Annotated in this window: 57 protein-coding genes and 1 tRNA gene (2 of these 58 running past the window's edge); 20 read left to right on the top strand and 38 right to left on the bottom strand. The window is 55.3% G+C overall.

From position 1 onward, the window contains the following. The 3 genes in view from AKU79_RS15560 to AKU79_RS15550 are tightly spaced (at most 36 nt apart) and all read right to left on the bottom strand, a layout consistent with a single transcriptional unit that may run on beyond the window. Nucleotides 1–528 carry the 5' portion of a carbon-nitrogen hydrolase family protein gene (locus tag AKU79_RS15560; RefSeq protein ID WP_050524492.1) on the bottom strand. The gene continues 306 nt to the left of window position 1, outside the view, so only the first 528 of its 834 coding nucleotides appear in the window; it begins with the start codon at nucleotides 526–528; its stop codon lies beyond the left edge, outside the window. A gap of 3 nt (nucleotides 529–531) precedes the next feature. Next, on the bottom strand, nucleotides 532–789 hold the full coding sequence (grxC, locus tag AKU79_RS15555; RefSeq protein ID WP_050524844.1) for a glutaredoxin 3: 258 nt from the start codon (nucleotides 787–789) through the stop codon (nucleotides 532–534). A 36-nt stretch (nucleotides 790–825) separates the two neighbouring features. After that, nucleotides 826–1,548, bottom strand: a complete 723-nt coding sequence (locus tag AKU79_RS15550) for a ComF family protein (RefSeq protein ID WP_082224074.1) — start codon at nucleotides 1,546–1,548, stop codon at nucleotides 826–828. Between the two features lie 23 nt (nucleotides 1,549–1,571). On the opposite strand from AKU79_RS15550, the gene AKU79_RS15545 reads away from it, so the two are divergent. Together AKU79_RS15545 and hemH are read left to right on the top strand one after the other, a co-directional pair. Beyond that, on the top strand, nucleotides 1,572–2,405 hold the full coding sequence (locus tag AKU79_RS15545) for a methyltransferase domain-containing protein (RefSeq protein ID WP_050524490.1): 834 nt from the start codon (nucleotides 1,572–1,574) through the stop codon (nucleotides 2,403–2,405). Between the two features lie 51 nt (nucleotides 2,406–2,456). Then, entirely contained in the window at nucleotides 2,457–3,536 is a 1,080-nt protein-coding gene (gene hemH / locus AKU79_RS15540; RefSeq protein WP_050524489.1) for a ferrochelatase, read from the top strand. Nucleotides 3,537–3,609: 73 nt separating this feature from the next. Here hemH and AKU79_RS15535 read toward each other — a convergent pair whose 3' ends face one another. Together AKU79_RS15535 and AKU79_RS15530 are read right to left on the bottom strand one after the other, a co-directional pair. Beyond that, the gene (locus AKU79_RS15535) at nucleotides 3,610–3,789 is read right to left on the bottom strand and encodes a hypothetical protein (protein WP_050524488.1); all 180 of its coding nucleotides are present in this window, start codon (nucleotides 3,787–3,789) and stop codon (nucleotides 3,610–3,612) included. A 270-nt stretch (nucleotides 3,790–4,059) separates the two neighbouring features. Then, nucleotides 4,060–4,656 carry a L,D-transpeptidase gene (locus tag AKU79_RS15530; RefSeq protein WP_050524487.1) on the bottom strand — a complete coding sequence of 199 codons (597 nt, stop codon included), beginning with the start codon at nucleotides 4,654–4,656 and terminating at the stop codon, nucleotides 4,060–4,062. Nucleotides 4,657–4,816: 160 nt separating this feature from the next. Here AKU79_RS15530 and dalA point away from each other — a divergent pair, with 160 nt between their 5' ends. Continuing rightward, the gene (gene dalA / locus AKU79_RS15525; protein WP_050524486.1) at nucleotides 4,817–5,347 is read left to right on the top strand and encodes a divisome-associated lipoprotein DalA; all 531 of its coding nucleotides are present in this window, start codon (nucleotides 4,817–4,819) and stop codon (nucleotides 5,345–5,347) included. Between the two features lie 89 nt (nucleotides 5,348–5,436). Here the strand turns inward: dalA and AKU79_RS15520 are convergent, their stop codons facing one another. The 7 genes from AKU79_RS15520 to hslO form a co-directional block, all read right to left on the bottom strand. Further along, nucleotides 5,437–5,940 (bottom strand): L,D-transpeptidase family protein, encoded by a 504-nt coding sequence (locus tag AKU79_RS15520; protein ID WP_050524485.1) that lies wholly within the window; start codon nucleotides 5,938–5,940, stop codon nucleotides 5,437–5,439. 90 nt (nucleotides 5,941–6,030) lie between these two features. Further along, the gene (locus AKU79_RS15515; RefSeq protein WP_050524484.1) at nucleotides 6,031–6,831 is read right to left on the bottom strand and encodes an ion transporter; all 801 of its coding nucleotides are present in this window, start codon (nucleotides 6,829–6,831) and stop codon (nucleotides 6,031–6,033) included. 22 nt (nucleotides 6,832–6,853) lie between these two features. Then, nucleotides 6,854–8,074, bottom strand: coding sequence for a class I SAM-dependent RNA methyltransferase (locus tag AKU79_RS15510; RefSeq protein ID WP_050524483.1), 1,221 nt, complete (start codon nucleotides 8,072–8,074; stop codon nucleotides 6,854–6,856). After that, the gene (locus tag AKU79_RS15505) at nucleotides 8,071–9,915 is read right to left on the bottom strand and encodes an ABC transporter ATP-binding protein (protein WP_050524482.1); all 1,845 of its coding nucleotides are present in this window, start codon (nucleotides 9,913–9,915) and stop codon (nucleotides 8,071–8,073) included. The genes AKU79_RS15510 and AKU79_RS15505 overlap by 4 nt, the downstream gene beginning before the upstream one ends. A gap of 249 nt (nucleotides 9,916–10,164) precedes the next feature. Next, complete coding sequence (locus AKU79_RS15500; protein WP_050524481.1) at nucleotides 10,165–11,292, bottom strand: CCA tRNA nucleotidyltransferase; 1,128 nt, start codon at nucleotides 11,290–11,292, stop codon at nucleotides 10,165–10,167. Then, a complete protein-coding gene (locus AKU79_RS15495) occupies nucleotides 11,292–11,876 on the bottom strand; it encodes a CoA pyrophosphatase (protein WP_408002850.1) in 585 nt (194 codons plus the stop codon). The genes AKU79_RS15500 and AKU79_RS15495 overlap by 1 nt, the downstream gene beginning before the upstream one ends. Then, nucleotides 11,869–12,855, bottom strand: coding sequence for an Hsp33 family molecular chaperone HslO (hslO, locus tag AKU79_RS15490; protein ID WP_050524479.1), 987 nt, complete (start codon nucleotides 12,853–12,855; stop codon nucleotides 11,869–11,871). Before hslO ends, AKU79_RS15495 begins: the two co-directional genes overlap by 8 nt. Nucleotides 12,856–12,931: 76 nt before the next feature. On the opposite strand from hslO, the gene AKU79_RS15485 reads away from it, so the two are divergent. Beyond that, nucleotides 12,932–13,378 carry an NUDIX domain-containing protein gene (locus AKU79_RS15485; protein ID WP_050524843.1) on the top strand — a complete coding sequence of 149 codons (447 nt, stop codon included), beginning with the start codon at nucleotides 12,932–12,934 and terminating at the stop codon, nucleotides 13,376–13,378. Here the strand turns inward: AKU79_RS15485 and AKU79_RS15480 are convergent. Beyond that, the gene (locus AKU79_RS15480; protein WP_408002848.1) at nucleotides 13,367–14,629 is read right to left on the bottom strand and encodes a SpoIIE family protein phosphatase; all 1,263 of its coding nucleotides are present in this window, start codon (nucleotides 14,627–14,629) and stop codon (nucleotides 13,367–13,369) included. The two genes, AKU79_RS15485 and AKU79_RS15480, sit on opposite strands and share 12 nt — an antisense overlap. 164 nt (nucleotides 14,630–14,793) lie before the next feature. On the opposite strand from AKU79_RS15480, the gene AKU79_RS15475 reads away from it, so the two are divergent. Continuing rightward, a complete protein-coding gene (locus AKU79_RS15475) occupies nucleotides 14,794–15,129 on the top strand; it encodes an Hpt domain-containing protein (RefSeq protein ID WP_082224093.1) in 336 nt (111 codons plus the stop codon). A 3-nt stretch (nucleotides 15,130–15,132) separates the two neighbouring features. Here AKU79_RS15475 and ilvA read toward each other — a convergent pair whose 3' ends face one another. After that, a complete protein-coding gene (ilvA, locus tag AKU79_RS15470) occupies nucleotides 15,133–16,380 on the bottom strand; it encodes a threonine ammonia-lyase IlvA (RefSeq protein ID WP_050524840.1) in 1,248 nt (415 codons plus the stop codon). Between the two features lie 205 nt (nucleotides 16,381–16,585). Between ilvA and AKU79_RS15465 the strand changes: the two genes are divergently transcribed. Further along, nucleotides 16,586–17,824 (top strand): argininosuccinate synthase, encoded by a 1,239-nt coding sequence (locus AKU79_RS15465; RefSeq protein ID WP_050524478.1) that lies wholly within the window; start codon nucleotides 16,586–16,588, stop codon nucleotides 17,822–17,824. An 88-nt stretch (nucleotides 17,825–17,912) separates the two neighbouring features. Here AKU79_RS15465 and AKU79_RS15460 read toward each other — a convergent pair whose 3' ends face one another. Then, complete coding sequence (locus AKU79_RS15460; protein WP_050524477.1) at nucleotides 17,913–18,323, bottom strand: DUF7282 domain-containing protein; 411 nt, start codon at nucleotides 18,321–18,323, stop codon at nucleotides 17,913–17,915. 117 nt (nucleotides 18,324–18,440) lie between these two features. After that, a complete protein-coding gene (locus AKU79_RS15455) occupies nucleotides 18,441–19,160 on the bottom strand; it encodes a sulfotransferase-like domain-containing protein (protein ID WP_456238887.1) in 720 nt (239 codons plus the stop codon). Nucleotides 19,161–19,445: 285 nt separating this feature from the next. On the opposite strand from AKU79_RS15455, the gene msrA reads away from it, so the two are divergent. Further along, complete coding sequence (gene msrA, locus AKU79_RS15450; protein WP_408002847.1) at nucleotides 19,446–20,069, top strand: peptide-methionine (S)-S-oxide reductase MsrA; 624 nt, start codon at nucleotides 19,446–19,448, stop codon at nucleotides 20,067–20,069. Here msrA and AKU79_RS15445 read toward each other — a convergent pair. Further along, nucleotides 20,066–20,932: a ribokinase gene (locus AKU79_RS15445; RefSeq protein WP_050524474.1), complete on the bottom strand. Its 867-nt coding sequence runs from the start codon at nucleotides 20,930–20,932 to the stop codon at nucleotides 20,066–20,068. The genes msrA and AKU79_RS15445 overlap by 4 nt on opposite strands. Before the next feature lie 117 nt (nucleotides 20,933–21,049). Further along, the gene (locus AKU79_RS15440; RefSeq protein WP_050524473.1) at nucleotides 21,050–23,308 is read right to left on the bottom strand and encodes an NADP-dependent malic enzyme; all 2,259 of its coding nucleotides are present in this window, start codon (nucleotides 23,306–23,308) and stop codon (nucleotides 21,050–21,052) included. Nucleotides 23,309–23,479: 171 nt separating this feature from the next. Between AKU79_RS15440 and mutS the strand changes: the two genes are divergently transcribed. Next, nucleotides 23,480–26,080, top strand: a complete 2,601-nt coding sequence (gene mutS / locus AKU79_RS15435) for a DNA mismatch repair protein MutS (protein ID WP_050524839.1) — start codon at nucleotides 23,480–23,482, stop codon at nucleotides 26,078–26,080. A gap of 74 nt (nucleotides 26,081–26,154) precedes the next feature. On the opposite strand, the gene AKU79_RS15430 is transcribed toward mutS, so the two are convergent. Continuing rightward, nucleotides 26,155–26,733, bottom strand: coding sequence for a nucleotide exchange factor GrpE (locus tag AKU79_RS15430; RefSeq protein ID WP_050524472.1), 579 nt, complete (start codon nucleotides 26,731–26,733; stop codon nucleotides 26,155–26,157). Nucleotides 26,734–26,739: 6 nt separating this feature from the next. Continuing rightward, entirely contained in the window at nucleotides 26,740–27,819 is a 1,080-nt protein-coding gene (gene hrcA / locus AKU79_RS15425) for a heat-inducible transcriptional repressor HrcA (protein ID WP_050524471.1), read from the bottom strand. Between the two features lie 116 nt (nucleotides 27,820–27,935). Between hrcA and rph the strand changes: the two genes are divergently transcribed. The 3 genes from rph to hemW are packed head-to-tail and all read left to right on the top strand — an operon-like array spanning nucleotide 27,936 to nucleotide 30,427. Beyond that, nucleotides 27,936–28,649, top strand: a complete 714-nt coding sequence (gene rph / locus AKU79_RS15420; RefSeq protein ID WP_050524470.1) for a ribonuclease PH — start codon at nucleotides 27,936–27,938, stop codon at nucleotides 28,647–28,649. 3 nt (nucleotides 28,650–28,652) lie between these two features. Continuing rightward, the gene (rdgB, locus tag AKU79_RS15415; protein WP_050524469.1) at nucleotides 28,653–29,261 is read left to right on the top strand and encodes an RdgB/HAM1 family non-canonical purine NTP pyrophosphatase; all 609 of its coding nucleotides are present in this window, start codon (nucleotides 28,653–28,655) and stop codon (nucleotides 29,259–29,261) included. Next, complete coding sequence (gene hemW, locus AKU79_RS15410) at nucleotides 29,258–30,427, top strand: radical SAM family heme chaperone HemW (protein WP_050524468.1); 1,170 nt, start codon at nucleotides 29,258–29,260, stop codon at nucleotides 30,425–30,427. Before rdgB ends, hemW begins: the two co-directional genes overlap by 4 nt. Before the next feature lie 9 nt (nucleotides 30,428–30,436). Here hemW and AKU79_RS15405 read toward each other — a convergent pair whose 3' ends face one another. From AKU79_RS15405 to hemJ, 7 genes are all read right to left on the bottom strand, one after another. Beyond that, complete coding sequence (locus AKU79_RS15405; protein WP_050524467.1) at nucleotides 30,437–31,345, bottom strand: ParB/RepB/Spo0J family partition protein; 909 nt, start codon at nucleotides 31,343–31,345, stop codon at nucleotides 30,437–30,439. Between the two features lie 4 nt (nucleotides 31,346–31,349). After that, entirely contained in the window at nucleotides 31,350–32,171 is an 822-nt protein-coding gene (locus tag AKU79_RS15400; RefSeq protein WP_050524466.1) for a ParA family protein, read from the bottom strand. Beyond that, nucleotides 32,164–32,790 (bottom strand): 16S rRNA (guanine(527)-N(7))-methyltransferase RsmG, encoded by a 627-nt coding sequence (gene rsmG / locus AKU79_RS19050; protein ID WP_082224073.1) that lies wholly within the window; start codon nucleotides 32,788–32,790, stop codon nucleotides 32,164–32,166. The genes AKU79_RS15400 and rsmG overlap by 8 nt, the downstream gene beginning before the upstream one ends. Beyond that, the gene (gene mnmG / locus AKU79_RS15395) at nucleotides 32,787–34,652 is read right to left on the bottom strand and encodes a tRNA uridine-5-carboxymethylaminomethyl(34) synthesis enzyme MnmG (RefSeq protein WP_050524838.1); all 1,866 of its coding nucleotides are present in this window, start codon (nucleotides 34,650–34,652) and stop codon (nucleotides 32,787–32,789) included. The genes rsmG and mnmG overlap by 4 nt, the downstream gene beginning before the upstream one ends. 11 nt (nucleotides 34,653–34,663) lie before the next feature. Beyond that, nucleotides 34,664–35,956 (bottom strand): tRNA uridine-5-carboxymethylaminomethyl(34) synthesis GTPase MnmE, encoded by a 1,293-nt coding sequence (gene mnmE, locus AKU79_RS15390; RefSeq protein ID WP_050524837.1) that lies wholly within the window; start codon nucleotides 35,954–35,956, stop codon nucleotides 34,664–34,666. Nucleotides 35,957–36,061: 105 nt separating this feature from the next. After that, on the bottom strand, nucleotides 36,062–37,360 hold the full coding sequence (gene rho, locus AKU79_RS15385; protein WP_050524836.1) for a transcription termination factor Rho: 1,299 nt from the start codon (nucleotides 37,358–37,360) through the stop codon (nucleotides 36,062–36,064). 132 nt (nucleotides 37,361–37,492) lie between these two features. Then, nucleotides 37,493–37,942, bottom strand: a complete 450-nt coding sequence (gene hemJ / locus AKU79_RS15380) for a protoporphyrinogen oxidase HemJ (protein WP_050524465.1) — start codon at nucleotides 37,940–37,942, stop codon at nucleotides 37,493–37,495. Nucleotides 37,943–38,335: 393 nt separating this feature from the next. Here hemJ and AKU79_RS15375 point away from each other — a divergent pair, with 393 nt between their 5' ends. From AKU79_RS15375 to dnaQ, 4 genes are read left to right on the top strand one after another with little or no spacing between them, the layout of a single operon-like run. Next, complete coding sequence (locus tag AKU79_RS15375) at nucleotides 38,336–38,938, top strand: Maf family protein (protein ID WP_050524464.1); 603 nt, start codon at nucleotides 38,336–38,338, stop codon at nucleotides 38,936–38,938. Further along, nucleotides 38,935–39,774: a shikimate dehydrogenase gene (locus AKU79_RS15370; RefSeq protein WP_050524463.1), complete on the top strand. Its 840-nt coding sequence runs from the start codon at nucleotides 38,935–38,937 to the stop codon at nucleotides 39,772–39,774. Before AKU79_RS15375 ends, AKU79_RS15370 begins: the two co-directional genes overlap by 4 nt. After that, on the top strand, nucleotides 39,771–40,364 hold the full coding sequence (gene coaE / locus AKU79_RS15365) for a dephospho-CoA kinase (RefSeq protein ID WP_050524462.1): 594 nt from the start codon (nucleotides 39,771–39,773) through the stop codon (nucleotides 40,362–40,364). The genes AKU79_RS15370 and coaE overlap by 4 nt, the downstream gene beginning before the upstream one ends. Next, complete coding sequence (gene dnaQ, locus AKU79_RS15360) at nucleotides 40,357–41,049, top strand: DNA polymerase III subunit epsilon (RefSeq protein WP_050524461.1); 693 nt, start codon at nucleotides 40,357–40,359, stop codon at nucleotides 41,047–41,049. Before coaE ends, dnaQ begins: the two co-directional genes overlap by 8 nt. A 46-nt stretch (nucleotides 41,050–41,095) precedes the next feature. Here dnaQ and secB read toward each other — a convergent pair whose 3' ends face one another. Together secB and AKU79_RS15350 are read right to left on the bottom strand one after the other, a co-directional pair. Further along, complete coding sequence (gene secB, locus AKU79_RS15355) at nucleotides 41,096–41,593, bottom strand: protein-export chaperone SecB (protein ID WP_050524460.1); 498 nt, start codon at nucleotides 41,591–41,593, stop codon at nucleotides 41,096–41,098. A gap of 54 nt (nucleotides 41,594–41,647) precedes the next feature. Next, on the bottom strand, nucleotides 41,648–42,166 hold the full coding sequence (locus AKU79_RS15350; protein ID WP_050524459.1) for an FxsA family protein: 519 nt from the start codon (nucleotides 42,164–42,166) through the stop codon (nucleotides 41,648–41,650). A 150-nt stretch (nucleotides 42,167–42,316) separates the two neighbouring features. On the opposite strand from AKU79_RS15350, the gene AKU79_RS15345 reads away from it, so the two are divergent. From AKU79_RS15345 to AKU79_RS15335, 3 genes are read left to right on the top strand one after another with little or no spacing between them, the layout of a single operon-like run. After that, nucleotides 42,317–42,976: a Tim44/TimA family putative adaptor protein gene (locus AKU79_RS15345; protein ID WP_050524458.1), complete on the top strand. Its 660-nt coding sequence runs from the start codon at nucleotides 42,317–42,319 to the stop codon at nucleotides 42,974–42,976. Next, nucleotides 42,976–44,019 (top strand): murein transglycosylase A, encoded by a 1,044-nt coding sequence (gene mltA / locus AKU79_RS15340; protein ID WP_050524457.1) that lies wholly within the window; start codon nucleotides 42,976–42,978, stop codon nucleotides 44,017–44,019. The genes AKU79_RS15345 and mltA overlap by 1 nt, the downstream gene beginning before the upstream one ends. Then, nucleotides 44,019–44,591, top strand: a complete 573-nt coding sequence (locus AKU79_RS15335; protein ID WP_050524456.1) for a Smr/MutS family protein — start codon at nucleotides 44,019–44,021, stop codon at nucleotides 44,589–44,591. The genes mltA and AKU79_RS15335 overlap by 1 nt, the downstream gene beginning before the upstream one ends. Before the next feature lie 181 nt (nucleotides 44,592–44,772). Here AKU79_RS15335 and hslU read toward each other — a convergent pair whose 3' ends face one another. The 6 genes from hslU to glmM all read right to left on the bottom strand — a co-directional run bounded on the left by hslU (nucleotide 44,773) and on the right by glmM (nucleotide 52,089). Beyond that, nucleotides 44,773–46,077: an ATP-dependent protease ATPase subunit HslU gene (gene hslU, locus AKU79_RS15330; RefSeq protein ID WP_050524455.1), complete on the bottom strand. Its 1,305-nt coding sequence runs from the start codon at nucleotides 46,075–46,077 to the stop codon at nucleotides 44,773–44,775. Next, nucleotides 46,070–47,140 (bottom strand): hypothetical protein, encoded by a 1,071-nt coding sequence (locus AKU79_RS15325; RefSeq protein WP_050524454.1) that lies wholly within the window; start codon nucleotides 47,138–47,140, stop codon nucleotides 46,070–46,072. The genes hslU and AKU79_RS15325 overlap by 8 nt, the downstream gene beginning before the upstream one ends. Next, entirely contained in the window at nucleotides 47,133–47,690 is a 558-nt protein-coding gene (hslV, locus tag AKU79_RS15320) for an ATP-dependent protease subunit HslV (RefSeq protein WP_050524453.1), read from the bottom strand. The genes AKU79_RS15325 and hslV overlap by 8 nt, the downstream gene beginning before the upstream one ends. Before the next feature lie 98 nt (nucleotides 47,691–47,788). Next, nucleotides 47,789–49,708 carry a sulfate adenylyltransferase subunit CysN gene (cysN, locus tag AKU79_RS15315; protein WP_050524452.1) on the bottom strand — a complete coding sequence of 640 codons (1,920 nt, stop codon included), beginning with the start codon at nucleotides 49,706–49,708 and terminating at the stop codon, nucleotides 47,789–47,791. Then, complete coding sequence (gene cysD / locus AKU79_RS15310; protein WP_050524835.1) at nucleotides 49,708–50,631, bottom strand: sulfate adenylyltransferase subunit CysD; 924 nt, start codon at nucleotides 50,629–50,631, stop codon at nucleotides 49,708–49,710. The genes cysN and cysD overlap by 1 nt, the downstream gene beginning before the upstream one ends. Nucleotides 50,632–50,748: 117 nt before the next feature. After that, a complete protein-coding gene (glmM, locus tag AKU79_RS15305; RefSeq protein WP_050524451.1) occupies nucleotides 50,749–52,089 on the bottom strand; it encodes a phosphoglucosamine mutase in 1,341 nt (446 codons plus the stop codon). A gap of 232 nt (nucleotides 52,090–52,321) precedes the next feature. On the opposite strand from glmM, the gene AKU79_RS15300 reads away from it, so the two are divergent. Next, a tRNA-Thr gene (locus AKU79_RS15300) sits at nucleotides 52,322–52,397 on the top strand. A 129-nt stretch (nucleotides 52,398–52,526) separates the two neighbouring features. On the opposite strand, the gene AKU79_RS15295 is transcribed toward AKU79_RS15300, so the two are convergent. Together AKU79_RS15295 and AKU79_RS15290 are read right to left on the bottom strand one after the other, a co-directional pair. Beyond that, the gene (locus tag AKU79_RS15295; RefSeq protein ID WP_050524450.1) at nucleotides 52,527–53,195 is read right to left on the bottom strand and encodes a hypothetical protein; all 669 of its coding nucleotides are present in this window, start codon (nucleotides 53,193–53,195) and stop codon (nucleotides 52,527–52,529) included. Next, on the bottom strand, nucleotides 53,192–53,371 hold the full coding sequence (locus AKU79_RS15290; protein WP_050524449.1) for a hypothetical protein: 180 nt from the start codon (nucleotides 53,369–53,371) through the stop codon (nucleotides 53,192–53,194). The genes AKU79_RS15295 and AKU79_RS15290 overlap by 4 nt, the downstream gene beginning before the upstream one ends. 220 nt (nucleotides 53,372–53,591) lie before the next feature. On the opposite strand from AKU79_RS15290, the gene AKU79_RS15285 reads away from it, so the two are divergent. Then, entirely contained in the window at nucleotides 53,592–54,452 is an 861-nt protein-coding gene (locus tag AKU79_RS15285) for an NAD-dependent epimerase/dehydratase family protein (protein ID WP_050524448.1), read from the top strand. A 50-nt stretch (nucleotides 54,453–54,502) separates the two neighbouring features. Here the strand turns inward: AKU79_RS15285 and AKU79_RS15280 are convergent, their stop codons facing one another. Beyond that, nucleotides 54,503–56,058, bottom strand: partial view of a calcium-binding protein gene (locus AKU79_RS15280; RefSeq protein ID WP_050524447.1) — the 3' portion only. Its footprint extends 985 nt past the window's final position; the window shows 1,556 of its 2,541 coding nt (coding positions 986–2,541); its start codon lies beyond the right edge, outside the window — the gene reads right to left on this strand; it ends in the stop codon at nucleotides 54,503–54,505.

Genomic DNA, 56,058 nt, shown 5'->3' with positions numbered 1-56,058 from the left:
TGTCAGGATTTGCGCGCCCGCCTGTGCCAACTGGCGATAAAGATAGGCAAAACGCACGTCATAGCACACCGTCATGCCCACCGCGCCAAACGGTGTTTGCGCCAAAACAGCCCGATCACCGGGGCGATACCCCTCTGATTCGCGGTAGCGTTCGGTTTCCGACACTGTGACATCAAACATGTGAATTTTATCATACCATGCGGCGATCTCACCCTGTGGATCAATCAGAAATGACCTGTTCGCAAAGCGGCCATCGGCATCACCCGTCAGCAAAGCCAGTGATCCGATCAACAGCCAAACGCCCAGCCGCGACGCATCATCGCGCAATGCCTGCAAACTGGGGTCATCGGCCTGATGATGGAACACGGCGGCCTGATGTTTGCGACTGGACGACAGGCCATTCGTGCACTCTGGCGTCAGGATAAACGTGGCACCCCCGTCAACCGCCTGCTGCACCAGCCTACGGGTTTCCGGCAGGTTGGTCGCCGGATCATCCGTCACACAAAGCTGCACAAGGCCGATGCGCATGCGTCAGCCCGCCAAAAGCGCGTCAAGCTTGCCCGCATGGTCAAGCGCGTGCAGGTCATCCGACCCGCCAACATGTTGATCGCCAATAAAAATTTGCGGGACTGTGCGGCCCCCTTTGGCACGTTGCATCATCTGGGCGCGCATTTCCGGGTCGCGCGACACATCATATTCCGTAAAGGCAGCGCCCTTTTTGGCAAGAAGGCGTTTGGCCGCATGGCAATAGCCACAGAGCGGGGATGTATAAATCTCGACAGTTTTCATAAAAGTCATCCTATTGGTCACAGTGACTATAGGGATTTAGGCATCCTTAGCAACGCGTGCCAGTACCAAAACCCTAACCTCGGTCGCGCCAGCTGCCAAACAGGCATCAGTTGCGGCAGCAAGGGTCGCGCCCGAGGTCATAACATCATCAACCAACAGGATTTGCCGCCCTTTTACCTTTGCGCCACGACGGGGATGGATGCGAATCGCATCCTGCAGGTTCTCGAATCGCGCGTGTCTGTCGCGCCCCTCTTGGCTGGGGGTGCGTTTGTGACGGATGAGCAGGTCGGGGCAATGCTCAACCCCCGCCAAACGGCCCAGCGATGCCGCCAAAAGCGCCGATTGGTTATAGCGCCGCCGCAACATCCGAAACCAATGCAAAGGCACGGGGGCAAGCAATGTATCTGGCCGCAACATAGGCATGGCCGCCCGCATCAGCCATTTTCCGGCAGGTTTGGCAAGGTCTAGCCGGTCTCCGTGTTTCAACTGCAACACCATTTTGCGGCCATTGTCTTTGTATAGCAGAGCCGCGCGCCCCTGTACCCAAGGCCGTGTCAGGGTTAGGCAATCATCGCAATGCGCCACCTCATCCGCATTGTCGCCGGGCAGCGGAATGCCACAGGTATCGCAGACCAAACCCGCGATAAACGGCGTTTCGCGCCAACATCGGCCGCACAACCCGAAATCCGAGGTCACAAGCTCGTCACAGCCAAGGCATTGCGGGGGGTAGACCAATCGCAGCATGGCTTGCAATCCCAACTTTCCCTCCTATTGTTCGGCGCATGAAAATGCCCGATTTGACCGATACCCAAGCCCTGACCCGCAACCGCGCCCGCGCGATGCGCGCACCTGCCCTGTTCCTGCACGAAGACCTGCGTGACGAGATTAAGGAAAGACTTGCCGAGGTTAATAAGTCGTTTACGTCGATTGCGATTGTGACCGGTTTTCCCGATTTCTGGCGCGAGGCCTTTCCAACGGCGCGGATTATCCCTGATGATGAGGTATTGGCGCTGGAACCGGGCGCATTTGACCTTGTGATCCATGCGATGGCCTTGCACTGGGCAAATGACCCCGTGGGACAATTGATTCAATGCCGACGCGCATTGCAACCCGACGGGCTATTGCTGGCGGCGCTATTGGGCGGGCAAACCCTGTATGAGCTGCGCGCCTGTCTGGCCGAGGCCGAATCAGCAGTGACAGGCGGCATTTCGCCCCGCGTCTTGCCGATGGCCGAGATCAGGGATCTGGGCGGGTTGCTGCAACGTGCTGGCCTCGCGCTTCCGGTCGCTGACAGCTTTGCCCGCAAGGTGCATTACCGCGACGCCTTTCATCTGATGCAGGACTTGCGGGCGATGGGTGAAGGCAATGCGCTGAACGACCGCTTGCGCCGCCCGACCCGCCGCGCTGTATTTGCCAAAATGGCCGAGCTGTATGCGCAGGCATATGCCGTTGACGGTGGCCGTGTCGCAGCAACGTTTGATATGGTATTCCTGACCGGTTGGGCGCCACATGAAAGCCAGCAAAAACCTTTGCGCCCCGGATCAGCGGTAAACCGGCTGGCGGATGCACTGAATGCCGCAGAAATCATCGTTCCTGCGACAAAAGGCGAGGGTTGACGCACCGCAGTTTGGCCTTAGGTGCTGAGATGAATAGATAAGGAAAAAGCGATGCCGGATGCCAAGTACAGCCAACCCGATATTTCTGCAGGTAAAGGGCGGCTGACCCACGCGCCTACCGATCACCCCGCAGTCAAAGCGCCCAAGATAGGGGTTCTGGTGGCCAACCTCGGCACGCCTGACAATTACGACTATTGGTCGATGCGCCGCTATTTGAATGAATTTCTGTCTGATAAGCGCGTTGTCGATATTTCCGATTGGATCTGGCAACCGCTGCTGCAACTGGTGATTCTGACCAAACGCCCTTTTGCCTCTGGTGCGAATTACAAGCTGATCTGGAACCATGAAAAAAACGAAAGCCCGCTGCTGACGATAACGCGCGACCAGACCGACGCGATTGCGGCGCAGATGTCTGCGGCCTATGGCGGCGATGTTCTGGTAGATTTCTGCATGCGCTACGGCAATCCGACAACCGAATCCAAGGTCAAGGCGATGGTTGCGGCAGGATGTGAAAAGATATTGTTTTTTCCGCTCTATCCGCATTACGCGGGCGCGACTTCGGCCACGGCAAATGACTCATTCTTTGCCGCGCTGATGAAAGAAAAGCGCCAGCCAGCCGTCCGCACCGTGCCGGAATACTTTGAACACCCCGCCTATATCGAGGCGCTGGCTGGTTCGGTTGAGCGCGCTTATGCCAAGCTGGATCACCGGCCCGATGTTCTGGTTGCCAGCTATCACGGCATGCCGATTCGCTATTTGATGGAAGGCGACCCCTATCATTGCCAATGCGCCAAAACCACACGGCTGTTGCGCGAACGTCTGGGTTGGGACAAGGCTGATATTGATACCAGCTTTCAATCGGTTTTCGGCCGCGAAGAGTGGCTGAAGCCCTATACCGTTGAGCATGTGGCCGAATTGGCAAAGCAAGGCAAGAAACGTATTGCCGTGATTGCGCCGGCTTTTTCTGCCGATTGCATTGAAACGCTAGAAGAAATCAACGGCGAAATCAGAGAAGCATTTGAACATGCAGGGGGCGAGCGCTTTACCTATATTCCTTGTCTGAACGATGATGCCGCGCATATCGATGCGCTGGTCACGGTTATTAAGGAAAACCTTGCAGGCTGGGTGTGACACCCCGGCCTGACGCATAAAAAAAGGACGGTAGGTTGCCCTACCGCCCCTAATTCGTTGCAATCCGTAAGGATTACTTCGATGCAGCAGCTGCGATAACCAACAGCAACAGCAATGGAACAACGATGCCGCCAGCAGACGACGAAGTTGCAGCTTCTACTACAGCTGGTTCCATTACTGGTTCAGCCATACCGCCAGCAAAAGCGGTCGATGCAGCAACGGTCAGAGCCGCTGCGAGTGCAAGTTTCTTCATAGTAACCTCCAGTTTTCGCGCGCAACCGAATTTTTCAGAGGACGACAGCGCGCACCCAAGACTATACCTCGTGGGGGTTTTTTAACCTGCTTGATAGAGCGATTGCAATCTGGGTCGTAACTTTCTGACACGTCGACTGATAGTTTCGTCAATTTAGCAACACTCTTGGTTCCCCAAATGCCTCAGATGACCAAGCGCCTACGCAGTTTTGGGTAAAATATAAAAAAAGGGGCCGTTGGCCCCTTGTACATCGTTCGATTTCACCTGCCCTTAAACCAAAAGAACCTGCGTCCCGACCTTTGTAAGGCCAAAAAGAATGGCGATATGCTCATTATATAGGCCAACGCAGCCGTTTGACGAGCGCCGACCGATTTTGCGCGTGTCATGCGTGCCGTGGATTCGATAATAGGTCCAAGACAAATAAAGCGCATGTGTACCCAACGGGTTATCCGGGCCAGGTCCAACCACATCCGGCCATTCTGGATTGCGTATTTTCATCTCGGGCGTGGGGCGCCATGTAGGCCCAACCACTTTTTGAACAACCTCGGTCCGCCCACGACGGGTCAGATCTTCGGTCAGCGGCACCGACGTCGGATACAGCTTGTAAATCGTTTGGTCTTCGGACCAGAAATGCAAAGCGCGCGAGGTCGTATCAACCAAAATCGCACCGTTTTTCGTGTCGCTGAAATAGGGGCGCCAGTCCAACATCCGGAAGCTTGAAATGTTGTTGCGAACGGCGCTGTTGACAGGCTCCATTTCGGTCGAGTTGTCCTGAGCAAAGGATGGCACCGCCGACATACCCAAAGTTGCGGCGGCCGCACCCATCAATGTGCGCCTGTTAAACTGCTTTGATCGGTCGGCATTCATCGCCAGACTCCTTGTTGATAGCCTGCGCCATAAGTAACTCTTTTTGCGGCGGCTTTCAAATCACAGTGATGTGGCTAGGCGGGATATTGCAGAGTTGCATTTGCTCATGCGTGAACAAAGCGCTAAAGACGGGGCTAGTTTGGCACCGAATGGGAATAAAATGAGAGCTTTGTCCGTTATCGCAGTCTGTGCGTCCCTTGCGCTTGCCGCTTGTGGTACAGGAAACCAAATCAAAGTGGGAAGCGATGGTCGCCCATTGCCCCAAGTTTACAAGATTGACAGTGCGCAAGAGGCAATTATCCCTTTTCGCTTGCTTGATTCTGTAAACGCTTTGCGCAATGCAAAAGGTGCCGCACCTTTGCAATTCAACGCCCAACTGAACGCCGCAGCAGCGACCCACTCCCGCGATATGTCGGTCCAGAACCGGCCATGGCATTTCGGGTCTGACGGGTCGTCGCCCTTGGACCGCGTTCAACGCGTCGGCTATACAGGCCGACTGGTCGGCGAAAACATCTCTGAAACATTTGAAACAGAGCTTGAAACCTTGTCGGCATGGATGGCCGAGGCAGATACGCGTGATATTATTATGGACCCGCAAGCCCATGAGATTGGCTTTGCCTGGTTCCAAGAGCCATCGGGCAAGATTTGGTGGACTTTGGTAACAGGCTCGGAAGCGGGGCTTGGTAATTAACCCAGGCGCCGCGACCGAAACGAAACGAAACCATAATATTTGAAAAGCCCCGAGCATTGAATGCCCGGGGCTTTTTGATTTGCTAACCTTTATGGGAAAATAAAGATCGGCGTTCCATCTTGCACCATCGCATAGATTTCTTCGATCTCTTCATCCGACACCGCTATGCAGCCAAAGGTCCAATCGCCAATGTTCTTGCCGCCAAATCCGGTTTTGCCATGGATAAAGATATCGCCTCCGGGTTCTTTGCCTTGCGCCTCGGCATAGGCGATATCTGCTTTATTCGGATAGTTGATGCCCAAAGATAGATGGTAGCGGCTGTTCGGGTTGCGCCGGTCAATCCGGTACGCGCCCTCTGGCGTTTTGCCGTCACCTTCAAACTGTTTGTGTCCGGTTGGCGCAAAGCCCAATGACACATCGTATATTTTTACGATTTTATTGCCATGGAACATCTGCATTTTATGCGCGCCCTTATAGACAACAATCTGAGTTATCGCTGGCCCGTCATATTTTTGAAACTTTCCGTCACCACCGCCGCAGGCCGCCAGCCCAACAACCAGAAAAAACGCCGCAATTTGCTTTAGAATCCGCATTCCACGCCTCAATATGTATCGATGGTTTTTACCACCCTATGATTTGCGCGCCTGATAGCCCAGAACGCGCGGCAGGGGAACAGGAATTCTCTATTGGCGTTCTTGGCTTTCAGGCTTGTCATCTTGCGCAGCAAGCCGTTGTTCAATCGCAATCAGACGTTGGATTACCTCTTCGCGGTACTCATCCGTCCGTTCAACATCGGCCTGATGATGCGCATCTTGCATCGAGTTGACGATCAAACCTACCAAAAGGTTTACCACGGCAAAGGTTGTCATCATGATAAACGGTACAAAGAACGCCCAGGCATAGGCGTATTGTTCCATCACCGGACGCACGATGCCCATCGACCAGCTTTCCAACGTCATGATCTGGAACAAGGAATAGGCCGAGGCACCAAGCGTGCCAAACCATTCGGGAAACGCCGCGCCAAACAATTTGGTCGCCATGACCGAACCGATGTAAAAGATAATCGCCATCAACAAAAACACCGAACCCATGCCCGGCAGCGCGGTCACAAACCCTTCGACCACGCGCCGTAACGAGGGCGCGACCGAGATGACGCGCAGCAATCGCAATATCCGCAATGCACGCAGCACCGAAAGCGATTGCGCGCCGGGAACAATGGCAATGCCCACGACAATCATGTCAAAAATGTTCCAGCCTGATTTGAAAAACCGCGGGCCCAGCGCAAATAGCTTTAGCGAAATCTCAATGATAAAAACACCAAGGCAAAGCGTATCCAGAAAAATCACCGCCGGGCCAAAACTGGACATGACCGTCTCGGATGTCTCTAACCCCAGCAAAACGGCGTTGAACAGGATAACACCAAGGACAAACCGCTGGGTAAACGGCAGGTTCATTAAGGCAGCAACGCGGGCGCGAAGGGTCATATTGGGCTCTCTCGGGCGGATGTTACCGGCTAAAACGCGCGGCAAGCTCTACATGGGATGACCAACGGAATTGGTCAACAGGCTGCACCCAATCAAGTGTATACCCTGCCGAAATCAAAACCTTGGCATCGCGGGCAAAGGTAACAGGGTTGCAAGAGACAAAGGCAATGACCGGCACCTTTGTCTGCGCCAGCGTTTTGGTCTGTGCCTCGGCACCTGCACGCGGCGGGTCGATCACCACGGCTTGCACGTTCTTGAACTCATCCGGTTCCAGCGGGCGGCGGAACAGATCACGCACCTCAGAGGTGACACGCTTTAGCCCTTCGGCCTGACGCCAACCTTTATCCAGCGCAGCAATCATCGCGGCATCGCCTTCGACAGCGAAAACCTCGGCCTTTTCGGCCAAGGGCAGGGCAAAAGTGCCTGATCCCGCAAAAAGATCCGTGACACGCTTGGCATCGCCCACAGCCTCTTGCACTGCAGCCAGCAAGTCGGCTTGCCCTTGCTCGGTCGCTTGCAAAAACGCACCGGGGGGTGGGGCGACCATGGCGCGGCCCATCGCCTGCATCGGCGCGGTGCGCAACGCCACCACCTCATGCTCCCACGACAGGCGCGACAGGCCATGCGCCTCGGCCACGCGGGCCAGTTCCAGCCGCAGCTGCCCATCCAAGGGCTTGCCGCCCGTCACCGAAATATCGGCACCTGCAAGGGTGCGCGTAATCGTCAGCGCCAGTTCGGATTTGCGCGAGCCACCGGTTAGCACCAGCGCCTCAAGCGCCGGAAAGGCCGCCATTAGATCGGGGTGAAGCAACTGGCAATTCGGCACCGCAACCAACGCATCAGACCCGCGCGCATGAAAGCCCAGCATAGCGCCGCTTTTGGTGCGCCGCCCCGCAATCACCGCACGTCGCCGCGAATTGGCGGGCGAGGTCAGAATGGGCCGCAACGGTGCCTCTATCCCCTGCCCCGCCAAAGCGGAGCGCACAACTTCGGTTTTCCAAGTGGCAACCAAATCATCGGTCGCGTGCTGCATCAAGCAACCGCCGCAAGTGCGGGCATGGGCGCAAGGCGGGCGCACGCGATCAGGCGACGGCGTAATGATACGGGTGTTGACCAGCTTGTCGCCTTGCAGATCACCCTCTACCACCTCACCCGGCAGCATCTGAGCCACAAAAATCTGGCCGTTTTCGCCCTGTGCGATTGCGTCACCCAAATGGCCCAAACGTTCGATTGTTACTATCACTCTGCTGCCTCTTCCGATCCGATAAACCCGCCGGATTGGCGGTTCCAATACCGCGCGTAAAGGCCATTCATCGCCAACAGCGCGTCATGACTGCCTTCTTCGACTATGCGGCCATTGTCCAGCACCACAATGCGGTCCATCGCAGCAATCGTTGACAAGCGATGCGCAATTGCCAACACGGTTTTGCCTTCCATCACCTTGCCCAGCGTTTCCTGAATGGCGGCTTCAACTTCGCTGTCCAACGCGCTCGTCGCCTCATCCAAAACCAGAATTGGCGCGTCCTTCAGGAAGGTGCGGGCCAGCGCAATGCGTTGGCGCTGCCCGCCAGACAGTTTCACACCCCGTTCCCCCAGATACGCATCATAGCCCTTACGGTCATTATGGTCGATCATGTGTTCAATAAACTCATGCGCCTCGGCGGCACGGGTGGCATCAATTACCGCCGCCTCGTCGGCATCGGGACGACCGTATTTGATGTTATCACGGGCCGAGCGGTTGAACATCGCCGTTTCCTGCGTGACCATGCCGATTTGCCGCCGCAGGCTTTCCTGGGTTACGGTACGGACATCCTGGCCATCAATCAAAACTGCTCCTTTTTCGGTGTCATAGAGACGTAAAAGCAGCGAAACCAGCGTCGATTTGCCCGCGCCCGAGGCACCGACGATGCCCAGTTTTTCGCCTGCGCGAATGGTCAGATTGATGTTTTCCACCCCGCCGCGCTTGCGGCCATAGGCAAAGGACACATCCTGAAATTTCACTTCGCCCTTGACGCGTGGCAGTGAAATCGCATCAGGCGCATCGGCCAGCGTGTGCGGAATGGACAGGGTACGCATGCCATCCTCGACCTCGCCAATCGATGTGTAGATCGACATCAATGTAAAACTGACCCAACCCGACATCTGCGCAATCCGCATCGCGATTGCCCCCGAGGCCGCAATCGCGCCCGCCGTCGTCATACCATGCGACCACAGCCACAACGTGCCGCCGATCAGCAACACCGGCAACGTGCCCGAAAGCGTCATCAGCGCAAGGCGGAACATCGTTGAGATTTGGCCAAACTCCAGCGACCTATCGCGAAAGACCTGCATCGCCTTCAGGGCCACTTGGTCTTCGAACGCCGAATGGGCAAACAGTTTCACGGTTTTGATATTGGTGATCGTATCGACCACCTGCCCCGTTACCATCGCCCGCGCCGAGGCCCGCGCCGCCGAATTCACCCGTACCCGCGGCATGAAAAACCGGATCGTAAACACGTAACCAACCAGCCACACTGCCAGCGCCAACGCGGCCCGGTAATCAACCGAAAACAAAAAGACAACCGAACCGATCACCGAGGCCAAAGCAAAAGCCACAGTATTGATCACCTCGGTCGCCACATCGGTGACGGCACGCGCGGCTTGCATCTGCTTTTGCGCAATCCGACCCGCAAAATCATTGTCGAAAAACGTCACCGCCTGCCCCAGGGTCCAGCGGTGCAGGCGTGACAACACCAAGGGCAACACATTCGGCCCAACGATAATCGAGTTTGACGCGGCCGAGGCTGCAAAGGCCAATGGCCGCAAAATCAGATAAAAGCCGATGAAGCCAAACAGCAACCAAAAGTTCTTGCTGAAAAACACATCCGCGCCAGAGGTTAGCGCAGCATCAATAACCCAGCCAAGTAACAAGGCCGAAACCACCTCCATCGCGCCTGCAATGGCAGAAATAACACCCGCGACCCAGAGCATCGGCCAGCTACCATTTAGGCACCAGCGAAAGAATGCGCCCAGATTTTGCGGTGGCGGGCCATCGGCCGGGCGAAACGCCTCGATCAAGCCGCCGATGCGCGTGACAAAACTCATTCCATATCCTTTTCGGTTCTCAAAAATCCACCCGATTGGCAGGCCCAGAAGTTGGCATATAGCCCACCTTGCACCAAAAGCGCGGCATGGTCGCCAATTTCCTCAATCACACTATCGCCCAGCGCCACAAAGCGCGATCGCAGTCAGGCTGTACGCAATCGCAATCACCGTTTTGCCCCGCAGCCAGCGTAAAGCAATCCTTGTATGACAGATTCTACCTCGCTTGACTCTTGCCTGGCTTGAACAACCTCAGCCCAGCAAATCGGCTTTTGTAGGCGCAAAGTCAGAATCGATCCAGATTTGCTCCAACGCGCGCAACCGATCGCCCAGCGCCTTACCCTGCAGGTCTGGCATTAAATCGGCAGCGGCCACAGGAAAAACAGCCTTGGCACCGACCTCAACATCATGCATCCACCCCTGCGGCGGCTGCGTTTCAAACAAGGCGGCGCGACACAGAATAATTGCTTTCGCCACCTTTGCCCCGTGACGATAACCAAGCTCTTGCGGCGAGCGCAATTGACCCAATTCTTCGCGGATCAGCGATACTTGCGCCAGCGCGCTGCGCGACAATCGCAGGCTTTCCGGCATTCCGCCCAAAACCACCAGCCGCGCCAGCCAGTCATTAACGCCAAAATGCACCGCAATCGGAAACGCCCGCGCATCTGCCCCGGGCAATGCCGCGCCCAATACCCCTGATTGCGCCATCGCGGCCACTGCCATTGACGGGTCAGGGGCAGACAGCAGTTTACGAAACTCGTCGCCAACTCTTTCGCGTGAAAGCGTCTCTAACCCTGCAGAATGGGCAGCACAGGCAGCAAGCCCGTCGGCGTCGAGGCCAAGGGATTGATCGCCGTACCACGCAAAAAACCGAAAAAACCGCAAGATGCGAAGATAGTCTTCGGCAATCCGCGCGTCTGCATCGCCAACAAACCGCACCCGCCGCGCCAAGAGGTCGGGCAAGCCGCCCAATGGGTCAACAACCTCACCATCTGCGCGCGCATAAAGTGCGTTCATCGTAAAGTCACGCCGCGCCGCATCCTCGGCGACATCGGTCGAAAAACGCACAACGGCGCGCCTGCCATCGGTTTCAATATCGCGTCGAAAGGTCGTCACCTCATGCGCAATACCATTGGCGAAAACGGTCACGGTGCCATGTTCAAATCCCGTCGGGATCACTTTGAAACCGGCCTTTTCCGCTATGTTAGTCACCATTTCAGGCGTTGCGTCGGTTGCAATATCGATGTCATTGACCGGTGCCCCGATCAATGCGTTGCGCACACACCCCCCCACAAATAGCGCCTGAAACCCCATGGCCGACAGGGCCTGACACAGGCCTTGCGTGCCGGAATGATGTAGCCAATCACCCGTAACCTGCATCACGCCATCCTTTCGGCCAACCCGCGCAAGATCCGCGCGGTTGCGCCCCAAATATAGTAAGGGCCGTATGGCACCGCATAATAGCGCCGCAGCTCTCCGCGCCAAAGACGCGCCTCAATACGAAAATTGGCTGGATTAGTGACGAACTCGAGCGGAACCGAAAACACTTCCTCCACCTCACCCGCCTCTGGCACCGGAGTGAACGCGCCCGTTATTGTGGCCAATATCGGGTAAACAGTAAAGCCAGTCACGGTTTCATGCGCTGGCAAAACGCCTAACACCGTCACCGAAGCGGGCAGCAGGCCAACCTCTTCCCGTGCTTCACGCAGGGCGGCAGCGGTTGGAGTTGCGTCGATAGGGTCCAGCTTGCCACCCGGAAAGGCGATTTGGCCGGGATGGTGTTTTAGATGCGAGGAGCGCTTGGTTAATAACAAGCGCGGCCCCTCGCCCGTATCTTGCACCGCCACCAGAACGGCAGCATCGCGCAGCTTTCGCCCCGGCGGCAAAATGACGCCGGGGTTTAGGTCAAAGTCCGATGACGCGCCGGTTTCCTGATCAAGAGCCCGGCGCAGGGCATCAGTTATCATCCGGCTGTATCCCCAGCGTCTTTGGATCCAGCACGTAATGCGCGCTGCAAAACTGGCAATCCGCCGTCACCACGCCGTCTTCGGTGATCATATCCGCCAAATCTTCGGCCGTGTAAATCGAGAGCGATTCACGGACCCGCTCTTCCGAACAAGTGCAACCAAAACGAATAGGCTGCGGGTCAAAAACACGCGGCCGATCTTCGTGAAACAGGCGAATCAGCAAGTCGGTCGGCGCAACCTGCGGGCCAACAAGCTCCATTTCTTCGACGGTATCCAACAGATGGTTGGCACGGTTCCAGTTTTCGCCTTCATCGTCAGTCAACAAATCCTGATGGCCCAGCAAACCACCCTCACCCGAACCGCCATCACCCTGCGCAGAGGGCGATGCCTTGGGCATTATTTGCAACATCACACCGCCTGCACGCCATGCCGCATCTTCGCCCGGCAAAATGCTTTTGCCAAAGCTTAGCTGAAAACGGGTTGGCAGTTGCTCGGACTGTGCAAAATATGTCTCGGCGCAATCTGAAAGCGACTTTCCGGCAATTGGAGTGATACCTTGATACGGTACCATGCCTTCGCCTTGATCGATCAGAATCGCAAAAAAACCTTCTCCGACAAGGGAAAAAGGTTCTTTTCCATCGATATCGGCCTCTTTGTCAAAGGCAGCATAGGCCCGGACGCGTGCAGGTTCACCGTCCTCTGTCGGGCCGTAATAATCTGTCGCAATCATGCTAACTGGACCATTGCCGCGAATTTGCAACGACAGTTTCCAGCGCAATTTGATGGTTTGGCCAATCATCGCCGTCAAAAGCGTGGCTTCGGCCACCAATGCCTCTACCTGGGGTGGATATTCATGTTGTTTCAACACAGATTCCAACGCACCATCAAGCCGCGCAACGCGACCGCGGATGTCAGAGTTATCAAGCTGAAATGGTAGGACGGTATCGTCCCAAGCAATTTTTGTTCCGATGGTCATGGGGTTCCCTTGGCAAGCCAGCCTTGGCATACCGCTAACATATAGGGACAGCAACCAATGGGCCAAGGGGGTAATGATGATTAAACGCTATGGTGATGTACCGAAATCGGGCCAAGCCTATACACGACGTCCGGGTGTCTATGCGATTTTACACCGCAATGGCGAGGTTTTGTTGACACATCAGGCCGTGCCATCGTCGGAAATCCAGCTTCCCGGTGGCGGAATAGATGCGGGCGAAAACCCTATCGCGGCGCTGCATCGTGAAGTCTATGAAGAGACCGGCTGGCACATGGCACTCCAATTCAAGTTTGGTACCTTTCGTCGCTTTGCCTTTATGCCCGAGTACAATCTTTGGGCCGAAAAAATATGCACAATTTATGTGGGCCGCCCGACAATGCAGATGTCCGCACCAACAGAACCCGATCACATGCCGCTTTGGATGCCCGCCAAGAACGCCGCATCTGTATTGGGCAACCCCGGCGACCGTGCCATGATGGAAAGTTTTGCACGACTAGCCCTTTAACAAGAACAGCACACCAGAAACATCATCCGGAAAATCCTCATCGCCGAAATGCTTTGAAAGATCCCAAACCAACGCCTCAAGCAGGTCCGAACCGCCCATGCCGAAATTTGCCTGCAAGATTTTGGCCAACCCCTCCTCACCCAGCTCTTCCCCTTTGGGTGAGGGACATTCCGTTACCCCGTCCGAAACCAGAAACAGCCTGTCACCAGGCTTTAGCGTCAACTCAATACGGTCATACACCGCCCCCTGTATCAGCCCGATCGGCATCCCGCCCGCGCCAATAAACTCAATCTCGCCACTTTGCCGAATCAGCGCCGGATGCGGGTGGCCCGCTTGCACCATCTGCACAAAGCCGGTGCGCAGGTTAATATCTGCATAGGCGAGCGTAAAATACTGTTCGACCTGAATATCATTGAACATCATGCTATTCAGCTTGGCTGCAACCTCTTCTGGCGGGTGAGCATCCATTTCGCCAAATTCACCCCGCATCAATGCTACATTTTGGTCAGGAGACGACCCCGATAACAGCCCCGAAAGCCGCGCCGTCATCATAGCCGATGCAACGCCGTGGCCAGAAACATCAACCGAATAGATTCCGATCCGATGTGAGCTGATTTCAAAAAAGCCGACCAAATCACCACCAACATGGCCTGACGGGCGCAACATGGCAGAAACTTCACCCCGCCCGAAATCGCGGAACCGTTCGCGGACCAGGGTTTGCTGCAATCTCCGCGCTTCAATCAGATCTCGGTCCAGCGAATCATACAGTTTTTGCAGTTCATCCAGGGTTGCGCCGATAAGCCGGTTCTTTTGCATCAATTCAGATTGCATGCCCAAGATACGTTCGCCTGCCCGCAAACGTGCCCGCAGCTCATCCGGATTAACGGGTTTGGACAAATAATCATCCGCGCCGCAATCCAAACCATCTGCTACCTCACCCTTTTCGGACTTTGCTGTAAGCAAGATGAAATAGCCATAACCTTCACGTGGTAACGCCTTGAAAGATCGACAGAAATCAAGACCATTCATCTCGGGCATCATCCAATCGCTTAGCACAAAATCAAAGCAATTTTTCTGGCACAACGCCAAGGCCGAAACGCCCGAGTCTGCCTCGGTGACCTTATATCCGCCGCGCGTAAGAGCTAATGACAAAATTCGCCGTTGCGCACGACTGTCATCCACAACCAAAACATGCCGAGGCACCGCGGAAGCGATCGATTTCGATGATCTCTTTGGCGTCACAACGGCCACGCGGTATCCCTTTCTTATGCCTTTGACCGATGTGCCACCAAAAAACTTAAGGCAGAATGAACCCTAAAACTTTCGCAATCTTGCTTTGCCACCAACACCAGTTGTTAAGGATAGCGCTGCAAGATGTTTGACAGGTGTGGGCGAACCTTAAAATCTTGGGGGTTATGATGATCGATTGGAGCCGTGTGCGTGAGCTTCGCAATGAAATAGGCGCTGACGACTTTGATGAAGTTGTTCAGCTTTTTTTAGAAGAGACGGATGAGGTGGCCGCCACATTGGCCAAAGACCAGTCATCGCAAGCTATTGAGTCTGCTTTGCATTTTCTAAAGGGCAGCGCCTTAAATCTTGGATTTCGCAAGCTGGCAGAGATGTGTCAGGCCGGTGAAAGGGCCGCAGCCGCGGGCAACTGCCTTAGCATCAACATCGACAAAGTCGTCGAAGTGTACGCGGCATCAAAACGGGCCTTTGAAGCGGGTCAAAGGGCAGAAGATGCCGCGTGACCCTTAAATCAAGAACTCGGCCAGCGCCTCATCTGCCGTGATATCACGAAAGCTGAACCCAGCCCTGTCCATGTTGCCGAACAGATGTCTAAAATTGTCGGCATCTTTGGTCTCAATGCCAATCAAAACAGAGCCAAAGTTCCTTGCCGATTTTTTAAGATACTCAAATCGCGCAATATCATCGTCTGGGCCAAGCATCATCAAGAACTCGCGCAGCGCGCCAGGGCGTTGCGGCATGCGTAAAATGAAATATTTTTTCAGTCCCGCATAGCGCTGCGCCCGTTCCTTCACCTCAGGCAGACGCTCAAAATCGAAATTACCACCAGAGGTAACGCAAACCACTGTTTTGCCCGAGATTTGATCCGCAAGGCTGGGCAAAACATCCACCGAAAGCGCCCCTGCCGGTTCTAACACGATGCCTTCGACATTCAGCATCTCTAGCATAGTCGTACAAATCCGGTCTTCGGGCGCAAGCAAGACATCGGCAGGATCGACCCACTTTAACATTTCAAACGTGCACGCCCCCAATCGCGCCACTGCCGCGCCATCAACGAACGAATTAACCTTTGGAATCGTTACGGCCGCACCGCTGGCCAAAGCCGCGGTCAGGCTTGCCCCGCCCAAAGGTTCAACAAACCGGAATTGCGTATCAGGCGCGACCTGACGCATAAACCCTGTCACCCCCGAGGCTAGACCACCGCCACCCACAGGCAACACAATCATATCAGGCGCATAACCAAGCTGCTCCATAATCTCAACTGCGACACTTGCCTGACCCTCAATCACGTCAGGGTCATCGAATGGCGATAGAAAATGGGCGCCCTTTTCTGCACAAAACTTTTGGGCGGCACTTAGGGTTTGGTCAAAATAATCGCCGGTCAGAACAATTTTGATACTATCCCCGCCGAAAACGCGGGTTTTGTCGATCTTTTGTTGCGGCGTGGTAACGGGCATGAAAATTGTCCCATGCACCCCAAAATGACGGCACGCATAGGCGACGCCCTGCGCGTGATTGCCCGCGCTGGCGCAGACAAACTGGCATTGCGTTGGGTTGGTTTCGCGCACTTTGCGCATCGCATTCACTGCACCGCGAATTTTGTAGGAACGCACTGGTGCCAAATCTTCGCGCTTTAGCCAAATTTCGGCATTGTAGCGGGCAGACAGATGGTCATTGCGCTGCAACGGCGTCGGATCAAATAGATCGCGCAGGGCGGCGGTGGCGGTGCGGGCGTCAAGGGCGAAATCATGCATGCAATCGATTAGACCCAACCAGCCCGGAAAGACAAGTCTGACAATAGGTTCGGCCCAAGTTTGCAGGCGAAAAAAACACCAATTTCGCGCACGGCCGTCGGCCCAGGCCGCATCGATTAACCCTGCAAGCCGTAAAGCCCGCAGCCAATGCTTGCCCTTAGCGCAAATACCCAGTAATCGCAGGGAAATTGCGAAGGAGAAGCCCATGTCTGCCGCCCCAAAATTTGCCCCAAAAAAAGTCGTCCTCGCCTATTCCGGCGGGCTGGATACCTCGATCATTCTGAAATGGTTGCAAACCGAATATGGTTGCGAGGTTGTTACCTTTACCGCCGATCTGGGCCAAGGCGAAGAGCTGGAACCAGCGCGCCAAAAGGCCGTACTGCTTGGGATTAAACCCGAGAACATTCATATCGAAGACGTACGCGAAGAGTTTGTTCGTGATTTCGTGTTCCCGATGTTTCGCGCAAACGCCCTGTATGAGGGGCTTTACCTGCTCGGCACCTCAATCGCGCGGCCATTGATTTCCAAGCGTTTGGTAGAGTTGGCGCATGAGCATGGGGCCGATGCGGTTGCGCATGGTGCGACAGGCAAAGGCAACGACCAGGTTCGGTTTGAACTTTCCGCCTATGCTTTGGACCCTGCGATCAAGGTGATCGCACCATGGCGCGAGTGGGATTTGACCAGCCGCACCAAGCTGCTGGAATTTGCCGAAGCGAACCAGATCCCGATTGCCAAAGATAAGCGCGGCGAAGCGCCCTTCTCGGTTGATGCGAATCTTTTGCATACTTCGTCCGAAGGCAAGGCGTTGGAAAACCCTGCACAAGAAGCGCCCGAGTATGTATATCAGCGGACCGTTTCGCCCGAACAGGCACCGAATACGCCCGAATATATCGAAGTGACCTTTGAAAAGGGTGACGCCGTCGCGATCAATGGCGAGGCAATGAGCCCGGCGACGATTTTGACCAAGCTGAACGAGCTGGGCGGCGCGCATGGGATTGGCCGCCTCGACTTTGTTGAAAACCGCTTCGTCGGTATGAAATCGCGCGGGATCTATGAAACCCCCGGCGGGACTGTGCTGCTTGAGGCCCACCGCGCCATGGAACAGATCACGCTGGATGCGGGTTCGGGCCACCTAAAAGACAGCATCATGCCCCGCTATGCCGAGCTGATTTATAACGGTTTCTGGTTCAGCCCCGAGCGCGAGATGTTGCAGGCTTTGATCGATAAGTCGCAAGAGCACGTCTCGGGTACGGTGCGGTTGAAGCTGTATAAAGGCACGGCAAGCTGCGTGGGCCGCTGGTCTGAACATTCCTTGTATTCCGAGGCGCATGTCACGTTTGAAGACGATGCCGGCGCCTATGATCAGAAAGATGCAGCCGGCTTTATTCGCCTGAATGCCTTGCGTTTGAAATTGATTGCCACGCGGAATGCGCGGGTAAAGTAAGATCTGACCCGCACTTAAAACTATGTACAAAATGTTTTTCGCGACCCCCACTTTGGGGGTCGCTTTTTTCTAGGTCACGTGACTCAGTCTACTCTACAGTAATAACTGTCATCACCAATTTACCGTCAACTTTGACAGGGCCGTCTTCTTTGGCACCCAAGGTATATTCAAAGTTGCCGACGATATTGCCGCCATCTTCTCCATGAACCATGAGCATCAGCATGTCGCCAGATTTTACCGGCTCGGTCAGAATAGCGGCTACATCCATCGTTTCCCCTTCACGGATCGGGGCGTAGCCTACAACCGGGCCAGGTTTCATTTCAGCATTGGTGCGATGCACTACCATCCAACCATTCTGCGCGGCGGAAATTTTTTCAGCCGATACGATACCGTTTGCGACATCTTGATTGGAAGCAGTGACACCTTGCATCATATCGCCTGCAGCAAAAGCCACACCTGTGGACAAAAACAAAGCGGCGGTTGTTGTGAAAAGTTTCATATGAGCATTCCCTTTGAAAGTTGTATGGATCACGGGGTAGCTACGTACGGCCTTCGCCAAAAGTTTCACGTCAAGGCCAAAAATCTTTTGCCGTCCATCAAGGGTTCGATTTTTGCGCTATTCCAGCTTGAACGCCACCATCTGTTCGTAGAAGGGCAAGGCAGCGTTGAGCAGGTCGGAATAGTCATCTGACAGGGCCGGAAGCGGGCCTTCGGCATCTTCGAACCCCGTTGAACGATGAACAGCGCCATACCAATGCGGCGCCCAAGCGCCATCATCGGGATGGCCGCCAGATGGCCAGTGCAGCATGTTTTCGGTGTAAGGAATGCCGAGTGCTGCGCAAAGCCTGGCCAAGGCTTGGGCAGGGTTGGCACGGATATCAAAGCTGTCGATCACAATCGGCGGACGACCAAGCCGCGTGGTCTCGGATTGAAACAGCGCGGCTTGTTGTACAAAGCCAATATCGTTCAATGTTGGCCCCTGCCTTTTGCGCGCATATGAGGCAATGACACGTGCGGGGTGACGGATTAGAAAGACGTTTTCACAGCTTTCCATCCATGACAGATCCATACCCGGCAACATGTGATGGGTCATGTGTTTTTGGTAGAGATAGCGCTTTTCATCCGGAATTGGGCCAGTGAGGTCAGCTGCGACCTGCGCAGGATCACTGGATTGGCTGGCGAGCGTTTCGGCCTGCATCGGGTGTATTTGGCCTGATTGGGTAAGATAGGCTGCATAAAACGGTTCATCGACCACAGCACAATCGCCGCGAGACGCAAAACTGTACATCATGGCGGTAGAAAGATTGCGCGGACCAGACCACATAGCGATTTTCAAAAGAGGCTTCCTTGCTCAGATGGTGGTCGGGGTTTCACACCCCCGCGTCGCACTGGACAGAATGCGACTGACCCCCGTGGGTTACTTGGATTAGATGATATTGGGGCGAGGGTAACCTGCTTCGTGCTTAGCTGGAAAGATAAAAGACTGCTGCAAACGAATGGTTTTGACGCGTTCGTGAAACACGGAATGCGATGCAGAATTCACCTTACTGTGACAAGGACGGCGTAACGGTTGCGCTTTTGTCGGATGCAGCGCCATGCTTGGGGAAATGGAGGATTGCGCATGTTGAAATGGCTATTGGTAGCACTGGCGATGGGCACGGGCGCGGCGCAGGCGGCGACGGAAAAAGCAATTCTTGCCGGCGGGTGTTTTTGGTGTGTGGAATCGGATTTTGAGCAGGTGCCGGGGGTGAAATCGGTTGTGTCCGGCTATACCGGCGGGGCGACCGCGAACCCGACCTATAAGCAAGTCGGCAAGGGGGGAACCGGCCATTATGAGGCCGTAGAGATTTCGTTTGATCCGGCACGCGTAAGCTATGCAAAAATTATGGAACTGTTTTTCCGGTCTGTTGATCCGACGGATGCGGGGGGGCAGTTTTGTGATCGGGGCGAGAGTTATCGCACAGCAGTGTTTGCGTTGAATGCCGGACAAAAGGCCGCGGCCGAGGCAGCAAAAGCCGAAGCGGCGCGGGCGCTGGGGCGCAAGATCGTGACACCTGTGCTGACGGCGGGGCCGTTTTACAAGGCCGAAGCCTATCATCAAGATTACTATAAAGGCAGTAATATCGTGATTACGCGGCGCGGGCCCAAGACACAGTCAGAGGCGTATAAGTTTTACCGCAAAGCCTGCGGGCGGGATGCCAAGGTGAAAGCGCTTTGGGGGAAAGCTGCCGCGTTTGCGCATTAAGGCGCTGATTCTAGAAAAGAATCTACGTCGTCCGCATTTGGCATCGCGGCGGCCGCACCTTTGCGGGTGACTTGCAGCGCGGCCGCGGCACTGGCACGGCGGAGCGCCTGTTCCGGTGCCAAGCCCGCATCAAGGGCCGCAGCGATAAAGCCTGCAAAGCAATCTCCGGCGCCGGTTGTGTCAATCGGGTTGACCGGAAATGAAGGAATGGAAAGAGGGCTGGTTTTGGGGCTGTGCCACTCGGCCCCGTCTGCGCCCTTTGTGATGATGACATCGCAATCTGGCAAACCGCCGAGCGCACGGGTCATCTCGGCCGCCTCGCCTGCGTTCATCAAAAGCAAATGGGCGTAAGGGATGGCCAGTTGCAGCGGCACAAGATCGAATGGCGCAGGGGTGTAAAGGACACGCAGGCCCATATCGGCGGCAAGTCGGATGGTGGCGGATTGGGCCGAAGTTTCATTCTGGACCAGAAGCAGGTCATTCGGGCGGGCCGAGGCCAAGGCGCGGGTGGCGTGGGCATCGGTGATTTGGCGATTGGCGCCGGGGTAAAGGATGATGTTGTTTTCGGCAGCGGGATCGACCTGAATGATGGCGTGACCTGTAGCTGTTGTGAGGTGTAGAACGCTGCTGGTATTGACGCCGTAGTGGTTCAACTCATCCAACACCCAATTGGAATCAGGACCGATAGCACCGATGAGAAAGACTTTGGCACCGGCTTTGCTTGCGGCGACGGATTGGTTCGCGCCTTTGCCACCGAGGCCTTTGGTGTAACTGGTTGCCGCGAGGGTTTCGCCGGGTTTGGCAAGATGTGGCACCTGGTAGACGTGATCTATGTTGATGGAGCCGAGCGTGTAGATCGCCATATCTGTGCCTTTGCTGTGCAGCTTTGTACGGGGATCGGGCAAGGCCGGGGCGCTGCCCCGGACCCCGGGATATTTGAAGATAGATGAGACGGGGTTGATGCGGCCCCGTCAAGTAGATTAGCCGACCTTGCAAGCGGCGAGAACAGCCATGTTCAGGATGTCGTTCACTGTTGAGGCGGTGCTGCAGATTTGGATCGGGCGGTTTACGCCGGTCAGAATGGGGCCGATGACAGTGGCGCCGGCCATTTCCTGCATCAGCTTGACCGAGATCGAGGCCGAGTGACGTGCGGGAACCACAAGGATATTGGCCGGGCCTGTCAGACGGCTGAAGGGATATTGCGCCGCAGCCTCGGGGTTGAGGGCGACATCGACGGTCATTTCGCCTTCGTATTCGAAATCGACATTGCGGGCATCGAGAAGCTTCGGGGCCTCGTGCATTTTGGTCGCGCGCTCTGAGACCGGATAGCCAAAGGTGGAAAAGGATACAAAGGCGACGCGCGGCTCTAACCCCAGATTGCGGGCGACGCCTGCGGCTTTGGTGGCGATGGTGGCAAGATCTTCCGGCTCGGGCCATTCATGGACCAAGGTATCGGCGATCAGGACGATTTTACCTTTGTGCAGCAGAGCCGTAACGCCAACGGCGCCATCGGTGGCTTTGGCATCAAAGACATGATTGATGTGAGAAAGAACATGCGCCGATTTGCGCGTGACGCCGGTGACAAGCCCGTCGCCGTGACCGTGGGCCAGCATAAGTGACGCAAACACATGCCGGTCGCGGGCGGCGAGGCGGTGGATATCAAGCCGGTCAAAGCCGTTGCGTTGCAGGCGGTTGTACAGAAATTCGCGGTATGCATGGAGGTGGCGGGTGTTCGCGGCGTTAACCACCTCGAGTTCCCGGACGGCATCGCCGAGACCTGCGGCCTCTAGCTTTTCCTTTACGTCTGATTCGCGCCCGACGACGATAGATTTTCCGAGGCCTGCCCGTTGGTAGGCAACAGCCGCACGCAGCACGCGGGGATCATCGCCTTCGGCAAAGATCATACGGGCCTGGGCCTGTTTTGCGCGGGCATGGAGACCTTGCAGGATAGAGGCCGTTGGGTCCATCCGCGATTTCAGGGATAGTTCATAGGCGTGCAAATCGATGATCGGGCGACGGGCAACGCCGGTATCCATGCCGGCCTTGGCGACCGCGGGCGGGATAACATAGATCAGCCGCGGGTCGAACGGGGTGGGGATGATATAGTCGCGGCCAAAAGACAGTTTGCGGCCATAAGCCATTGCCACCTCATCCGGCACATCTTCGCGTGCAAGTTTGGCGAGCGCGTTGGCGCAAGCGATTTTCATCTCGTCATTGATCGCACGAGCGTGGATATCCAACGCACCCCGAAACAGGTAGGGAAAGCCAAGGACGTTGTTCACCTGGTTCGGGTAATCCGAACGCCCTGTGGCAACGATCGCATCGGGGCGAACGGCATGGGCATCCTCGGGCGTGATTTCGGGATCGGGGTTGGCCATCGCGAAAATCACCGGGTTTTCGGCCATGTTTGTGACCATTTCTTGCGTTACCGCGCCTTTGGCAGAAACGCCGAGAAACACATCTGCGCCTTTCATCGCCTCATCCAGCGTGCGCAGGTCGGTGTTGGCGGCATGGGCCGATTTCCATTGGTTCATGCCTTCGGTCCGGCCTTGATAGATCACGCCTTTGGTGTCGCACATGATGCAATTGTCATGCTGGGCGCCCATGGATTTCAGCAATTCCAAGCAGGCGATACCGGCGGCCCCTGCCCCGTTCAGCACGATGCGGCAATCCTGGATTTTCTTGCCCGAGATTTCCAAAGCGTTGATCAGGCCGGCCGCGCAGATAACAGCGGTGCCGTGCTGATCATCATGGAAAACCGGGATGTCCATGATTTCTTTCAGGCGCTGCTCGATGATGAAACACTCGGGCGCCTTGATATCTTCGAGGTTAATGCCGCCGAAAGTGGGCCCCATGAGCGACACGGCCTTGATGATTTCGTCGGCGTCTTCGGTATCCAGCTCGATATCAATGGCGTTCACATCGGCAAAACGTTTAAACAGAACGGCCTTACCCTCCATCACCGGCTTTGAGGCCAATGCGCCAAGGTTGCCCATGCCCAAAATCGCAGTGCCATTGGAAATGACCGCAACCATGTTGCCTTTGACCGTGTAATCATAAGCTGTTTCCGGATTGTCAGCGATGGCCTGCACCGGCACCGCAACACCCGGGCTGTAGGCCAGCGAGAGATCACGCTGGGTTGCCATCGGCGTGGAGGCAGTGATTTCGTACTTACCGGGCTTTGGCTCCAGGTGATAGGCGAGGGCTTCTTCTGGGGTAACGCGGTTCTTGGACGACATGGGGCAACCTTTTGTGGGATTTCCGCGATACTAGGGGGCTGCGGCGATTGGCACAACTTTGTTAGCGCCCAACAAAACGCGGCAAATGGAACCCCTTTCCCCTTGGCCCGCGGTTTTGTAGGGTCGGGGCCAAACTGGGGGTGGGCATTGAATACCGAAACGGCAACGCCGATGATGGCGCAATATCTGGAAATCAAGGGCCGGCACCGCGACGCGCTGCTGTTCTACCGGATGGGCGATTTTTATGAGATGTTTTTTGACGATGCGGTAAACGCGGCGGCGGCACTGGATATTGCGCTGACGAAACGTGGCAAGCATTTGGGCAAAGATATCGCGATGTGCGGCGTGCCGGTTCATGCTGCCGAGGGCTATTTGCTGACGCTGATCCGCAAAGGCTTTCGCGTGGCGATTGCCGAACAGATGGAGAACCCGGCCGAGGCGAAAAAGCGTGGGGCCAAATCGGTTGTGGCACGCGATGTGGTGCGGCTGGTGACACCCGGTACGCTGACCGAGGATACGCTGCTAGAGGCGCGGCGGCACAACTTTCTGGCCGCTTTCAGCGAGGTTAGAGACATCGCGGCACTGGCCTGGTGTGATATTTCAACGGGCGAGTTTCGGGTGATGCCCTGCCCCGCCACACGGCTTGGGCCCGAGTTGGCACGCTTGGCGCCGAAAGAACTGCTGGTGGTTGACGGGTTTGATTTGTCCTTGGACGATGGCCCCGCAATGACGCCGCTTGCACGGTCAAGCTTTGATAGCGCTGGTGCGGAACGAAAGCTGTGCGACCTGTTTGAAGTTGCCTCGCTTGAAAGCTTTGGCCAGTTTGACCGCGCCGAGATTTCGGCGATGGGGGCGCTGGTAGATTATCTGGACCTGACGCAGCGCGGCAACCTGCCCCTGCTGCGCCCACCAGTGCATGAAGATCCGGGTGGGCTTGTGCAAATCGATGCCTCAACCCGACGAAACCTTGAAATTACAGCGGTGCTTTCGGGGGGGAAAGAAGGATCTTTGCTGGCAGCAATTGACCGGACGTTGACTGCGGCAGGCGGGCGGTTGCTGGAACGTCGGCTTTCTGCCCCTTCGCGGCATCTGGATGTTATCCATGGGCGGTTGCAAGCAGTACGTTTCACGCACGAACAGAGCCGCTTTCGCGAGGATATCCGCAGCTTTTTGCGGCGCTGCCCTGATGCAGATCGCGCGCTGTCACGGCTGGCGCTGGACCGTGGCGGCCCGCGAGATCTGACAGCCATCCGGACCGGGTTGGAACAGGCGCAACAGTTAAGCAAAGCGATCGGATCGCAAGGCCCGCTGTTGATGCAAACGGCCGCTGCGGCGCTGACAGGGCATGACACGCTGCACGCCTTACTGGATGCGGCATTGGTGGCTGAACCGCCGCTTTTGGCGCGGGACGGCGGGTTTATTGCAACAGGCTATGATCCTGAATTGGATGAAGCCCGCAAACTGCGGGATGAAGGGCGGGCAGTGATTGCCGCGATGCAAGCCGATTATGCGGCACAAACCGGTATCAGCAGTCTGAAAATCAAGCACAACAATGTGCTGGGATATTTCGTCGATGTAACCTCGACCCATGCCGAAAAGATGCTGTCGGCGCCATTGTCTGAAACCTTTATTCACCGGCAGACCACTGCAGGGCAAGTGCGGTTCACGACGGTGCCTTTATCGGAAATGGAAACCAAGATACTGAACGCGGGCAATCTGACGATTGAGATTGAAAAGCGGCACTATGCAAGCCTGCGACAAGCGATCCTGGATGAGGCAGCAGCGCTATCGGCCACCGCGCGGGCAATTGCCGAGATTGACCTAGCGGCAGCATTTGCCGATTTGGCGGCCGAGGAAAACTGGGTTGAACCCGTGGTTGATAACAGCCGGGCGTTTGAAATTACCGGCGGGCGGCATCCGGTTGTAGAGCGTGCCCTGCGCAAACAAAGCGGTGCGCAGTTCGTAGCCAATGATTGCAATCTGTCGGCGGATGGTACGGCAGCAATTTGGCTTTTGACCGGGCCAAACATGGCAGGTAAGTCAACCTTCTTGCGACAGAACGCGCTTATCGCCCTATTGGCGCAGGCAGGCAGTTTTGTGCCGGCAAAAAACGCCCATATTGGCCTTGTCAGTCAGCTTTTCAGCCGTGTCGGCGCGTCGGATGATCTGGCGCGCGGGCGCTCAACTTTCATGGTTGAAATGGTAGAGACAGCAGCAATCTTGCATCAGGCAGATGCACGGGCGTTGGTGATATTGGATGAAATCGGACGCGGCACCGCAACATATGACGGGCTGTCGATTGCATGGGCAACGCTGGAATATCTACACGACAAAAACCAGTGCCGCGCATTGTTTGCCACCCATTACCACGAAATGACATCCCTGGCCGGCAAACTCGCAGGGGTAGAGAATGCCACCGTTAGCGTTAAAGAATGGGAAGGCGATGTGATCTTCTTGCACGAAGTGCGCAAGGGGGCCGCAGATCGTTCATATGGCGTGCAGGTTGCCAAGCTGGCCGGGTTGCCCTTGGCGGTAACAGATCGCGCTAAAGTGGTGCTAGAGGCCCTAGAAGCGGGTGAGCGCGCAGGCGGCAAGCAAAAGGCGCTCATTGACGATTTGCCATTGTTTCGAGTGGCCCCCCCTGCCCCGGCAACCAAACAGATTAAGGCGTCGGAAGTTGAGGAAAGATTGCGAGACATATTACCGGATCAACTCACGCCAATCGAGGCGCTAGGTCTGATATATGAACTCAAATCAAAACTAAGCTCTTAACAGCTTTCTTTTCGGCAAAAATATCCTCGGGGGGTCCGGGGGGCAGACAGCCCCCCGGCGCTCGCCAAGTTAAATCACGCTGGCGTAGAAGAAACGCCGACCTGCGCAGGGCGCAGCAAGCGGTCGTGGAGCAAGAAGCCCTCGGTCATCACCTGAATAATTTGGCCAGCCTTGGTACCCTGGACGGGTGCCTCAAACATGGCTTGGTGCGTCTGTGGATCAAACTGGTCGCCAATCTCGGGTACGATCGGGGTCACATTGTGCTTGGTCATAACTGACAGCAACTCACGCAACGTCAGCTCTACGCCTTCGATAATAGGAGAGGCATCTGCACGGTGCTGGTCGGTTGCCGCATCCAACGCACGGCGGAGGTTGTCATATACTGGCAACAAATCGCGCGCGAGTTTGGAGCTGCCGTATTGCTCGGCCTCGCGCCGATCACGCTCACTGCGCTTGCGGGCGTTTTCGGCGTCGGCAAGCGCGCGCATGAAACGATCGCGGAAATCATCACGCTCGGCGCGGACGGCGTGCAGCTCATCCATAGGAGGCTCGGCCCCAAATTCGGACATATCAATTTCGGCTGCTGCCGTGTCTAGGGGTTCGGTTTTGGCTGCCTGTTCGTTGGCCATGTCGTCTTTCCTTGTTTCACTCATTCGCAATCATCCTCTTGACCGGTCGGATATAAGCCGCCCGACAAGCTGCGCTGTGTAGTCAACGATGGGGACGATGCGGCCGTAATTCAACCGCGTCGGACCAATCACACCGACAGCACCGATGATCTTTCGATCAGCGTTCATATAGGGAGAAACAACAAGAGACGACCCCGAAAGTGAGAACAACTTGTTTTCAGAGCCAATAAAAATGCGTACGCCTTCGCCTTCCTCTGTCAGCTCTAGGAATTCGGCGATGTCACGCTTGCGCTCAAGGTCATCAAAGAGGTGGCGGATTCGTTCAAAATCCAGCGCCTCGGTCGTACCGTCGAGAAGGTTCGCCCTGCCCCGCACGATCAGGCGCTCGCTTTGTTCGCCAGGATTTTCCCATAAGACAAGACCTGTTTCCACCAGCTGACGGGCAAGGATGTCAATTTCTTGCCGACGGTTGTTGATCTCGACAGTAACCGATTTGCGCAATTCGGACAGGGTTTTTCCGGCGGCAAGCGCGTTGAGGAAATTTGCGGCCTCGCGCATCGAAGACGGGGTTTGACCGGGAGGTGGCGTAAACACCCGGTTTTCGACGTGGCTATCAGCAAAGACAAGTACAACCAAAGCGCGATCAGCGCTGAGGCTGACAAATTCGATATGCTTTATGGGGGCTTCGTGCTTGGGGCTGAGCACAAGACTGGCACCCTGCGTAATGCCCGAGAGGGTTGAGCCGATGCGATCAAGCAAGGTGCTGACATCGGATTGCCGATTGCCCATCGTGGCATCAATCAAATCGCGATCCTCGGACGCAACCTCGCCGACCTCTAACACGCCATCAACAAACATGCGAAGGCCGGTTTGGGTGGGTATGCGACCTGATGACGTATGCGGGCTGCCAAGAAGGCCAAGATACTCGAGATCTTGCATCACATTCCGGATGGTTGCCGCGCTAACCTTTTCGGACATACTGCGTGTCAGCGTGCGGGAACCGACTGGCTCTCCCGACGTCAGATAGCCCTCGACCACGCGGCGAAAAACCTCGCGCGAACGGTCATTGAGTTCGGACATAATGGCGGCACGATTTTTCTGATCGGTCATTTGGCTGCTTTCGACGGGCAATATACATTATGGAGTGGCGGACGGCTTCGTCAATGAGGCTTGCATCCTTATCGACAGGACAGGTAACTGTGGATAACTTTGAAAAGGAGCATCCCATGCGGCCATCCGCCCGAAACCTAGACCAAATGCGCAATGTGACCATTGAGACCGGTGTGATGAAACATGCCGAGGGCTCTTGCCTGATCAAGATGGGGGAAACGCATGTGCTGTGTTCGGCCTCTATCGAAGACAAGGCCCCGTCATTTTTGAAAAATACCGGACAAGGTTGGGTGACGGCAGAATATGGAATGCTACCGCGCGCGACCAATTCACGCAACCGCCGCGAGGCAGCGCTGGGAAAACAAAGCGGGCGCACACAAGAGATTCAACGGCTGATTGGCCGCGCGCTAAGGGCTGGTGTTGACCGTCGAGCATTGGGTGAACGGCAAATTGTTGTGGATTGTGATGTGTTGCAGGCCGATGGCGGCACGCGTTGTGCGTCAATTACAGGCGGTTGGATTGCACTGCGTTTGGCAATAAACAAGCTGATTAAGGCGGGGTTAGTGACGTCTGACCCGATCGTGGACCACGTTGTTGCTGTCTCTTGCGGGATCTATGCTGGCCAACCGGTTCTGGATTTGGACTATGCCGAGGATTCAAACGCTGGCACCGATGGTAACTTTATTCTGACTGGTTCGGCGCGTTTGATCGAAATTCAGATGTCGGCTGAAGGGGCGACTTTCTCGCGCGGTGAGATGGGCGAGTTGATGGACTTGGCCGAGATGGGGTGCGCGGACCTGGTAGCCGCCCAAAAAGCTGCGTTGGCCTAACTTATGCGCAAGTTTGATGGGAAACAGTTGTTGGTTGCAACACATAATGCAGGGAAGCTGGCAGAAATTGGCGCACTGCTAAAGCCGTTTGGTGTTACAGTTGTCTCGGCCGGGGCGCTGGGGCTGCCAGAACCACTTGAGACAGAAGACAATTTTGTCGGAAACGCACGCATTAAGGCCCATGCAGCCGCAAAAGCTGCGGGTATGATAGCGCTGGCAGACGATTCCGGCATTTGCGTTGATGGGTTAAAAGGCGCACCGGGTGTTTACACCGCTGATTGGGCCGAAACCCCCAACGGACGCGATTTCAAAATGGCCATGGAGCGCACTTGGCGCGAGTTGGAAACGGTGGAGGCACCTAAGCCGCGTTTGGCCCGGTTTTGCTGTACGCTTGTATTGGCGTGGCCTGATGGCCATGACGAGGTTTTCGAAGGCGAAATGCGTGGGCAGGTCGTCTGGCCCATGCGCGGCGACTTGGGGCATGGCTATGATCCCATATTTCAACCAGAAGGTTTCGAAACAACATTTGGCGAAATGAAAGCAGATCAGAAGAACGAGATCAGCCACCGCTCTGACGCATTTCGCAAACTGGTGACGGGTTGTTTCACGTGAAACAGTTTCCCGCAGTAGAAGATTGGCAGACAGGTGGATTTGGGTTGTATATTCATTGGCCGTTCTGCCAATCAAAATGCCCGTATTGCGATTTTAACAGCCATGTTTCAGCCAGCCTCGACCAAAAGCGGTGGGAAGCTGCGTATCTTTCAGAAATTGAACGCTTTGGCACAGAAACAAGTGGCAGAGTGCTGCAGACGGTTTTCTTTGGCGGTGGCACCCCATCGCTAATGGCGCCGGAACTGGTCCACGCGATAATCTCAAGGATCAAGGGCACATGGCCAACATCGAATGACCTTGAGATTACTATGGAGGCAAACCCCGGATCGGTTGAAAGTGATCGCTTTCGAGGCTATTCGGCCGCAGGGGTTAACCGCGTGTCCATTGGTGTGCAAGCCCTGAATGACCCCGATCTAAAGGCATTAGGGCGCCTGCACGATGTGAGTGAGGCAAAGCGAGCCATCGCATTGGCGCAAAGCGTATTTGACCGCGTCAGTTTTGATTTGATCTATGCGCGGCAAAATCAAGACCTGATCAGCTGGAAGGCCGAGCTAACCGAAGCCCTTTCTTTGGCAAGTGGCCACCTTTCGCTTTACCAACTGACGATAGAGGATGGTACGGCCTTCGGTGACCGGTTTAAGCGCGGCCTTTTGCGCGGATTGCCAAATGAAGACCTTGGCGCCGATATGTATCTCTTGACCCAAGAACTAACGGAAGCAGCGGGCTATCGGTCATATGAGATTTCGAATTACGCCAAGAGTGGCCATGACGCCAAACACAACTGCATTTATTGGAATGCCGGCGACTATATAGGCATTGGTCCGGGCGCTCATGGCAGACTGACCTTGGGCAACGTAAGGATGTCGACAGAAGCCATTTCTAATCCGGTAGATTGGCTTACGGGAGTTGAAACACTTGGTTCTGTTGAAAAAAGAGAGCGTATTCAGCCGGTTGAACAAGGTACTGAATATCTTTTGATGGGTTTGCGACGAGACACAGGAATCGATCTAGAGCGGTACTATCGCATTTCCGGGCAGCAAATTTCAGAACAAAAGATAGATCTGCTCCGCGGCCTTGGTATGGTTGAGATAAAAGAAAGCCGCCTCATTGCAACACAGCAAGGGCGGCTCGTCTTGAACGCGGTTATCGAAAACCTGATGGAGTGACGCGAAACCCTATTCGCGATCCATTTGCGACAAGGTACGACACAAGTTGTCCAGATCATCCAAGGTATTATAACGAATAGACAATGTGCCGCGCTCGCCGCCTGGCTCATGATTAATACTGACGGCCATCCTAAGGTTTGCGGCCAGATCAGCCTCGAGGGCACGTGTATCCGCGTCTTTCTCAGACCGCGCATGCCCAGCCGCCCCCTTTGGTCTCGGCCGGGTCGTAGATGTTTCACGTGCCAGCTTTTCGGTCTCACGCACCGAAAGGCCTTTTTCAATGATCGTCTTAGCCAGGCTCGAAGGGTCAGTAGTATTGATAAGTGCCCGTGCGTGGCCAGCGGTAAGGCTGCCGTCGCGGATAAGACCCTGCACATCACCCGGCAGATTGAGCAAACGAAGCAGGTTCGCAATATGGCTGCGGCTTTTCGAGAGTGCTTCAGCGATCTTTTCTTGGGTGTGCCCAAAACGGTCCATCAACTGGCGGAAGCCGGCGGCCTCTTCAATTGCATTCAGGTCTGCGCGTTGAATGTTCTCGATAATTGCGACTTCCAGCACCTCGGTATCGTCAAAATTGCGTACTATGGCGGGAAGTTTGTGAAGCTGGGCAATCTGGGCAGCGCGCCAACGACGCTCGCCCGCAACAATTTCATAGGTGTCTGACCCTGCAATTGGCCGCACAATCAGCGGCTGAAGTATGCCCTTTTGCTTGATAGACGCGGCAAGGCTTTCCAACGCCTCACGGGTGAAATCGCGCCGCGGCTGGTTTGGGTTCGGAACCAATTTTTCAACTGCAATAAGCAACTCTTGACGTTTACTGGCCTGAGCCTCACCCACATTCTCAGGTGCCAGATTGATATCTGACATCAGAGCCGACAGCCCCCGACCCAAGCCGCGTCGTTCATGCTTTTTTTCCATCAGATCACACCTCGTTCTTTCGCATTTTCAAACCATAACGCCCGGCAATCTCTTTCGAAAGAGCGCGGTAAGCCTCGGACCCTTTTGACGCCGAATCATAAATGAGAACAGGTAAAGCATAGGACGGCGCCTCACTGACCCGAACATTGCGCGGAATAACGGTTTCAAAGACCAATTCGCCCAGATTCTCACGTGCATCTGCCTCAACCAGCTGCGATAGATTGTTGCGCTTATCATACATTGTCAGCAAAACGCCTTCGATACGCAGGTCACTATTGGCCGTCTGACGGATTTCCCGAACTGTAAGCATAAGTTGAGACAGGCCTTCTAAAGCGAAAAACTCGCTTTGAAGAGGAATGAGCACAGAGTGACAGGCAACAAGCGCATTGACAGTGAGAAGATTAAGCGATGGTGGGCAGTCGATGAGAATAAAATCAAAGCCAAAACCCGCCATAGCAGGTTGGCGCAGCGCATCATGTAGCAAAAAGCTGCGCTTTTCATTCGAGATCATTTCCATATCGGCCGAAGAAAGATCGGAATTGGCAGGACAGATAAAAATGCCATCAACGCCAGTGGCATTTACCACCTGATCGAGTGGCGCATCCTCAACCATCAGATCATAGGTTGTCAAACCACGGCTTGCGACCTCGACACCCAAACCGGTCGACGCATTTCCCTGAGGATCGAGATCTATAACCAATACTTTGGAGCCGAGTTCGGCAAGCCCCGCTGCCAGATTGATTGTGGTCGTCGTTTTTGCGACGCCCCCTTTTTGGTTTGTAAGGGCAATAATACGTGGCGCATTCTCGATATGTGTCTCAGGCATTTTCAATTCCGTAAATTCTTAAGATTGCGCTTCTTGGGTCTGTAAGGCTTTGAATAGATTGATATTCAAAGCGAAATAGTTTTTGAGCCACTTTTATCTCTTCTAGGTGATTTTCGCCTTTTGGAAAAATACATACACCTTGTAGGGATAAATGTTGATGCGCAAATGCCAAAAGCTTTGACAATGGCGCTAAAGCCCTAGCTGTAAAAAAGTCTGCCCCAATTTTTTCGAGCGATTCAATACGTTCTGATCGTACTTCGGCCCTCAGTTTAAGGCTACGGATCACTTCCCTTAGAAAGGCAGCTTTTCGCTGATCTGATTCAACAAGGATAAATCGACGTGTTGGAACATGCTCAGTCGAAATTGTAGCCAGAACGATTCCAGGAAATCCTCCACCACTTCCAACATCCAGGCAGAGATTTGAGCTCGCCGGAATGTGTGGAAAAATCTGCGCGGAGTCCACAATGTGACGGCTCCAAAGTTCGCTTATGCTTTGTTTGGAGGCAAGATTAATCGTGGGATTCCACTTCCGTACCAGCTGGTCGTATGCTTTGAGCCTCTCTACTGTTTCACGTGAAACATTGAGGCCTGGCACGTCATCCAAATCAAAGCCATTCATACAACATTGCGCCTGTCTTGACCACTTTTCAAGCGTGAGAGAATTAGAACTAAGGCCGAAGGTGTCATTCCTTCAATCCGGCTGGCCTGAGCAATAGATGACGGGCGATGGGCTTGCAACTTAAGGCACAGCTCGCGAGAGAGCCCGGCAAGATTTGAATAGTCAAAGCACTCAGGGATACGAGTATCCTCATCACGTTTCAATTTTGCCGCTTCATTTGCCTGTCTATCCGAGTAGTTGGCATACAATGACTCGCGCCAAAGCTGTGTTAGATGTGCAACTGGAATTTGGGGGAAATCCGGTAAGCTCTCAGAAATGTTCACAATCCCTCCTTCTAGTTGCGAGAGGATAGAAAATCCACTACGACGGGACCCATCTTGACGCACCTTGAAGCCAGCCTTGGCTATTTGCTGCGGTGTATAAGTTATTGATTCTAATAGCGACTTACAGGCTCTCAACGACTCCAGCTTTTGGGTAAAGGCCCTATTCCTATGCTCACCAACTGCCCCGATATCGATACCCTTTGGCGTCAATCTTTGATCGGCATTGTCAGCGCGCAACACCAAACGATATTCAGCGCGTGAGGTAAACATCCGATATGGTTCCGAAACCCCGCGCGTCGTCAGATCATCAATCATCACGCCTATATAACTGTCTGCGCGACTAAACATAACCTCGTCACGGCCAAGTGCAGCAGCAGCAGCATTTGACCCGGCAACCAGACCTTGCGCCGCAGCTTCCTCATATCCGGTAGTACCATTAATCTGGCCGGCAAAATAGAGGCCAGAAAAACCCTTTACTGACAGGCTGGGCGAAAGACCCCTTGGATCAAAGAAATCGTATTCTATTGCGTAGCCTGGCTGAAGAATAACCGTATTTTCCAGTCCAGAGATCGACCTGACGTATGCCTCTTGGACGTCAGCAGGCAAAGACGTAGATATCCCATTGGGATAAACGGTATCATCATCAAGACCTTCTGGTTCTAAGAAAATCTGATGCGAGGTTTTATCAGCAAAGCGAACGATCTTATCCTCAATTGATGGGCAATAGCGTGGGCCTACCCCTTCGATATGCCCGCCGTACATCGCAGATCTCGATAAATTCGAACGAACAATTTCATGGGTGCGTTCATTTGTTTCTGTGATCCCACAGCTGATTTGCCGGGCAGTGGGATTTTCGCTCAAGAATGATAGCATGGTGGGATCCGCGTCACCGGATTGCGCTTCAAGTTTATCCCAAGCGATTGTTTTTCCATCTAAGCGAGGCGGCGTGCCGGTCTTTAGGCGCCCCCTCGAAAAGCCGAACTCTGCCAGCTTTTGCGCCAATTGAATAGACGGCAGATCACCAATCCGCCCGCCAGAGCTTCTTTGATCGCCGATATGGATAATGCCATTCAAGAAGGTTCCGGCCGTCAGAATCACACTATGAGACAAAACCTCCGCCCCATCCTGCAATTTCACACCACGAATGCTCGTAGCATTCAAAATAAAATCAACCACTTCGCCTTCAATCACCTGTAAGTTCTGCGTCGAGAACAAAATCTGTTGAATTGCACGGCGGTAGAGTTTTCTGTCCGCTTGAATACGGGGCCCCTGAACAGCAGGTCCCTTACTATGATTTAACAACCTAAACTGGATACCGGCTTGATCGGCGGCTACACCCATTATCCCGTCAAAAGCGTCGATTTCTCTTACAAGATGGCCCTTACCAAGCCCGCCAATCGCAGGATTACACGACATTACACCCAATGAATCACGTTTCAGCGTGATTAATGCAGTTTTTGCACCCATCCGTGCCGAAACCGCGGCAGCTTCACATCCCGCGTGCCCGCCGCCCACTACGATTACGTCAAACTGTTTCACGTGAAACATCCCTATTTGCCAATACAAAAGCTTGCGAATATTTCGCCAAGCAACACTTCCACGTCAACTCTTCCCAACAACATCTCCAGCGCGCGGGCCGCCAAGCGCAGCTCTTCCGCCGCCAGTTCCACGACAACCAATGGCTTAGCCAATTCGTCTAATGCCGCCTCTAACGCGACAACTGCACCAACAATAGCATTTCTATGACGCGTTCTGGTTAGTGTGCCTGCGACTGCCGCTCTTTCAGACAAACATCGCGACACGGCGGAAAGCAAAGCTGATACCCCTTCGCCTGTCAAACCAGAAACACGAACCAGATCTGTACAACGTTCGCTCACCATATCAGCCTTACCGAGAACGATCAAATCACCATCTTGACGCTTCACGCCAGGAATAACCTCGACACCATCAGTCAAAAAAATTCGAAGGTCTGCCGCAGATGACCGTTCAATAGCAAGATCAACACCCAAGGCTTCTATTTTGTCATCGGTTTCACGCAGCCCCGCTGTATCCAAAAACGTAACGGCAAGCCCATCAACATCCATTCGAACCTCAATAACATCGCGCGTCGTCCCTGCAATTTCAGAAGTAATCGCCGCTTTGCGGCCTGCAAAAGCGTTCAAAAGCGTCGATTTACCGATGTTTGGCCTGCCAATAATCGCAACCTCAAACCCTTCCCGAATCCGCTCCGAGATTTTTGCGGCCTCAATTTCCTTTGCCAGATCGGCCTTCAATCCTGCAAGTAGAGCAGTTACTTCAGGCATCACATCGACAGGAACATCCTCGTCAGCGAAATCAATTGTAGCTTCCAGCAACGCCCCGGCCCGCACCAGATCGCGCCGCCAACCTTCGACTTTTTTGCCAATAGCACCGGATAAAACCCGAAGCGACTGCACCCTCTGCGCCTCGGTTTCTGCATCGATCAGATCCGCCAGCCCCTCAACCTGCGTAAGGTCAAGACAACCGTTTTCCAGCGCGCGGCGTGTAAACTCGCCGGCCTCTGCCAATCTCAGCCCGTCAATCTTCGCCAAAGCGTCCATAACGGCCGCAACAACCGCCTGCCCGCCGTGCAAATGCAGCTCTACACTCGCTTCGCCGGTAAAGCTCGCCCCATGGTCAAACACCAAAACAAGGGCTTCATCCAACAAGACGTCGTCCCAAATCAACCGACGCAAACTCGCCTGTCGCGCTTTCGGCACATTTGTCATCATACCCAAGGCCTCATGCGCCTTAGGGCCAGACAAACGAACAACGGCTATACCGGCCTTCCCCCTTGCCGAGGCCAGCGCATAAATCGTATCGATCACTGCAAAATCCCCCGTCATGAGGCACATCCAAAACGAATTCGGTTTTCGCTTCCCTATCAAGGGCTGCGAAAACCGTCAGATCCGTACCAAAGCCCGTTTGTTTTACGTATTCATCGAATCAAAGAAATCCGAATTCGACTTGGTTTGCTTCAGTTTTGAAATCAGGAACTCGATCGCATCCGTGGTTCCCATCGGGTTCAGAATACGGCGCAGAACATAGGTTTTCTGCAGGTCAATTTTATCAACCAGCAAATCTTCCTTGCGCGTACCGGATTTCAGAATATCCATCGCCGGGAACACACGTTTATCAGCAACCTTGCGGTCCAGAACGATTTCCGAGTTACCTGTACCTTTGAATTCTTCAAAGATCACCTCGTCCATGCGCGAACCGGTATCGATAAGCGCTGTCGCGATGATCGTCAGCGACCCACCTTCTTCAATGTTCCGAGCAGCCCCAAAGAACCGCTTTGGCCGCTGCAGCGCATTCGCATCCACACCACCGGTCAAAACCTTGCCCGAGGATGGCACAACCGTGTTGAATGCACGGCCCAAACGCGTGATCGAATCCAGCAAGATCACCACATCGCGCTTGTGCTCGACCAGGCGTTTCGCCTTTTCAATTACCATTTCCGCTACAGCCACGTGCCGCGTTGCCGGTTCGTCAAACGTCGAAGACACAACTTCGCCCTTAACCGAGCGCTGCATATCCGTCACTTCTTCTGGGCGTTCATCGATCAACAGCACGATTAAATAGCACTCGGGGTGATTGGTCGCGATCGAATGGGCAATATTCTGCAGCAGCACCGTCTTACCTGTCCGTGGAGGTGCCACGATCAAGCCACGCTGGCCTTTCCCGATCGGAGAAACGAGGTCGATAATCCGCGCCGAACGATCTTTCAGCGTCGGGTCTTCGACCTCCATTTTCAGTCGCTCATCAGGATATAGCGGTGTCAGGTTATCAAAATGAACCTTGTGGCGGGCCTTTTCAGGATCATCAAAGTTGATCCGTGTCACCTTGGTCATGCTGAAATAGCGTTCGGCCTCACGCGGGGCAGCAATTACGCCTTCAATTGTATCACCCGTACGCAAGGAAAACATGCGAATGATTTCGGGCGAAACATAAATATCATCTGGTCCAGGCAGGTAGTTCGCCGAGGGCGAGCGCAAAAAGCCAAAGCCATCCTGCACCACTTCCAACACACCGTCGCCGCCGATTTCCCAGCCTTCTTCGGCATGTTCTTTCAGCAGAGAGAACATCATCTCGCCTTTACGCATCGAAGGCGCGTTATCGATATCCCACTCTTCTGCCATCGCCAGCAAATCAGCAGGCGTTTTCGCCTTCAGATCCGCAAGATTAAGACGCTGCACATCGTCTTCTACAATGGTGTTTTCTTCGTTCATCTTAACAATCATCCTTGCCCCAAACCCCAAGGCGGGTTCTGGCATCGCATAAGAAATGGGAATCGCTTTACGGACCGGACGGCCCAGCTGAGAAGCAGCTAAGCGAAGCCCCTGGAAAAGTCAATGATTGCCTTAAAACTTGACGATAACCGACAGCACAATCACGATCATCAAAACCGTCGGCAGCTCATTCATCATCCGATAGCGCCGCCCCGTCAGGTGGTTTTGCCCTGCCTCGAAATCCTTGCGACGCGCTGCAAGCCACATATGGAACCACGTCATTGCAATCACTGATGCCGCTTTGGTCCAGGGCCAAACCATCGACCAATCCACAATCCCTGGCGTAAAAACCAACAGCAAACCAAACCCCCAGGTCGCAAGCATTGCAGGATTCATAATCAGCCGCAGCAGTTTCATCTCCATGGTTTGGAACAGCTTGTCAGTTGGCTCGCCCGCCTTCACCTGCTCGGCATGGTACACAAACAAACGTGGCAAATAGAACAACCCTGCCATCCAGGTGATCACTGCCATCACATGCAGGGCTTTAACCCAAAGATACGCATCCGCCAGAAACGAGGTCATTCGATTTTTCCTTTGCCTTACTTCCTATAAATATAAGTATTATAGAAAGATGTAGTAATAGATGGGCCTATGGATATGGGAATACTGCAATTTGCCCCAAGTTTCATCCACAGAGTTTGTCTTGTGTACAATGATGTAAGTAAAGCAACAATATCGCGAAAAAACACAACAGATTCAATTTTTTAACCGACCACCCAAAAGCTATGACTTATCAACAACGAGGTTCTTTGACAGGTTCTCCCTAACTCTGGCCAACCACTTTCCACATGGGGATATCCTCCCTGCAAGCTTGACAAAAAGCCTGCCTTACCCACACCAAAGGCCAAATACCAGGTTCTCCACAAAACCGCTTGCCGGAACATATCAAGACTTTCCACAGGACTGTTCACACCTATGGCCACGCCAGAAATCATCCTTGCCACGTCATCCCAGACCCGCGTGCAGCTGCTAAATGCTGCTGGCCTTACCTTTTTGCATGCCCCTGCCCGCATCGATGAGGCTGCTATTCGCGCCAGCCTAGAGTCCGAGGGTGCAAAGCCGCGAGATATCGCTGACCTACTGGCCGAAATGAAAGCCCGTAAACTGGCCGAGAAAAACCCCGATGCCTTTGTAATAGGATGTGATCAAGTTCTTGATTTCAAAGGAAAAACATGGGGAAAGCCGGAAAACTCACAAGAGGCCATTTCCCAACTTACTCAGCTGCGCGGCCAAACGCATCATCTATTGTCCGCCATTGTGACCTATCACCAGGGCGAGCCGGTCTGGCGCCATATCGGTAAGGCGCAGCTGACCATGCATGACGTGTCTGACGGCTATTTGGCAGGGTATGTTGACCACAATTGGGAAACCATCCGCCATACGGCCGGTTGCTATTTGCTGGAACACGAAGGCGTTCGCCTGTTTTCTGCTGTACAGGGCGATTACTTTACTATCCTTGGGCTTCCCCTGTTGCCGCTCTTGGGCTATCTCAGATCAAGAGGATTTATTGAAACATGACAGATCATCCGCGCATTCCACTGGCAGGGGTTATCGGATCACCGATTGCACACAGCCGCTCGCCGATTTTACATAATTACTGGCTGAAACGCTATGGCATCAAAGGCCATTACATCCCGATGGATATCGGCCAAGGCGATTTGGCCGAGGTGTTGCGGCTTTTGCCCAGAATGGGGTTTGTTGGCCTGAATGTCACTATTCCGCACAAAGAAAACGTCATCCGCTTGGCCGATATTGTCACGGATCGCGCGGCCCTGATCGGCGCTGCAAATACGTTGATTTTTCGCAGTGATGGTAAAATTCATGCTGACAACACTGATGGGTCGGGTTTTGTAGCCAACTTGCGGCAACACGCGCCTGATTGGCAGCCCAAGGCCGGCCCTGCCGTGGTTTTTGGCGCCGGTGGTGCCGCCCGCGCGGTAATTGCGGCCTTGATCGAGGTTGGTGCCCCTGAAATTCGCATAACAAACCGTACCCGTGCCCGCGCCGAGGCATTGCGCGCCGATTTTGGTGCCAAGATTACGGTTGTTGATTGGGTGCAAATCCCGCATATGCTGGATGATGCAGTGACAGTGGTCAATACCACGGCCTTGGGGATGATTGGTAAGCCCGAGTTGAATATCCCATTGGATAATCTGAACCCCAAAGCCTTGGTCAATGACCTTGTATACACGCCAATTCAAACCGAATTCTTGTCAGTTGCAGCAGAGCGCGGCTGCAAAACGGTCGACGGTCTTGGCATGTTGTTGCATCAGGCCGCGCCAGGCTTTGAGCGTTGGTTCGGCCAGCGCCCCGAGGTTGATGAGGAAACGCGCGACACCGTGATGGGGCTATGATGCCTTACCGGCTGGGTTTGACCGGATCTATCGGCATGGGAAAATCAACCACGGCCGGGTTTTTCGTTGCTGCCGGTGTTCCAGTCTGGGATGCGGATGCAGCTGTTCACCGGATGTATTCGGTTGGTGGGGCGGCTGTTGCAGACATTGCTGCACGCTGGCCACAGGCATTGAGTGCCGGAGCAATTGACCGCAGCGCGCTGAAAAAGATTATTGTCGCAGACCCAACGGCCCTGACCCAGATTGAACAGATCGTACACCCCTTGGTCGCCCAAGACCGCGCTGATTTTCTGGCCGGATGTACGACGGATATTGCGGTTTTTGATATTCCGCTTTTGTTTGAAAAGGGCACCGAGGCCGATATGGATGCGACGCTGTTGGTCACAGCACCCCCTGCCCTGCAACGTGCCCGCGTTTTGGCACGGGACGGCATGACTGCGGCGCAGTTTGAAACTATCCTGTCACGCCAAATGCCCGATGTTGAAAAGCGCCAGCGCGCGATGCATATTGTCGAAACCCTGAGCCTGGAGGCAGTCAGCACCTATGTGACTGCCCTGATTGCCTATATCCGAGAGCAACGCCATGCGTGAAATCGTACTCGATACCGAAACCACGGGGTTTGAACCGACCGAAGGCGACCGCATCGTCGAAATCGGCGCTGTCGAGCTGTTCAACCATATGCCCACCGGCCGTACCTATCATCAATATATCAATCCCGAACGCCCGATGCCCAAAGCCGCGTTTGAGGTGCATGGTCTAGGTGATGACTTCCTGCGCGACAAACCGGTGTTTCGCGAAATCGCACAGGCGTTTCTTGATTTTGTCGGCAGCGATTTGCTGGTTATTCACAATGCCAGTTTTGATATGAAATTTCTCAATCACGAGCTGGGCGTTGTCGGCTTGCCAAAACTGCCTTCGACGCAGGCGCTGGATACCCTGGCGATTGCGCGGCAAAAATTCCCCGGTTCTCCGGCCTCACTGGATGCGCTGTGCCGACGCTTTGGGGTTGATAACTCGAACCGCGAAAAGCACGGCGCGTTGTTGGATAGCGAAATTCTGGCCGAGGTTTATCTAGAACTGATCGGCGGCCGCCAGCCCGATTTTGCGCTGTCGCTTGATCGACAAAACAGCGCCAGCGGTGTGCAAACCGAGGAATGGCGCCCAAAACCGCGCCCGATCGCGCTGCCCCCCCGTATCACCGAAGTCGAAATTGCCGCCCACATGGCTTTTGTCGAAAAGCTGGGTGATGCCGCGGTCTGGCGCAAACGCCAATAAAAAAGCCGGGCAACGCGCCCGGCTTTTTCTAATACTTTCCAATACCTTAGTTGGCAGGCTGCGCGGCTTTTTGCTGTTCCATCCGGCGGGCAAGCTCGGCGCGGTATAGCGCCAGGAAATCTACCGTGTCGATGTTCAGCGGCGGGAAGCCACCATCGCGGGTTACATCTGAAATGATGCGACGCACGAAGGGGAACAACATGCGCGGGCATTCGATCAGCAGGAACGGATGCATCTGATCCTCTGGCACGCCTTCTACGTGGAAGATGCCGCCGTAATCCAGCTCTACCACGAACAAAACCTCATCATTGGCCTTGTTCTTGGACGTGACGCGGAATTTGGTAATGACTTCAAACTGGTTATCAGCCGTGCGCTTGCGTGCGTCAAGGCTAACAGCCACTTGGGTATCTGGCTGCACGTCGCCGCCTTGCATGCCGCGCTGCGCCACGGCGTTTTCAAATGACAGATCGCGGACGAATTGCGCGAGTACTTGCATTTTTACGCCTTCAGAGGGTTGGGCAGCTGCCCCGTTTGCTTCGGTCATTTGTGTTCTCCCAAAAATTCGTTGGCGTAGGTTTAGCAGGTCATTGAAACGGTCTCAATGCTCTGTCCAGCCGGAAGGGCGTTTGTTTATGGGTTTATGAGGCGTGTCTTGTGGTTTTGGCTTGCCCGATAGGTCGGCATACTCGCCATCGATAATGTCGTCATACCGCGGGCGTGGATCTGGCGGCGCCTGCGGGCCAGCCTGAAAACCGCCACCAAAGCTGGCGACCTGCACGCGCGAGGCCAAGAAACCGATAACAGCTTGACGCACAGGCGGCACCAGCAGCAAAAACCCGATTGCATCGGTAAAAAAACCTGGCGTCAGCAGCAAAACACCTGCCAGCACGATCAGCGCGCCATGGGCCAGTGGCGAAAGCGGGTCACGCATCTGCGACATGGAATTGCGCAGCTCACCCAGAACCTTGATGCCTTGCTGCCGTACCAGATGTGTGCCGATGATGCCTGTGGCCAGCACTATTGCAAGCGTTGGCCAAAGCGTAAGCCAGCCCCCGACTTTGATGAAAAGCCCGATTTCAATCAGCGGTACGGCGATAAAGGCCATCAAAAGCCACACAGTGGGTCTCCTTTCCCGGATATCCGGCAATTTCTTTGTATGTGGGGCGGTAGACTTGCGCCCCCCTACGCCCTACATAAGGATAAAGCGGTGTGACACCAACACCCCAATCTTGTTTCGGGGCCTATCCCCGGCATTCTGAGGTCCGATATGAACTCTTCGCTGATCCAACTTCTCGTTCTGGCAGGGATTGCTGTTTTCCTGATCCTAAAGCTGAAATCTGTGCTTGGCACACGTGAAGGTTTTGAAAAGCCACAGATCCCGCTAGAGGACGCCAAGCCGCGTGGTCGCAAAGGGTTTGAGGTGATCGAGGGCGGCCCCGACCGCGATATTACCGACCACGTGCCCGATGGCAGCGATGCCGCCAAGGCGTTGGCCGCGATGAAATCGGCCGAGCCGAGCTTTGCCGTGGGCGAATTTTTGGGCGGCGCGCGCGGTGCCTATGAGATGATCTTTATGGCGTTTGAAAAAGGCGAAATGGCGCAGATCAAGCCGTTCCTTGGTGCCGACGTGTTTGAAAGCTTTTCCGAGGCGGTTGCCGCACGTGAGGCGCAGGGCCTGACGATTGAGGCAAAATTTATTGGTATCCGCGAATTGGCGCTGCAAGATGCGACGTTTGACGCCGCAACGGGCGAAGGCGAGATTTCGGTACGCTTTGTCGCCGAGCTGAATTCAATCGTGCGCAATAAAATGGGCGAGATTGTCGAAGGTAGCGCGTCCGAGATCAAACGCCAGCGCGATGTTTGGACGTTCTCGCGCCAGATGGGGGCGCAAGACCCGAACTGGCTGCTGGTTGCCACCGGGGACTGATGCGTGGCGCGGCCCGATTTTTGGCATGGGCGTTGCCGCCCGTGCTTGCGCTGGGCTTGATGATGAGGCCTGCGATGGCGCAGATGCTGGAGTTTTCAGATTTGGACGGGTGGCAGGATGACAATCATCGCGCCGCCCTTTCCACATTTATCGATACTTGCACAGTGTTGGATGACCCTGACTGGGCACCAATTTGCCGCCTTGCCCCCGATGCAATGGCATCTGATGCGGCAGCGCGCGGGTTCTTTGAAATGCTGTTTCGGCCGGTTGTGATTGGTGAAGGGCCGGCGCTGTTTACCGGCTATTATGAGCCAGAGCTGGCGGGTTCGCCGGTACGCACCCCGCGTTTCCTCTATCCGATCTTTGCCCGCCCACCCGAGTTGCAGGATGGCCAGCAATGGCTGGACCGTGGCAGTATCGAGGCCAGCGGCGCCTTGCGCGGGCGCGGCTTGGAAATTGCTTGGCTGGAAGATCCGGTCGAGGTGTTTTTCCTGCAAGTTCAAGGTTCTGGCCGCATTCGAATGCCAAATGGGCAGGTGATGCGTGTGGGCTATGCGGGGCGAAATGGCCATGAATACCGTTCAGTTGGCAAAGAGCTGATACGGCGCGGAATTCTGGGAGAGCATGATGTTTCCGCCCAGGGCATCAAGGCCTGGGTTCGGGCGAACCCCGTACTTGGTGCTGAGCTTTTGCAGCATAATCCTTCATTCGTGTTTTTCCGCCGCCTGCCCGATTTGCCGCCTGAAAAGGGCCCGATTGGCGCGATGGGGCGATCAATCACTACCCTGCGCAGCGTGGCGGTGGACCCTGAATTTACCCCGCTGGGCGCACCGGTTTGGCTGGAAAAGAACGGGCGCAACCCTTTGCGACGGTTGATGGTGGCACAAGATACGGGCGGCGCGATCAAAGGGCCACAACGGGCCGATATTTTCTTTGGTTCGGGTGTGCAGGCAGGCGAAGATGCTGGCGCTGTAAAAGATGACGGGCGGATGATTGTGTTGCTGCCGATCGAGCGTGCCTTTGCGCAGCTGGAGGCAGAGTGATGTCTCGCCGCCGGTCTTTGCGCCCCGAAGAGGAAGAGCTGTGGAAGGCTGTGGCGCGCACAACCAAGCCAATGCACGCCCCGATTTTTCGCAGAAAAATAAGTGAGGCCGCAGCAGAGCCGCCCTCGCCCGCGATAAAGTTACCCTCGACCCCGCGGATCGCGCCCTTTCGGATGGGGGAAAAACCCGCCACGCCGCAGCCAAAGCCGACCGCAGCATCGGCTTTGCAAATGGATGCCAAAGCTTTTGGCAAGATGACCCGTGGCAAATTGATGCCGGAGGCGCGGATCGATTTGCATGGAATGACCTTGGATGTGGCGCATCCCGAGCTGATCCGGTTTATCCTGAACGCCTACGCTAATGGCCTGCGTTTGGTCTTGGTGATTACCGGCAAGGGCAAACCGGGGGTTGATAGCGGCCCAATTCCGCGCCGCACTGGGATTTTGCGGCAACAAGTGCCGCATTGGTTGCGCCAAAACCCCTGCGCGCCGGCCATTTTGCAAGTGACTGAGGCCCATTTGCGCCACGGTGGCAGTGGGGCTGTCTATGTGTATTTGCGGCGCAGTCGTTAGGTAATTGGGGCAGACGGGCGTTGTGCAACCGCAAGACCTGGACTGCGCATTCCGTCGCCGGAAATGGCAGCAAAGTGCCGCTTGTGAGGCGAGTTTCATTGTTTTGAAGACGGCCGGGGGCGCTGCCCCCGGACCCCCGGGATATTTGTGGATAGATGATATGTAAGCCGGGCTTTGGCCCTTAGAGGACGTAGCGTGACAGGTCGGCGGAGCGGGAAAGCTCGCCCAGGTGCTGTTCGACGAAACTTGCGTTAACCTCAACCCTTTCGCCATCGCGGTCAGGGGCGTTGAAGGAAAGGTCTTCGAAGACGCGTTCGATCACCGTGTATAGGCGGCGGGCGCCGATGTTTTCGACCGATTGGTTCACCTCGGCGGCGATGCGGGCGAGGGCCTTGATACCATCCTCGGTGAAGTTAACTGTGACGCCTTCGGTGCCCATCAGAGCGGTGTATTGCAAGGTAAGGGCGTTGTCGGTTTCGGTCAGGATACGGACGAAGTCTTCTTCGGTGAGAGGGCGGAGTTCGACGCGGATCGGCAGGCGGCCTTGGAGTTCGGGCAGAAGATCCGAGGGTTTGGCGATGTGGAACGCGCCGCTTGCGATGAACAGGATATGATCGGTTTTGACGGGGCCGTGTTTGGTGGAAACGGTTGTGCCTTCGATCAAGGGCAGCAAGTCGCGCTGCACGCCTTCACGTGAAACATCGGCGCCGCGTGCATCGGCGCGGGCGCAAACTTTGTCAATTTCGTCAATGAAAACAATGCCGTTCTCTTGCACGGCCTCTAGGGCTGCCAGTTTAACGGCCTCATCATCAAGCAGTTTATCTGCCTCTTCTGACACCAGCAACTCGTGGCTTTCAGCGACGGTTACGCGGCGTTTTTGGGTGCGGCCCATTTTGCCAAAGATCTCGCCAAGGTTCATCATGCCACCCATTTGGCCACCACCTTGGCCGGTTGGGTCAAAGGCGGCAAAAGGGTTGGAGGTGTCGGCAATTTCAAGCTCGATCACGGTATCGTCCAACTCGCCCGCTTTTAGTTTGCGGCGGAACATTTCGCGGGTTTGTTCGCGCGCGTCCTTGCCGGCGATTGCCTCGATCACGCGGTCTTCGGCGGCGAGTTTGGCGCGGGCATTAACGTCTTCGCGCATATGGGCGCGGGTGTCGATCATCGCGGCGTCTACCAGATCGCGGATGATGCTATCGACATCGCGGCCGACATAGCCGACCTCGGTGAATTTGGTTGCCTCTATTTTCAGAAAGGGCGCACGGGCGAGTTTGGCCAGACGGCGACTGATTTCGGTTTTGCCAACGCCGGTTGGTCCGATCATCAGGATGTTTTTCGGATACACCTCATCGCGCAGATCGTCGCCCAGCTGTTTGCGGCGCCAGCGGTTGCGCAGGGCAACGGCGACGGCACGCTTGGCCTCTTTTTGGCCGATGATAAAGCGGTCGAGTTCGGATACGATTTCGCGGGGGGTAAGATCAGTCATGGATCACCTTGGCATAGGGCGGCAAACGGGATTTGCCGGGAAAGTTGGGTAAAAGGCGCATCAGGCCGATGCGCAGCTGGGTCCAGAATGTGCCCAGCAGGGTCAGGCCAAGGCCGACGATGAACAGCACCAAGGCCCAAGATCCGGGCGAGGTGGGGTCAGTCAGCACATAGCTAATTAGGAAAATCAGGTAGCCGATGCCAGCGGTCAGGAATGAGCGGCGGTCGATCACCAGCGCCAGCACGGCAACCAGCGCGAGCGACACGGCCAGCAGCGCATAGCCCAACCCAGCGCCCATGTTGTAAAAAGTCAGCGCCACGGTATTGACCAAGGCTGGTGCGGCCAGGATGTGCAGCCAAAACCCCGAGGCGGCGTTGCGACCAAGGCGGTGCGGGTCGCGCATGTCAAACCACAGAGCTGCCGTCAGTGCGATTAGGCCAAATATGAGCGTGCCTAACGGCAGGCTGGAGCCAGTGCGCAAATCAAAGGCGCGTCCAAGGTTGCCAAAGCCAAATCGTGTGCCATCAAGGTTGCCCGAGATCGACATTGCGATGCTGAACCCTGCAAGCCCGACAAGAAACATGGTAAAGGGCAGACGGAACTTGCGATACCATAGCAACAAAAACCCGATTGTCCCCGCGAGGGTAAGGCCGATGGGAACAGCCGTCATGACTGGATTAGGCATGACCAGCGCGAGCAGCCAGAACACCCCCACAGCGCAGGCCGCAGCATAGGCGCAGACCAGCACGATAGACGGCAACATCATCCGGCGGTTTAGCGTGAAATACCGTGCAAGCCACCAAGCCATAACAGCATAGGCGGCGGCGGCCAGCCCATTGTTTTCAATAAGCATTGTCAGACCAGCGATACCGGCGATCAGGATGCACAGACCCACCGCCACGAAAATCTCGGCAAAGCCCTTGAACAGCTCAAAGGGTTCATCCTCGGCAATGCGAAGGCCGGCGCGGGCTTGGGCTGTTGCCAGCAGGCTGGCGGCCTGTGCCTCGGATATTGTGCCCGCAGCGACGGCGGCGCGCAGGTCATCGGCAGAGATATCAGCCACGGATGGTTTCCACCGTAAGGTTGCCGTTGGTATAGACGCAAATGTCGGCGGCAATTGCCATGGCTTTGCGGGCGATATCCTCGGCGGGCAGGTCGGTTGTCATTAACCCCCGCGCGGCGGCTAAGGCAAAGTTGCCGCCCGAGCCTATCGCCGCGATGTCATGTTCGGGTTCCAGCACATCACCGGCGCCCGTAATCACTAACAAATCGCGGCCATCTGTGACGATCAGCATTGCCTCAAGATTGCGCAGGTATTTGTCCATCCGCCAGTCTTTGGCCAGATCAACGCTTGCGCGGGCCAGTTGCCCCGGCATTGCCTCTAGCTTTTTTTCCAGCCGTTCCAACAAGGTAAAGGCATCGGCGGTTGATCCGGCAAAGCCGCAGACCACATCACGCCCACCGGGGGACAGGCGGCGCACCTTGCGGGCCGAGCCTTTGATAACCGTTTGGCCAAGGCTAACCTGGCCATCGCCAGCCACCACAACCTCACCCCCGCGCCGCACTGCCAGAATGGTTGTGCCGTGCCAACCGGGGAATTTATCTTCTGCCATGATCGCCCTCCGTTTCAGTGCTATATATGGCGAGGTGAGGTGGGCAGTACAAGCCAACAGCGAAAAAGGGCGGACCAATCAGGCCCGCCCTTTGGTTTTTAGCTTGCGAGCAGCGCCGCGATGACCTGTTCTGCGGCCTCTTCGGCGGTCAGTTCAACGGTGTTTACCGTGATCTCGGGTGCTTCTGGTGCCTCATAGGGGCTGTCGATACCGGTAAAGTTTTTCAGATTGCCGGCACGGGCCTTTTTATACAGACCCTTTACGTCACGCTCTTCGGCCACAGCCAGCGGAGTGTTGACGTAAACCTCCATAAACTCGCCCTCGTGCATCATTTCGCGCACCATCCGGCGCTCGGCGCGGAAGGGCGAGATAAAGGCGGTTAGCACGATCAGGCCGGCGTCTGTCATCAGCTTGGCGACTTCGCCCACGCGGCGAATGTTTTCCACGCGGTCGGCATCGGTAAAGCCAAGGTCGCGGTTCAACCCGTGGCGCACGTTATCGCCATCCAGCAAGAAGGTGTGTTTGCCCATCGCATGCAGTTTCTTTTCCACGATGTTCGCAATGGTCGATTTGCCAGAGCCGGACAGACCTGTAAACCACACCACCTTTGGTTTTTGCGTCTTGATCGCGGCATGGGCGGTGCGGTCAACATCCAGCGCTTGCCAGTGGATGTTCTGGCTGCGGCGCAGGGCGAAATGCACCATGCCGGCGGCCACGGTCGCATTTGTCATCCGGTCAATCAGGATAAAGCCGCCCAGATCGGGGTTTTGCGCATAGGATTCAAACGGAATCGCGCGGTCGGTGGAAATATTGACCACGCCAATCGCGTTCAGCCCCAAGGTTTGCGATGACAGATGTTCCAGTGTGTTGACGTTCACCTCATACTTCGGCTCGGTTACGGTGGCGGTCATGGTTTGCGTGCCGATTTTCAGCAGGTACGGACGGCCGGGCAGCATTTCGGCCTCATCCATCCAGACCAGAGTTGCCTCAAACTGATCGGCAACCTCACAGGGCGCGTCGGATGCAGTGATAACATCGCCGCGTGAGCAATCCACCTCATCCGCGAAGGTCAGAGTGATCGATTGGCCCGCAACTGCGAGATCAAGATTGCCGGTATAGGTGACAATCGATTTCACGGTTGTGGTTTTGCCCGAAGGTAGCACGCGGATCGCATCACCCGGCGCGATAGAACCCGAGCCGATTTGCCCCGCAAAGCCGCGGAAATCGAGGTTAGGGCGGTTCACCCATTGCACAGCCATGCGGAACGGCTCATCCGCCATTTGCGTTACGTTGATCGGCGCGTCTTCGAGGTGGCCCAGCAGGGTAGGGCCCTGATACCACGGCATATTTTCAGACTTGGTGACGATATTGTCGCCCGCCAGCCCCGAAATCGGCATCGGCAAGAACGACTTCATCCCGATTTTCTGGGCGAATTGCGAGTATTCTTTGACGATTTCATAGAACCGCTCGGCAGAGTAACCGACCAAATCCATCTTATTCACCGCCAGCACGATGTTTTTGATGCCCAGCAGGTTAACCAGATAGGAATGCCGCCGCGTTTGGGTCAGCACGCCTTGGCGCGCATCAATCAGGATTACGGCGAGGTCGGCGGTAGACGCACCGGTGACCATGTTGCGGGTGTATTGTTCATGGCCTGGGGTATCGGCGACGATGAACTTGCGTTTGTCGGTGGCAAAAAAGCGGTAGGCCACGTCGATCGTGATGCCTTGCTCGCGTTCAGCGGCCAGACCATCGACCAGCAAAGCAAAATCGATGCCCGCACCTTGGGTGCCGTGGGATTTGCTGTCATTTTCAAGGCTGGCAAGCTGGTCTTCAAAGATCATCTTGCTGTCATAAAGCAACCTGCCGATCAGCGTCGATTTGCCATCATCCACCGAGCCGCAGGTGATAAAGCGCAACATGGTTTTGTGCTGATGCTTGACCAGATAGGCGTCGATATCCTCGGCAATCAGGCTGTCGGTCACATATGTGGGGTCTTTGGGTGTAAGCGTAGACATCAGAAATACCCCTCTTGCTTTTTCTTCTCCATGCTGGCGGCTTGGTCGTGGTCAATCGCGCGGCCCTGGCGTTCGGATGTGGTTGTCAGCAGCATTTCCTGAATAACCTCGGGCAGGGTGGCGGCCAGGCTTTCGACAGCGCCGGTCAAAGGATAGCAGCCCAGCGTGCGGAATCGAACCGATTTCATCATCGGCACCTCGCCTGCCTCAAGCCGGAAACGGTTGTCATCGACCATAATCAACATGCCGCCACGTTCGACCACAGGGCGGGGGGCCGAGAAGTACAGCGGTACAATTTCGATGTTTTCCAAATGGATATATTGCCAGATGTCCAGTTCCGTCCAGTTTGACAGTGGAAAGGCGCGGATGCTTTCGCCTTTGGCTTTGCGGGTATTGTACAGCTTCCACAGCTCGGGGCGCTGTTGCTTTGGGTCCCAGCGGTGATTGGCTGACCGGAATGAGAAGATCCGCTCTTTAGCGCGGGATTTTTCTTCGTCGCGACGCGCGCCACCAAAGGCCACGTCGAATTTATACTTGGTCAGGGCCTGCTTCAGGCCTTCGGTTTTCCACATGTCGGTATGGGCCGCGCCATGATCGAACGGGTTGATGCCCTTTTCCAAAGCCTCGGGGTTTTGGTAAACGATCAGATCCATGCCCGCGTCTTTGGCTGCTTTTTCGCGCAGCTTGTACATTTCCTGAAACTTCCATGTGGTATCGACATGCAACAGCGGAAACGGCGGCGGTGCAGGATAAAATGCCTTTTTTGCCAAATGCAGCATGCAGGCAGAGTCTTTGCCAACAGAATATAACATCACTGGGTTTTCGGCATTGGCAACCACTTCGCGCATGATGTGGATGCTTTCAGCCTCCAACCGCTGAAGATGGGTCAACCGGTTTGGCGAAATCGTCTCGGAAGATGGCATTGTAATACCCTTTTGAACTGGCTGGCCCGTACTTGCCAAAAACATGCGTCAGCTTAAAGGCAATAATGCCAATTTGCCCTGAATTATAGTCGCAAAACCGAGGATTGCTGGTCCTGATCAGCAGGCCTTTTTGACGGCTTGTACCACAGTGTTCAAAACATGTTCCAGTTTGGCTGGATCTTCGTCTTCGGCCATGACGCGGATCAGGGGTTCGGTCCCTGATTTGCGGATCAAAAGCCGACCGCTGCCTTCCAGCATCTTTTCGCAGGTCTGAATGGCGGCCAGCACTTCATCAGACTCGAGCGGTGCGGTGCCTGCGGTAAAGCGCAGGTTGACCAACCGTTGCGGAATAGGTTTGAACACTTTGGCAAGCTGGCTGGCCTTTTTGCCGGTTTCGACCATAAAGCCCAGAAACTGCAACGCTGCGATCAGGCCGTCACCAGTGCTGGTGTGGTCGGTCATCACGATATGGCCCGATTGTTCGCCGCCAAGGTTGAACCCGCCAGCCTGCATCCGCTCGACCACATTGCGGTCGCCGACGGCAGTGCGTTCCATCGCGATACCTTGCGATTGCAAATGGCGTTCCAGCCCAAGGTTGGACATGACAGTTGAAACAAGGGTTTTTCCGGCCAGCTTACCCTCTGCCGCCCAGCGCGTCGCGATCAGCCCCATGATCTGGTCACCATCAGCCACAGCGCCGGTTTCATCAATCAGGATAAGGCGGTCTGCATCGCCATCAAGGCAAATCCCTATATCGGCGCGGGTTTCCAGCACTTTGCGGGCCGCCGCCTCGGGGTGGGTAGATCCACAATTGGCATTGATATTGGTACCGTCAGGATCAACACCGATCGGAATCACATCGGCCCCCAATTCCCACAATACCGCAGGCGCCGTGCGATAGGCGGCACCATTGGCGCAATCAACCACAATGCGCAATCCTTCCAGCCGCTTGCTGCCGGGGAAGGTGGTTTTGGCATATTCGATATAGCGCCCACGGGCATCCTCAAACCGGCGTGCGCGGCCAATGTTTTCGGGCGCAGCCGGTGCCACGCCCGACTCGAGCAGTTGGGAAATCGTGGCTTCGGCCTCATCCGATAGTTTATAGCCATTGGGGCCGAAAAACTTGATGCCGTTATCTGCAGCCGGGTTGTGGCTGGCCGAGATCATCACCCCGACATCGGCGCGCAACGAACGCGTCAGATAGGCAACAGCTGGCGTAGGTACCGGGCCGAGCAAAAACACATTCATACCGGTTGACAGGAACCCGGCTGTCAAAGCGTTTTCGATCATATAACCGGAAAGCCGCGTGTCCTTGCCGATAACGACGCGGTATTCGTGATTGTCGCGGCGAAAATACCGGCCCGCCGCAGCACCAAGCCGCAGGGCCACCTCGGCAGTCATCGGCCAGCTATTTGCCCGCCCGCGCACACCGTCCGTTCCAAAAAGCGTCTTTGTCATGCTGCCTCTTTTTGCGTGCCGTCCCGCAAAATCCTTGCCAGGAAGTCGCCGCATTTGCCTATTTTTCTTAGAGATTAATTAGAGCAGACACTGCACTGTGTCTAGTGTGCTGCGATCCTTGTGCCACTTGTGGCCTGTTCGTAAAAATTTCCGTGCAAATGCGTCAATGCTGTGCGCCCATAGCTGAACACTGTTGCATAGACGATCCAAGCGATTTATACGCGCCTTGCATGCCCCAATAGCTCAGCAGGTAGAGCAACTGTTTCGTAAATAGTAGGTCGGCGGTTCGAATCCGTCTTGGGGCACCATCTAACTTTCCCAAGCTTTAGTGAAACGAGAAGGTTTGCGAGGAAGCGGGTTTCAATTTTTAAAAACGGGCTGTCGGCGAAACAGGCTTTTGCAATTTCGGCGGGTTTGCCTGTTCTAATTTAAATCGATTACGCCCCGAAGAGCAAAACTGCCAAGGGGACAGGGCAAACCGCAATTGCGACTGTAAGCAGGGTTGGAAGCGGCATGAAGATGCCGCTCATACCAGCGAGCATCATTATTCCGCCGCCGCCACCGATTATGGCATTGCCCGGCGTATTTATCAGCACCGCCAGCGCGATGTAGCGGTACCTTAACGCAAGGTCCAGCATGCGCGGTGGTGCTCTGTCGAGCAGCAAAGCCAAACGCTTGTGTTCGGGGGTGGCCGCTGCACGCGTGACAAGGGCGCTGGCTTTCTTCAGGCGCAAAAACGCAAGCAGTCGCGCCAGCAGGTCTATGGGCAGCAACCGGCCAATGCTAAACGCCAAGAGCAAAGAGATAATGGTTGCGCCATAGATCAACGGCGCGATGTCGGCGCCAAAAGCGGTCAGCATCGCAATCCCAATTTCAGCGCCCGGAACAAAGGGCAGGGCTGTAAGTACGATATAGGCGACCACCCCAAGCACCACAGCGCGGTGCATGGCCTGTTCGTTCTCGGGCGCAATTGTGAAGCCGAGTGTTTCGCGGACAAGATGCGCGGCCCAGGTTGCGCCGATTAAAATTGCAAGAATGACCACAATCCGCAGCGCAACTGCAGGGGCGCTATGTTTGAATGTGGTCTCATCAGAGGAGCGCTTCATTCTTGGTCGGTCTTTGCAGCGCGGTCCGTCATAGCAAAGGCATGGCGGTTCAGCATCATATCCAGTGACCAGCCGCCCGAAAGCACGCCAAAATCACGCTTGGCCACAGCGAATTCCCAGCCCCCTGCTTCCAAAGCCAACGCAGAATAGGCAGCAGCTTGCAAGATTGGTGTCATCCCGTCCTCGTAAAATCAGAGGCGCTGTGCTTGCGCTTTCCGTCCGAGCTTAACACAATTGAAGGCAAGTCTTGCTATCAAAAGAGTCTACAGGACGTTGGAGTATACAAGCTGAGCATTCGGAACAGGGCCAATGCAGCGCGCAATGCGGAAAGCCGAGTGAGGCATCAGAAAGCCAAATTTCAAACGATCGCAAAGTCTGGGCAATGGTGAAAGACGCATGATAGGGCCGGTCATTTTGGGCGCAACAGGGCGGGTAGGGCAGGCGCTGGCGCGGGTCTGGCCGACATCTGCACCACGCGCGATTTGGCAGCACCGCCGTGGGGCCGAGGCTGGCGCCATTGCCGCGTTTCCCGGCGCATCGCTGCTGTGGGATATTCTTGGTGGCCCAGCCCCTGACATGCCGCAGGGGATAAACACTATGTTCGTGCTGGCAGGTGTCACCGGCCACGACAAAGCCGCGCTGGCACAAAACAGGCCTCTTGCACTTGCGTCGGTCAAGGCGGCGCGGGCGGCGGGCATTCCCCGCGTATTGATCGCTTCGACGCAGGCTGTCTATGGCAACAGTAAGGTGCCTGTGTCTGAGAGCGATCCTTGCCGTCCGGCATCTGCCTATGGAATTGCCAAGCTGGAAATGGAGGAGGCAATGGCGCCTTATCCTGAGGTGACATGTTTGCGGTTGGGCAATGTTGCGGGAACGGATACGTTGTTTCAAACGGCTGCGCGTCAGGCTGTCACGCTGGACCGCTTTTCGGATGGGACGACCCCGCGGCGCAGCTACATTGGCGCGGTGGTGTTGGCAGATGTTCTGCTTGCGCTAAGTAATCCGGCACTGGTTTTGCCACCTGTTCTGAATGTGGCCAATCCCAGAGTATTGGAAATGGGCGAAGTAATGAAGGCGGCCGCGCTTGATGTATCTTACCGCAAGGCGCCTGCGACCGCATTAGCGGTTCTAGAGATGAACGTGTCGCGCCTTTTGGCTCTGGTGCCGCTGGCTGCTGTGGATGCCGGCGATCTGGTTGCGCAAGCCCGCAAGGCCGGATGGCGGCCTGCAGGTAATCAAATCGCCCCCCTAAACTGAATTGGCTATGCAGTCGGTTTGCCTGGCGAATTTTCTGCTGCCAAGGCGGCTTAGCCGAACAGGAAATTGTCAGGGCCAAGATCTGACAGGTCTGTCGCAAGCAGGGTGACCGCGCCTCGGTTCAGGTTTATCACCACGTCGTCGCCTTGCTGGGACATGTGCAGTGTTTGAAAACTGACCGCTGAGGTATCAAACTGGACGAAGTCTTCGGCAGGGTTGAAATCGGTTATCCGATCCGATCCGGTGTGATTGTAATAGAAAAAGAACGTATCGGCCCCCGCGCCGCCCGAAAGCCAATCATCGCCAGAGCCGCCGGTTAATAGGTCATTCCCGTTCCCGCCGTACAAAATGTCGGCATCATCGCCCGCTATTAAAGTATCATTGCCCTCGCCGCCGTACAGCACATCATTGCCTTCAGCGCCGCCGATCATGTCGTTGCCATTGTCGCCGTAGAGGGTGTCATTGCCAAAGTTTCCCCAGACAAAATCGTCACCGTCGTCGCCATGGGCCAAATCGTTGCCCCAAAAGCCGCCCACAGTATCTACCCCGTCGCCGCCATAAAGCGTGTCATGCTGTGCGCCCCCCCAGACGGTATCATTCCCCGCGTCGCCATACATCAGATCGTTGTCTTCGCTGCCGCCCATCATGTCGTTACCGGCACCGCCATACATCAGGTCATTGCCGAATCCGCCCCAGATTTCATCGTCGCCATCCCCTCCGTATAAGGCATCAACCCCATAGCCCCCGCTGATGGTGTCATTTCCGCCTTCGGCGTAAAGCGTGTCATTGCCATTGACACCCATCATCAGATCATTGCCGGTGCCGCCATAAAGAATGTCATCGCCGTCACCGCCGGTCAGTGTGTCATTATCATCCCCCCCTAGCAGGCGATCATTGCCGCCTTCGCCATAGAGATCGTCAGCACCGGCACCGCCATCCAGGTAATCATTGCCGCTATCGCCGATCAGCGTGTCGTTGCCCGCACCCCCGTTTAGGGTATCATTGCCAGCGCCGCCCGTTATCCAGTCTGTTCCACTATTGCCTGCAAGCAAGTCGTCAGTACTGTCACCGACCAAAACAACGTTTTCAACAGGAACGGGGTCCGGTTCGTCGGATGCGAAAATCGGTATCCGGTCAGGCCAGTCAAAGTTGATACCGAACAGCGAATTGCGGGTCAGTGATGTTCCGTTATTCGTGCGGACATCAACGATCGTATCACGCAATTGAATTATCGCGCCCAAGCTGTTGGAGGTGATGCTGAGCTGTTCGACCGAGCGCAGCAGGAAAAAGGATGAGAGATCAAGCTTGTCCGCGCCGACTGTGAAATCGCGGATAAGGGTGGTGCCGCCGGTCTCGGATAGCACAAAGATATCGGCACCATCGCCCCCTGTTAGCCGTGCATTCTTTGCCCCCACAAGAATGTCGTTTCCTGCCCCGCCCCGCAGGGTGTCGTCTTCTCCGGCCACCAAAAGATCATTGCCGTCGCCGCCCAGCAGCGAATTCGGGGCATCGCTATCTCCGCGCAGGGTGACACCCAGATTGGCCAGATCAACAAAATACTGTGTAATGCCGCTATCGGTTCCGCTGCTGACAAAGATTTGCAGCG

Source organism: Pseudorhodobacter wandonensis, assembly GCF_001202035.1.
GTDB lineage: Bacteria > Pseudomonadota > Alphaproteobacteria > Rhodobacterales > Rhodobacteraceae > Pseudorhodobacter > Pseudorhodobacter wandonensis.
The sequence above is the reverse complement of the archived record's forward strand: the minus strand, read 5'-3'. Positions and strand labels throughout refer to the sequence as shown.

Coding starts and splice junctions, on each gene's coding strand:
- AKU79_RS15515 (WP_050524484.1), bottom strand. CDS start 6,831: ATGACCCTTCGCGCCCGCGTTGCTGCCTTAATGAACCTGCCGTTTACC.
- hslO (WP_050524479.1), bottom strand. CDS start 12,855: ATGACCATCGGAACAAAAATTGCTTGGGACGATACCGTCCTACCATTT.
- AKU79_RS15445 (WP_050524474.1), bottom strand. CDS start 20,932: ATGGCGATCTACACGCTCGGCTCCATCAACATAGATCACGTCTACCAG.
- AKU79_RS15285 (WP_050524448.1), top strand. CDS start 53,592: ATGATAGGGCCGGTCATTTTGGGCGCAACAGGGCGGGTAGGGCAGGCG.
- ilvA (WP_050524840.1), bottom strand. CDS start 16,380: ATGCATGATTTCGCCCTTGACGCCCGCACCGCCACCGCCGCCCTGCGC.
- rsmG (WP_082224073.1), bottom strand. CDS start 32,790: ATGAATGGCTTTGATTTGGATGACGTGCCAGGCCTCAATGTTTCACGT.
- AKU79_RS15430 (WP_050524472.1), bottom strand. CDS start 26,733: ATGAGTGAAACAAGGAAAGACGACATGGCCAACGAACAGGCAGCCAAA.
- secB (WP_050524460.1), bottom strand. CDS start 41,593: ATGACCGAAGCAAACGGGGCAGCTGCCCAACCCTCTGAAGGCGTAAAA.
- dalA (WP_050524486.1), top strand. CDS start 4,817: ATGAGAGCTTTGTCCGTTATCGCAGTCTGTGCGTCCCTTGCGCTTGCC.
- AKU79_RS15535 (WP_050524488.1), bottom strand. CDS start 3,789: ATGAAGAAACTTGCACTCGCAGCGGCTCTGACCGTTGCTGCATCGACC.
- rho (WP_050524836.1), bottom strand. CDS start 37,360: ATGAACGAAGAAAACACCATTGTAGAAGACGATGTGCAGCGTCTTAAT.
- hslU (WP_050524455.1), bottom strand. CDS start 46,077: ATGACTGATCTTACCCCCCGCGAAATCGTATCCGAACTCGACCGCTTT.
- AKU79_RS15530 (WP_050524487.1), bottom strand. CDS start 4,656: ATGAATGCCGACCGATCAAAGCAGTTTAACAGGCGCACATTGATGGGT.
- grxC (WP_050524844.1), bottom strand. CDS start 789: ATGAAAACTGTCGAGATTTATACATCCCCGCTCTGTGGCTATTGCCAT.
- hemJ (WP_050524465.1), bottom strand. CDS start 37,942: ATGACCTCGTTTCTGGCGGATGCGTATCTTTGGGTTAAAGCCCTGCAT.
- AKU79_RS15520 (WP_050524485.1), bottom strand. CDS start 5,940: ATGCGGATTCTAAAGCAAATTGCGGCGTTTTTTCTGGTTGTTGGGCTG.
- AKU79_RS15500 (WP_050524481.1), bottom strand. CDS start 11,292: ATGCAGGTTACGGGTGATTGGCTACATCATTCCGGCACGCAAGGCCTG.
- AKU79_RS15375 (WP_050524464.1), top strand. CDS start 38,336: ATGGCCACGCCAGAAATCATCCTTGCCACGTCATCCCAGACCCGCGTG.
- rph (WP_050524470.1), top strand. CDS start 27,936: ATGCGGCCATCCGCCCGAAACCTAGACCAAATGCGCAATGTGACCATT.
- AKU79_RS15405 (WP_050524467.1), bottom strand. CDS start 31,345: ATGGAAAAAAAGCATGAACGACGCGGCTTGGGTCGGGGGCTGTCGGCT.
- AKU79_RS15290 (WP_050524449.1), bottom strand. CDS start 53,371: ATGACACCAATCTTGCAAGCTGCTGCCTATTCTGCGTTGGCTTTGGAA.
- msrA (WP_408002847.1), top strand. CDS start 19,446: ATGTTGAAATGGCTATTGGTAGCACTGGCGATGGGCACGGGCGCGGCG.
- AKU79_RS15345 (WP_050524458.1), top strand. CDS start 42,317: ATGAACTCTTCGCTGATCCAACTTCTCGTTCTGGCAGGGATTGCTGTT.
- AKU79_RS15370 (WP_050524463.1), top strand. CDS start 38,935: ATGACAGATCATCCGCGCATTCCACTGGCAGGGGTTATCGGATCACCG.
- hrcA (WP_050524471.1), bottom strand. CDS start 27,819: ATGACCGATCAGAAAAATCGTGCCGCCATTATGTCCGAACTCAATGAC.
- hemH (WP_050524489.1), top strand. CDS start 2,457: ATGCCGGATGCCAAGTACAGCCAACCCGATATTTCTGCAGGTAAAGGG.
- rdgB (WP_050524469.1), top strand. CDS start 28,653: ATGCGCAAGTTTGATGGGAAACAGTTGTTGGTTGCAACACATAATGCA.
- glmM (WP_050524451.1), bottom strand. CDS start 52,089: ATGACAAAGACGCTTTTTGGAACGGACGGTGTGCGCGGGCGGGCAAAT.
- AKU79_RS15295 (WP_050524450.1), bottom strand. CDS start 53,195: ATGAAGCGCTCCTCTGATGAGACCACATTCAAACATAGCGCCCCTGCA.
- AKU79_RS15545 (WP_050524490.1), top strand. CDS start 1,572: ATGAAAATGCCCGATTTGACCGATACCCAAGCCCTGACCCGCAACCGC.
- mutS (WP_050524839.1), top strand. CDS start 23,480: ATGATGGCGCAATATCTGGAAATCAAGGGCCGGCACCGCGACGCGCTG.
- AKU79_RS15505 (WP_050524482.1), bottom strand. CDS start 9,915: ATGAGTTTTGTCACGCGCATCGGCGGCTTGATCGAGGCGTTTCGCCCG.
- AKU79_RS15335 (WP_050524456.1), top strand. CDS start 44,019: ATGTCTCGCCGCCGGTCTTTGCGCCCCGAAGAGGAAGAGCTGTGGAAG.
- AKU79_RS15465 (WP_050524478.1), top strand. CDS start 16,586: ATGTCTGCCGCCCCAAAATTTGCCCCAAAAAAAGTCGTCCTCGCCTAT.
- AKU79_RS15475 (WP_082224093.1), top strand. CDS start 14,794: ATGATGATCGATTGGAGCCGTGTGCGTGAGCTTCGCAATGAAATAGGC.
- coaE (WP_050524462.1), top strand. CDS start 39,771: ATGATGCCTTACCGGCTGGGTTTGACCGGATCTATCGGCATGGGAAAA.
- AKU79_RS15485 (WP_050524843.1), top strand. CDS start 12,932: ATGATTAAACGCTATGGTGATGTACCGAAATCGGGCCAAGCCTATACA.
- dnaQ (WP_050524461.1), top strand. CDS start 40,357: ATGCGTGAAATCGTACTCGATACCGAAACCACGGGGTTTGAACCGACC.
- AKU79_RS15400 (WP_050524466.1), bottom strand. CDS start 32,171: ATGCCTGAGACACATATCGAGAATGCGCCACGTATTATTGCCCTTACA.
- cysN (WP_050524452.1), bottom strand. CDS start 49,708: ATGTCTACGCTTACACCCAAAGACCCCACATATGTGACCGACAGCCTG.
- cysD (WP_050524835.1), bottom strand. CDS start 50,631: ATGCCATCTTCCGAGACGATTTCGCCAAACCGGTTGACCCATCTTCAG.
- AKU79_RS15440 (WP_050524473.1), bottom strand. CDS start 23,308: ATGTCGTCCAAGAACCGCGTTACCCCAGAAGAAGCCCTCGCCTATCAC.
- mltA (WP_050524457.1), top strand. CDS start 42,976: ATGCGTGGCGCGGCCCGATTTTTGGCATGGGCGTTGCCGCCCGTGCTT.
- hslV (WP_050524453.1), bottom strand. CDS start 47,690: ATGGCAGAAGATAAATTCCCCGGTTGGCACGGCACAACCATTCTGGCA.
- AKU79_RS15460 (WP_050524477.1), bottom strand. CDS start 18,323: ATGAAACTTTTCACAACAACCGCCGCTTTGTTTTTGTCCACAGGTGTG.